This is a genomic window from Desulfofarcimen acetoxidans DSM 771, from assembly GCF_000024205.1.
GTDB lineage: Bacteria > Bacillota > Desulfotomaculia > Desulfotomaculales > Desulfofarciminaceae > Desulfofarcimen > Desulfofarcimen acetoxidans.
The window spans coordinates 2,825,356-2,883,026 of sequence record NC_013216.1 but is presented as its reverse complement, the minus strand read 5'-3'; the positions used below and the strand labels follow the sequence as shown (position 1 = coordinate 2,883,026).

49 protein-coding genes, 3 pseudogenes and 1 riboswitch (2 of these 53 only partly in view) are annotated in these 57,671 nt (G+C 40.8%); of the genes and pseudogenes, 40 read left to right on the top strand and 12 right to left on the bottom strand.

All coding sequences use genetic code 11. From position 1 onward, the window contains the following. Window positions 1–2,522, top strand: partial view of a phosphoenolpyruvate synthase gene (gene ppsA, locus DTOX_RS13275; RefSeq protein WP_015758200.1) — the 3' portion only. Its footprint begins 103 nt before the window's first position; the window shows 2,522 of its 2,625 coding nt (coding positions 104–2,625); its start codon lies off the left edge, out of view; it ends in the stop codon at window positions 2,520–2,522. Window positions 2,523–2,781: 259 nt separating this feature from the next. Here ppsA and DTOX_RS13270 read toward each other — a convergent pair whose 3' ends face one another. The 4 genes from DTOX_RS13270 to DTOX_RS13255 all read right to left on the bottom strand — a co-directional run bounded on the left by DTOX_RS13270 (window position 2,782) and on the right by DTOX_RS13255 (window position 6,175). Then, on the bottom strand, window positions 2,782–3,183 hold the full coding sequence (locus tag DTOX_RS13270) for a hypothetical protein (protein WP_015758199.1): 402 nt from the start codon (window positions 3,181–3,183) through the stop codon (window positions 2,782–2,784). 110 nt (window positions 3,184–3,293) lie between these two features. Beyond that, a complete protein-coding gene (locus DTOX_RS13265; protein ID WP_015758198.1) occupies window positions 3,294–3,734 on the bottom strand; it encodes a hypothetical protein in 441 nt (146 codons plus the stop codon). Between the two features lie 377 nt (window positions 3,735–4,111). Further along, a complete protein-coding gene (locus tag DTOX_RS13260) occupies window positions 4,112–5,218 on the bottom strand; it encodes a diguanylate cyclase (RefSeq protein WP_015758197.1) in 1,107 nt (368 codons plus the stop codon). A 258-nt stretch (window positions 5,219–5,476) separates the two neighbouring features. Then, entirely contained in the window at window positions 5,477–6,175 is a 699-nt protein-coding gene (locus DTOX_RS13255) for an FG-GAP repeat domain-containing protein (protein ID WP_015758196.1), read from the bottom strand. 382 nt (window positions 6,176–6,557) lie between these two features. Beyond that, window positions 6,558–6,615, top strand: a riboswitch (Fluoride riboswitch). A gap of 375 nt (window positions 6,616–6,990) precedes the next feature. On the opposite strand from DTOX_RS13255, the gene DTOX_RS13250 reads away from it, so the two are divergent. The 10 genes from DTOX_RS13250 to DTOX_RS13205 all read left to right on the top strand — a co-directional run bounded on the left by DTOX_RS13250 (window position 6,991) and on the right by DTOX_RS13205 (window position 14,106). Continuing rightward, entirely contained in the window at window positions 6,991–7,419 is a 429-nt protein-coding gene (locus DTOX_RS13250) for a universal stress protein (protein WP_015758195.1), read from the top strand. Between the two features lie 19 nt (window positions 7,420–7,438). Next, the gene (locus DTOX_RS13245) at window positions 7,439–7,858 is read left to right on the top strand and encodes a fluoride efflux transporter FluC (RefSeq protein ID WP_015758194.1); all 420 of its coding nucleotides are present in this window, start codon (window positions 7,439–7,441) and stop codon (window positions 7,856–7,858) included. Continuing rightward, window positions 7,845–8,216 (top strand): fluoride efflux transporter CrcB, encoded by a 372-nt coding sequence (crcB, locus tag DTOX_RS13240; protein ID WP_015758193.1) that lies wholly within the window; start codon window positions 7,845–7,847, stop codon window positions 8,214–8,216. The genes DTOX_RS13245 and crcB overlap by 14 nt, the downstream gene beginning before the upstream one ends. A gap of 897 nt (window positions 8,217–9,113) precedes the next feature. Then, a complete protein-coding gene (locus DTOX_RS13235) occupies window positions 9,114–9,671 on the top strand; it encodes a spore coat protein (RefSeq protein WP_015758190.1) in 558 nt (185 codons plus the stop codon). Between the two features lie 506 nt (window positions 9,672–10,177). Further along, the gene (gene rbr / locus DTOX_RS13230) at window positions 10,178–10,750 is read left to right on the top strand and encodes a rubrerythrin (RefSeq protein WP_015758189.1); all 573 of its coding nucleotides are present in this window, start codon (window positions 10,178–10,180) and stop codon (window positions 10,748–10,750) included. Window positions 10,751–10,859: 109 nt separating this feature from the next. Next, window positions 10,860–11,207 (top strand): hypothetical protein, encoded by a 348-nt coding sequence (locus DTOX_RS13225; protein ID WP_015758188.1) that lies wholly within the window; start codon window positions 10,860–10,862, stop codon window positions 11,205–11,207. Window positions 11,208–11,258: 51 nt separating this feature from the next. Beyond that, the gene (locus DTOX_RS13220) at window positions 11,259–11,633 is read left to right on the top strand and encodes a desulfoferrodoxin (protein WP_015758187.1); all 375 of its coding nucleotides are present in this window, start codon (window positions 11,259–11,261) and stop codon (window positions 11,631–11,633) included. Between the two features lie 16 nt (window positions 11,634–11,649). Beyond that, window positions 11,650–12,339, top strand: coding sequence for a rubredoxin (rd, locus tag DTOX_RS24865; RefSeq protein ID WP_042315834.1), 690 nt, complete (start codon window positions 11,650–11,652; stop codon window positions 12,337–12,339). A gap of 18 nt (window positions 12,340–12,357) precedes the next feature. Beyond that, a complete protein-coding gene (locus DTOX_RS13210; protein WP_015758185.1) occupies window positions 12,358–12,732 on the top strand; it encodes an iron-sulfur cluster assembly scaffold protein in 375 nt (124 codons plus the stop codon). Between the two features lie 303 nt (window positions 12,733–13,035). Next, the gene (locus DTOX_RS13205; RefSeq protein ID WP_015758184.1) at window positions 13,036–14,106 is read left to right on the top strand and encodes a GerAB/ArcD/ProY family transporter; all 1,071 of its coding nucleotides are present in this window, start codon (window positions 13,036–13,038) and stop codon (window positions 14,104–14,106) included. Window positions 14,107–14,304: 198 nt separating this feature from the next. On the opposite strand, the gene DTOX_RS13200 is transcribed toward DTOX_RS13205, so the two are convergent. From DTOX_RS13200 to DTOX_RS13190, 3 genes are all read right to left on the bottom strand, one after another. Further along, entirely contained in the window at window positions 14,305–14,682 is a 378-nt protein-coding gene (locus DTOX_RS13200; RefSeq protein WP_015758183.1) for a DUF3147 family protein, read from the bottom strand. Window positions 14,683–14,730: 48 nt separating this feature from the next. Continuing rightward, window positions 14,731–15,096, bottom strand: coding sequence for a DUF3147 family protein (locus DTOX_RS13195; RefSeq protein WP_015758182.1), 366 nt, complete (start codon window positions 15,094–15,096; stop codon window positions 14,731–14,733). A 305-nt stretch (window positions 15,097–15,401) separates the two neighbouring features. Then, the gene (locus DTOX_RS13190; RefSeq protein WP_015758181.1) at window positions 15,402–15,968 is read right to left on the bottom strand and encodes a hypothetical protein; all 567 of its coding nucleotides are present in this window, start codon (window positions 15,966–15,968) and stop codon (window positions 15,402–15,404) included. Window positions 15,969–16,159: 191 nt separating this feature from the next. Here DTOX_RS13190 and DTOX_RS13185 point away from each other — a divergent pair, with 191 nt between their 5' ends. The 10 genes from DTOX_RS13185 (at window position 16,160) to DTOX_RS13140 (ending at window position 24,017) form a co-directional block, all read left to right on the top strand. After that, entirely contained in the window at window positions 16,160–17,365 is a 1,206-nt protein-coding gene (locus tag DTOX_RS13185) for a type II secretion system F family protein (RefSeq protein WP_015758180.1), read from the top strand. 88 nt (window positions 17,366–17,453) lie between these two features. Continuing rightward, entirely contained in the window at window positions 17,454–17,936 is a 483-nt protein-coding gene (locus DTOX_RS13180; RefSeq protein WP_015758179.1) for a type II secretion system protein GspG, read from the top strand. Then, complete coding sequence (locus DTOX_RS13175) at window positions 17,926–18,414, top strand: prepilin-type N-terminal cleavage/methylation domain-containing protein (RefSeq protein ID WP_042315831.1); 489 nt, start codon at window positions 17,926–17,928, stop codon at window positions 18,412–18,414. The genes DTOX_RS13180 and DTOX_RS13175 overlap by 11 nt, the downstream gene beginning before the upstream one ends. Window positions 18,415–18,446: 32 nt before the next feature. Further along, on the top strand, window positions 18,447–18,824 hold the full coding sequence (locus DTOX_RS13170; RefSeq protein ID WP_015758177.1) for a type IV pilus modification PilV family protein: 378 nt from the start codon (window positions 18,447–18,449) through the stop codon (window positions 18,822–18,824). Then, window positions 18,824–19,327: a PilW family protein gene (locus DTOX_RS13165; protein ID WP_015758176.1), complete on the top strand. Its 504-nt coding sequence runs from the start codon at window positions 18,824–18,826 to the stop codon at window positions 19,325–19,327. Before DTOX_RS13170 ends, DTOX_RS13165 begins: the two co-directional genes overlap by 1 nt. A 20-nt stretch (window positions 19,328–19,347) precedes the next feature. Beyond that, window positions 19,348–20,307 carry a hypothetical protein gene (locus tag DTOX_RS13160; protein ID WP_015758175.1) on the top strand — a complete coding sequence of 320 codons (960 nt, stop codon included), beginning with the start codon at window positions 19,348–19,350 and terminating at the stop codon, window positions 20,305–20,307. A gap of 48 nt (window positions 20,308–20,355) precedes the next feature. Continuing rightward, entirely contained in the window at window positions 20,356–21,324 is a 969-nt protein-coding gene (gene pilM, locus DTOX_RS13155) for a pilus assembly protein PilM (RefSeq protein WP_042315828.1), read from the top strand. Next, window positions 21,317–21,892, top strand: coding sequence for a hypothetical protein (locus DTOX_RS13150; RefSeq protein WP_015758173.1), 576 nt, complete (start codon window positions 21,317–21,319; stop codon window positions 21,890–21,892). Before pilM ends, DTOX_RS13150 begins: the two co-directional genes overlap by 8 nt. Window position 21,893: 1 nt before the next feature. Continuing rightward, on the top strand, window positions 21,894–22,466 hold the full coding sequence (pilO, locus tag DTOX_RS13145) for a type 4a pilus biogenesis protein PilO (RefSeq protein ID WP_015758172.1): 573 nt from the start codon (window positions 21,894–21,896) through the stop codon (window positions 22,464–22,466). A 120-nt stretch (window positions 22,467–22,586) separates the two neighbouring features. After that, entirely contained in the window at window positions 22,587–24,017 is a 1,431-nt protein-coding gene (locus tag DTOX_RS13140; RefSeq protein ID WP_015758171.1) for a TldD/PmbA family protein, read from the top strand. A 132-nt stretch (window positions 24,018–24,149) separates the two neighbouring features. Here DTOX_RS13140 and DTOX_RS13135 read toward each other — a convergent pair whose 3' ends face one another. Further along, window positions 24,150–24,419 (bottom strand): DUF3243 domain-containing protein, encoded by a 270-nt coding sequence (locus DTOX_RS13135; protein WP_015758170.1) that lies wholly within the window; start codon window positions 24,417–24,419, stop codon window positions 24,150–24,152. Window positions 24,420–24,612: 193 nt separating this feature from the next. Between DTOX_RS13135 and DTOX_RS13130 the strand changes: the two genes are divergently transcribed. The 11 genes and pseudogenes from DTOX_RS13130 to DTOX_RS13085 all read left to right on the top strand — a co-directional run bounded on the left by DTOX_RS13130 (window position 24,613) and on the right by DTOX_RS13085 (window position 35,541). Further along, complete coding sequence (locus DTOX_RS13130; RefSeq protein WP_042315826.1) at window positions 24,613–25,956, top strand: TldD/PmbA family protein; 1,344 nt, start codon at window positions 24,613–24,615, stop codon at window positions 25,954–25,956. A gap of 112 nt (window positions 25,957–26,068) precedes the next feature. After that, window positions 26,069–26,506 (top strand): type II 3-dehydroquinate dehydratase, encoded by a 438-nt coding sequence (gene aroQ, locus DTOX_RS13125; protein ID WP_015758168.1) that lies wholly within the window; start codon window positions 26,069–26,071, stop codon window positions 26,504–26,506. Between the two features lie 30 nt (window positions 26,507–26,536). Continuing rightward, a complete protein-coding gene (locus DTOX_RS13120; protein ID WP_015758167.1) occupies window positions 26,537–27,610 on the top strand; it encodes a M24 family metallopeptidase in 1,074 nt (357 codons plus the stop codon). 73 nt (window positions 27,611–27,683) lie between these two features. Continuing rightward, window positions 27,684–28,241, top strand: coding sequence for an elongation factor P (gene efp, locus DTOX_RS13115; RefSeq protein WP_015758166.1), 558 nt, complete (start codon window positions 27,684–27,686; stop codon window positions 28,239–28,241). A gap of 125 nt (window positions 28,242–28,366) precedes the next feature. Beyond that, complete coding sequence (locus tag DTOX_RS13110) at window positions 28,367–28,825, top strand: CD1247 N-terminal domain-containing protein (protein WP_015758165.1); 459 nt, start codon at window positions 28,367–28,369, stop codon at window positions 28,823–28,825. A 285-nt stretch (window positions 28,826–29,110) separates the two neighbouring features. Then, on the top strand, window positions 29,111–30,799 hold the full coding sequence (locus DTOX_RS13105; RefSeq protein WP_015758164.1) for an FAD-dependent oxidoreductase: 1,689 nt from the start codon (window positions 29,111–29,113) through the stop codon (window positions 30,797–30,799). A 237-nt stretch (window positions 30,800–31,036) separates the two neighbouring features. After that, window positions 31,037–31,356: pseudogene (gene tnpA / locus DTOX_RS22315) on the top strand (IS200/IS605 family transposase). A 5-nt stretch (window positions 31,357–31,361) separates the two neighbouring features. Further along, a complete protein-coding gene (locus DTOX_RS13100; protein ID WP_015758163.1) occupies window positions 31,362–32,453 on the top strand; it encodes an RNA-guided endonuclease InsQ/TnpB family protein in 1,092 nt (363 codons plus the stop codon). A 549-nt stretch (window positions 32,454–33,002) separates the two neighbouring features. Beyond that, complete coding sequence (locus DTOX_RS23760) at window positions 33,003–33,290, top strand: hypothetical protein (RefSeq protein ID WP_015758162.1); 288 nt, start codon at window positions 33,003–33,005, stop codon at window positions 33,288–33,290. Window positions 33,291–33,884: 594 nt separating this feature from the next. After that, window positions 33,885–34,955: an AAA family ATPase gene (locus DTOX_RS13090; RefSeq protein WP_340140022.1), complete on the top strand. Its 1,071-nt coding sequence runs from the start codon at window positions 33,885–33,887 to the stop codon at window positions 34,953–34,955. After that, window positions 34,942–35,541 carry a DUF6661 family protein gene (locus DTOX_RS13085; RefSeq protein ID WP_015758160.1) on the top strand — a complete coding sequence of 200 codons (600 nt, stop codon included), beginning with the start codon at window positions 34,942–34,944 and terminating at the stop codon, window positions 35,539–35,541. Before DTOX_RS13090 ends, DTOX_RS13085 begins: the two co-directional genes overlap by 14 nt. A gap of 34 nt (window positions 35,542–35,575) precedes the next feature. On the opposite strand, the gene DTOX_RS22310 is transcribed toward DTOX_RS13085, so the two are convergent. The 4 genes and pseudogenes from DTOX_RS22310 to DTOX_RS22300 all read right to left on the bottom strand — a co-directional run. Continuing rightward, window positions 35,576–35,785, bottom strand: coding sequence for a transposase (locus tag DTOX_RS22310; RefSeq protein ID WP_083773441.1), 210 nt, complete (start codon window positions 35,783–35,785; stop codon window positions 35,576–35,578). A gap of 25 nt (window positions 35,786–35,810) precedes the next feature. Continuing rightward, window positions 35,811–35,975: pseudogene (locus tag DTOX_RS25355) on the bottom strand (zinc ribbon domain-containing protein); the annotation flags it as partial. Window positions 35,976–36,020: 45 nt separating this feature from the next. Continuing rightward, window positions 36,021–36,335, bottom strand: a complete 315-nt coding sequence (locus DTOX_RS13080; protein ID WP_015758159.1) for a hypothetical protein — start codon at window positions 36,333–36,335, stop codon at window positions 36,021–36,023. 197 nt (window positions 36,336–36,532) lie between these two features. Further along, a pseudogene (locus DTOX_RS22300) lies at window positions 36,533–36,754 on the bottom strand (IS66 family transposase); the annotation flags it as partial. A gap of 392 nt (window positions 36,755–37,146) precedes the next feature. Here DTOX_RS22300 and DTOX_RS13075 point away from each other — a divergent pair. The 8 genes from DTOX_RS13075 to DTOX_RS13040 form a co-directional block, all read left to right on the top strand. After that, a complete protein-coding gene (locus DTOX_RS13075; protein ID WP_015758157.1) occupies window positions 37,147–40,773 on the top strand; it encodes a CbiX/SirB N-terminal domain-containing protein in 3,627 nt (1,208 codons plus the stop codon). 171 nt (window positions 40,774–40,944) lie between these two features. Continuing rightward, entirely contained in the window at window positions 40,945–41,934 is a 990-nt protein-coding gene (locus DTOX_RS22295; protein WP_015758156.1) for a helix-turn-helix domain-containing protein, read from the top strand. Window positions 41,935–42,150: 216 nt separating this feature from the next. After that, window positions 42,151–42,936: a thioesterase II family protein gene (locus DTOX_RS13065; RefSeq protein ID WP_015758155.1), complete on the top strand. Its 786-nt coding sequence runs from the start codon at window positions 42,151–42,153 to the stop codon at window positions 42,934–42,936. After that, window positions 42,933–43,889: a PLP-dependent cysteine synthase family protein gene (locus tag DTOX_RS13060; protein ID WP_015758154.1), complete on the top strand. Its 957-nt coding sequence runs from the start codon at window positions 42,933–42,935 to the stop codon at window positions 43,887–43,889. Before DTOX_RS13065 ends, DTOX_RS13060 begins: the two co-directional genes overlap by 4 nt. Then, on the top strand, window positions 43,871–44,599 hold the full coding sequence (locus tag DTOX_RS13055) for a 4'-phosphopantetheinyl transferase family protein (protein WP_015758153.1): 729 nt from the start codon (window positions 43,871–43,873) through the stop codon (window positions 44,597–44,599). Before DTOX_RS13060 ends, DTOX_RS13055 begins: the two co-directional genes overlap by 19 nt. A 119-nt stretch (window positions 44,600–44,718) precedes the next feature. Next, window positions 44,719–47,694, top strand: coding sequence for a salicylate synthase (locus DTOX_RS24860; protein ID WP_015758152.1), 2,976 nt, complete (start codon window positions 44,719–44,721; stop codon window positions 47,692–47,694). A gap of 137 nt (window positions 47,695–47,831) precedes the next feature. Beyond that, on the top strand, window positions 47,832–54,524 hold the full coding sequence (locus tag DTOX_RS13045) for a non-ribosomal peptide synthetase (RefSeq protein WP_015758151.1): 6,693 nt from the start codon (window positions 47,832–47,834) through the stop codon (window positions 54,522–54,524). Next, window positions 54,521–57,671: the 5' portion of a non-ribosomal peptide synthetase gene (locus DTOX_RS13040; RefSeq protein WP_015758150.1), read on the top strand. 2,438 nt of this gene lie beyond the right edge of the window; 3,151 of the gene's 5,589 nt are visible here — the first part of the coding sequence; it begins with the start codon at window positions 54,521–54,523; its stop codon lies off the right edge, out of view. Before DTOX_RS13045 ends, DTOX_RS13040 begins: the two co-directional genes overlap by 4 nt.

The window sequence follows — 57,671 nt, the reverse complement described above, 5'->3', positions numbered from 1 at the left end:
TACGGGTGCCGGAGGGCTTTTGTGTTACCACCGGGGCTTATAAAAGTACGATTAGCCACAACAAGGAGTATAACGCATTGGTAGATCAATTATCAACTCTAAGGGTGGACGATAGGAAAAGGATCGGTGAAATCAGTGGGAAAATCCGTGGATTTATCGAAGAGATAGGGATTGCCGGGAACATTGAGGAAGAAATCATTCGCTATCTCTTAAAATTTGGCGAGGAGTATGCTTATGCCGTGCGTTCCAGTGCCACGGCAGAGGATTTGCCGCTGGCATCTTTTGCGGGCCAGCAGGATACTTACTTGAATATTAAGGGAAGGGATGCGATTTTAAAGCATATCCGCAAGTGCTGGGCTTCTTTGTTCACAGACCGGGCGGTGATCTACCGCATGCAAAACGGTTTCGACCACCGCAAGGTCTTTCTTTCAGTTGTCATCCAGCGGATGCTTTTCCCTCGGGCTTCAGGGATTATGTTTACGGCAGATCCTGTCATCTCCAACAGGAAAGTGATTTCCATCGACGCCAGCCTCGGGCTTGGTGAGGCTCTTGTCTCCGGCCTGGTGAATGCTGATATCTATAAGGTGCGGGACGGAAGAATATGTAATAAGACAATATCCACCAAGAAATTGGCTGTCTATGCATTGAAAGAAGGCGGGACGGAGGAACGGGAGATTGAACCCGAGCAGCAAAACATACAGACGCTAACAGACGAGCAGATTTTACGGCTTGAGGGCATGGGGAGGAAGATTGAAGCATTTTTTGGTTTCCCCCAGGATATTGAATGGTGTCTTTATGAAGATACTTTCTATGTAGTGCAAAGTCGTCCTATTACTACTTTATACCCTGTACCGGACCTTAACGATGGGCAGAACCATATCTATACGTCAATAGGCCACCAGCAGATGATGACAGACGCCATTAAACCATTGGGCATATCCTTCTTTCAATTATTATCTGATGAGGTTCCACTGCGCAAAGCCGGAGGAAGGCTGTTCTTTGATTTGACACATGATCTGGCTTCCCCGATTGGACGGGAGATAATACTCAGAACTTGGGGCAAAGCTGATCCTCTAATGCACAATGCTATCTTGAACTTAATGAAGCGAAAAGCTTTTGTGAAATCATTGCCACGCGGAAAAAGATACATCAGAATGGGAACAGAGGGACTATCCTGGGCACTTCCTATTCAGGCTATCAAAATCTATCGCAAAAATGACGTGACGCTGATACAAAACCTAATATCCCACAACGAAGCGTCTGTAAGAGATCTTCAGCAAAGGATCGCCAACGTATCTGGAGATGAACTGTTTGCCTTTATTGTAGAGGACCATAAACAATTAAAAGAAATCATGTATAATCCACGAGGTATGGGAGCGATTATTGTTGGGGTGTTGGCAGCAAATTGGATTAATAAGAAAATGGAAAAGTGGCTGGGCGAAAAGAACGTAGCTGACACACTTTCCCAATCGGTAGCTAACAATGTTACATCCGAAATGGGGCTTGCGTTGTTGGATGTATCGGATGTCGTCCGGCAATACCCAGCGGTGATAGATTATTTTCATCATGCCAGTGATGAGACCTTTTTTGTGGATTTGTCCAAATTGGAAGGCGGTAATGCTGTCAGTGAATCCCTACAGTCGTTTTTGGAAAAATACGGTATGCGTTGTTCCGGTGAGATCGATATCACCAGACCGCGTTGGAGCGAACAGCCAACTGCACTCATCCCCATGATCCTCAGCAACATTAAAAATTTTCAACCGAATGCGCGCGGCGTTAAATTTGATCATGGGAGGCTGGAAGCAGAACAGAAGGAACAGGATCTCTTGAGCCGATTGGAGCAATTACCAGGTGGACAGCAAAAGGCCCAAAAGACAAAGAAGGTCATCAGCGTTTTGCGCAATTTCATCGGTTACCGGGAATATCCCAAGTATGCCTTTATCCAACGTTACTATATTTATAAGCAGGCACTGCTGAAGGAGGCAGTCAAGCTCGTGCAAAAGGGTGTTATCCGGGAGAAGGAGGATATTTACTATCTATCCTTTGAGGAACTCCGGGAGGTTGCTCGCACAAACAGATTGGATTACAGCGTCATAACTAAGAGAAAAGAGGAGTACGAGGTATATGAAAAACTGACGCCACCTCGGGTGATGACGTCTGAGGGCGAGGTCATATCCGGCGAATACAACACCGGCAATATCCCGCAGGGTGCCTTACCGGGTATACCTGTTTCAACAGGCATCATTGAGGGACGCGCACGGGTCGTTTTAAAAATGGCGGATGCCATCATAGAGGATGGTGATATTTTAGTCACCACATTCACTGACCCCAGTTGGACACCGCTGTTTGTATCTGTCAAAGGTTTGGTGACGGAAGTAGGCGGGCTTATGACCCATGGTGCTGTCATTGCGCGCGAATATGGCCTTCCCGCAGTCGTAAGCGTGGAAAACGCCACGAAGCTGATCAAAGACGGGCAGAGGATCCGGGTGAACGGGACAGAAGGATATGTAGAAAAGCTGTGATTGCCTCCTATTCCCGGATAAATAGCAGCTAAAAAGATAAGTTGATAAAAGATATTTTTAAATATTTACTTCTTAAACGTTCACAGAAAGAGGATACTATTTAAAAACCAACAAGACAGCGATAACAGCACTGTTAGAGGAAAGCGTGTTAACAGTGTTGTTATCATATTAACATGCTTGTTGCATAAACGTATTAATGAATATCTTTTTAATTTTATCATGAATTTTATTAACTTTTCTTTCGGTTGCAACACTGCCATTAACCATACAATAGGTATTTGCTGACTATAGGTGTTAACAATTCAGTTATTAGTATGAGGCTCCACAACCTGCCTTTAAAAATATTGTAATCAGCCAATAGCTTTTCCCAGGAGTGTTTGGCCACGTAATGTCCAAATAAAAATTCAAAAGCTATAGTAAGAATTACCCAGGTAAAGCCGATTATTAATAATGTGGAATCAGAATTTATAGATATTTTAGCTAAAAAATAATTTGTTGTAATAATGATTAGGATAATTAAAATAATTGTGCTAGTTATATGTCCCGTCTGTTCACTGGTATAAGGCTTAATAAGTTTTTCTCTAACTACTCCGTTTAAAATAGCCAAAAAAGCAAAGAGAAACCAAAGTCCCAGAGTGAATAGGGTTATTTGCATACTCAATAATTTTACCTCCACCCCTAATTTAATAGATGCCGCTATCTATAATTTGTGATAGTTAATTAAAAAGTAACACTTAATAAATATACCATAATTTATATTAAATAGTTTATTTATTCTTTTTCCCAAATGAATTTTATTGTTACCCAGGTTAAGCCAGCAAAGGTTACTGTGTTAAAAAAGAAACTGGCCAGCCAGTGCCAATGAAAGTATTTAGCTACTTGGACCAGCACAGTTAAATAATCTACTGCAGCAAAAATAAGGGCAAATATTAAGATATGTAAAAACTGCAGCCATTTATTGCATGGAACAAACTGTATAAAAAGGATGCCCATGGTAAATATTGGACCAAATATGTAAGGAGCGGGCAAACCTATCCAGGGAATAATTAAGTTGCAGAATTTATATAGCTGCAGGTGTTGTGCTCCACTGTCAACAATAGTAGCTAATCCGATAGACAGAACCCCACCCGCAATGTTATCCTTTAACCTGCTGTAATCTATAAAGATAAAGAACAGAAGCCAAGACATTATAAAAATAATAACCCAAGGCATGATATGTCACCCCGTTTAATTAGGCTTTACCAACAGCATATAAAATATAATTGTTTTATTTAAGAAAACATTTATACTTCTAATCCTTTTTCACTTAAGATGAGAGGCAGAAATTAAACGGAAAACATATTTAGCCCGGAAACATGATCTGGGACAAATACAGAGTTAAATATAAGGAGCGCTAACTTAGCGCTCCTTATATTTAACTCTGTATTTGTAAAGCTTGTAAACACGCAATATTATCTTAAAGTTGCTCATGGTGTGTGGCATAAGGTTTATACACCCCTTTTTTTAGTGACAATTCCGTTAGCACCTGATGACTTCGTGATACTCGATGATTACTTGTATGACAGGAAAAAGTACTAAACCAATACAAACTAAGTATTAGGGCATAAACCTTCATCATCCTGAATTATTGAAACCTTATTTCTACCTGTCCTCTTAGCTTTGTATAGTGAGGTATCGGCCTTTTCTATGAGTTTATTTATTTCATCTATAGTATCAGGATAATTAGCTACACCAATAGAAACTGTAATATTAATAATGTTGTTATTTAATAACTTAAATGGATACTTTTCTATGATACTCCTTATACGTTCAGCAACTTCGATAGCCTTACTTAGAGGGCAATCACGGAGAATTATAGAAAATTCTTCACCACCGTTTCGAGAAACTGTATCTTTGTAGCTACACAGTTTTGGCAGTAGATCGGCTAGTTCTATTAAAATAGCATCACCTGCTATATGACCATAAGTATCATTTATTTTTTTAAAGAAATCAATATCTATAAACAATAGAGATACTACATGACTTGTTTGTTTACTATTATTCATTAAGAAGTTAATTTCCTCGTCAAAACCACGTACATTATTTAAACCGGTTAAAAAGTCTTGTTTTGCCTCAGACCTAAATTTCCTGTATAAGGAATTTAATTTTATATGAAACTCAGTAAGATAATACATAAAATAAGTTACTATTATAGTTCCAATAGAGAAATAAAGCAGAACCTTTACTAACACGTTATTATTCGTTAATACTAGATAAAATGCGATAGAGCTAATAAATATAGCATAGATTACACATATTGCATACTTTTTCCGCATACTGAAAGACTGTCTACATATAAAACTGAATCCAATTGCCATAAAACTAATATTAATTAATGCTGCTATGGAGGAATCTGTTAGACCGAAGTATAGAACTCTAAAGCTTCCTATTATCATACAAGTTATTATAGCCGATACAGGCCCACCATAAATAGCTGACCATATAGCAGCGACATTTCGGAAATCAACAATAATATTAGGTAAAACTTGAATACTAAAGATCATCAATATAATTCCTAATACTCCTGAACATATTCCAAAAATAATTCGGCTACTAATTGGAGATGAATGAACCAGTTCCTTTTCTCTAAACATATGGGCAGTTATGCTTATTGCTGATATAATAATTGTAAAGTTAACAAATAATTGTCTAAACATGATTAACCTCAATTGGTATATTTTTACATAATATTATAACATTGATAATTTTAACAGTAAACTACTTTATATCCATTCAAAAAGCAAATGTTGTTTTAATTCCACCGAGTAAAGCAGAATGTTTTATTATTTTGGCTGCAAGAAAGTAGCTTTAAGCCACTTTCTTGCTTAAAAATTTGTTTGTTAACCGGATTGTTGATAAAAAATTCAGGGAGGCTGATTTATTCGCCTCCTTTGCTTTGTCAATATATTATTGACTTATTTTGATATTTCTTTGCCAAATATCGCGACATATTGTTGAAAGGGAATAAATTTAAAACCATTCCATTGTAATATTGTCTCAACATAACCTAAAGCATCCGCATTATATCTGCCTGCAATACGTTGCACAGCATATAATTCATAAGTTCCATTCCTTTCAATATCAATAGGCCACAGGCTGCTTAGAGGATTTACCCATCCTTCTATAGGTTTTTTAAGCTTACCGTTTTCATAATATATTTCTGATAAATAATCCTGACCTTTATATTTTATATCTATTGTATATATTGTATTTAAGGTTATGCTTATTATGTCGACCTTATAATAGTCTCTGTAAATTACTTTGTACTTGTATGTTCTGTTAAAATCATTATAATTAAATAGTATTTTCGGTTTATTATTTAAAAACGAATATACGTAGTGATATTGTACACCTCCACTACCCCCTGAATCCATACTTACTAAAATGTCAAGAGTATCATCTCCGGTAAAATCACCTAAAAAAAGTGTTGGGTTATAGCCCGCATTGGTTTCAAGAGGTATTTTATAAACATTGTCGTTTTTGCCGTCAATTATAACTAACGTGATGTCTTGAACAAAGGGACTATCAGGTGTCTTGTTGCCAGTTAAATAAATTATATCAGGAATTTTATCACCGTTTACGTCTCCTTGTTTGTAATCAAATGTTATCATCATTTTTTATCACTCCATATTAGAGATACGAATTTATAACACTATATTATTTATAACTGGAAATAGTGAATACTTCAAACCTATAAATTATCAAATTATGGATTTATATTACCATATGAATAAAATGATTTTGAAGATATGTTGCAAAGCGGTAAACCGATTCTGTTTTTACATGGCTGGCCAGTAAATCTCAAAATATTTGAATATCAATTTAATCATCTTCCCCAAATGGGATATCGATGCATCGAAATGGATTTTGGTTGATTTGGTAATCCAGGTAAGTATTGGTGGGGTTATAATTGCGTTTTTTTGCTCTAAAATAAACTTTTTGTTAAAACCCTAAAATTTAATTGCTGAATATAACTTGTTTTATGCTATAATAAAAAAAATGTATGGCGATGGAGCTCGCCTAATGCTGTTAAGCTGATGGCTCCTACCAGGACAAATGTTCAGGTAGGAGTCTTATTGTTTTTTTATAAAAATGATAACCAGGGCGATTTTTCATGGAATTTAAGGTGAATAGTATAATAATAACAAAGTGATTTTTGGAGTTTGCTTTTAGAGTATGATAGACATATTTGGCGCTGGTTGCTGATTCTGTGCCTGCTCAGAATAGCGCCACCGTAATGTCACCATAACGGGGTTGCGTGCGATGCCGGTAGGGGGCGGCGTGTTATCTTCGTCTTTTATAGCAGGTTTTTTGTGGAAGTACATGGGGCCTCAGTACACTTTTTATTTCGGGGCAATTACCGGTTTTTTAGTTGTTTTAGAAAGGCTGTAGTTTTGAATGAAATCAAATAATAATAAGGGGGAGAATTATGAGTTATAAAATATTAGTTGCTTTTGACGGCTCTGATGGTTCCGTGAACGCGGCGAATTTTGGTTTTAATATGGCTTATTATTTACCGGACGTTATTATAGAGGTAATAACAGTTTTTACCTTTACTGAGGAAGAGGCATTTTTTTTAGGTGTTAATCCAGAAATGTTTTATAAATCTGAAAAAGAAAAAGCGGAAAAAATTAACTCTATATTTTTAAAAAAAACTGATACTAACAATATCCCTTTTAGTTTAAGTGTCTTAGATGGCAATCCTGCTAAAGAAATAGTTAAATATGCTATTGAAGAAGGGTTTAATCATATTATCATGGGATCAAGGGGCTGGGGAAAAATAAGAAAGCTTCTGATGGGGAGTGTTTGCAAGAAGGTTCTGGAAAATTCACATTGCTCAGTAACAGTAGTAAAATAAATTTAATGGGAGAGCAAAAATGAAAAGTATATTAAGTGTAGGTGTCGGTGGTACCATAGGTGCACTCGCAAGATATTATTTTACTGTTCCTTTAAATTCAAACAGCTGGTTTCCCTTCGGGACATTTGCAGTTAATATGATAGGAAGCTTTATACTTGTCTTTTTTTTAACTGTGATATTGGAATATATACAAAGCACGTCTTATCTTGTACTGGCTGTATCAACAGGTTTTGTCGGAGCTTTTACAACATTTTCTTCTCTGAGTGTCGAGGCAGTAAAAATAGCTCAGTATTCTCCGGTTAATAGTTTACTATATATTTGTTCCAGTTTTGTATTTGGTTTTATTTTAGCTTTTATAGGCAGATTAACTGGAAAGGTATTAATAGCCAATCTAAAGAGAGAAACGGAGAGCACAGAAGGGGCTGATGTATGTGAATGATGCTCTGTTGGTTGGAATTGGCGGCTTTTTGGGCGCTAACAGCAGATATTTATTAAGTAAAATAATAAATAAATATTGGAAAAAAAGTTATCCTATAGCTACATTTTTAATTAATATATTGGGGAGTTTTTTGTTAGGACTTGTAGTCATGCACCCAGTAGCCAGCAAGATTTTACAAGCTGACTTGAAATACGGGATAGGTATAGGTTTTATGGGTGCTTTTACAACGTTTTCAACTTTTGAGTTTGAAGTCCTGCAGCTGGTAGAAAATAAAAAGATCTTTATTGCCTCTCTATACATCGTCTTAAGTTTTCTTATAGGTTTTATTCTTGCCTGGTTTGCATCGCAAAATATATAACAGATCTATTAACCATTTGTTTTTTATATTATTATGGCAGGAAGATTGCGGATGAACGAATTTGGGACTTTGAATCAAAAACTATTGGTTGGAATCAATGCAATTATAAAACTGGCACAGCTCAGGGAAAAGAATAAACTAATCGCCTATTGAAATAATGTCTATGTATTTAGCGGTTAGTCATTTTTTATAGAATTTTTATTGATAATATTACTTGCCTTGTTTCCTACCTTTCTGAAATAATATTTTTGAAAGAGAAATGTATTTAATAAGCCAATAAAAATTAATAAGAGGCCAAAAATAACGCTTAAAAACTCATTAGAGAATATATGTATCAGTCCTTTTTGGGGTTATTACGTTATGTTTTACTGGAACTTAAAAAATATGTGTTTTTAAATAATAATTCTTCAATTATTCATATAATAAACACCTATAAAACACATTTAAATTTTATAATTAACTTATTCAATTCCTTAACCTATATTTTATGCTCTAGGAAATTATGCTTATAATAAAGATGTGGATAAGTTATTGTATAATAAAGTGCAAATTTATATTGCACAAGCAATGTCAGCACTACATAATCAACCATAAAATGTCAGCCGCCAAGTCAATCTTGAACAACAGTTAAAATTAATACAAATAACTGCAAGAAAATCACCCGAAATTATAAACGGGTGATTTTCTTTGTATAGTTGTTTTTTTATTCCGCCATGGTAAAGACTTAATCGAAAACTGCCGCTATTTTAGCCAGATGGTTAGCAGATTTTATTCTTCGTATTAGATATTTAATTTGGGTTTACTGGCGATGCCCGGCATAACAGGATGAATTTTAATAGTATTTTTAATATTCTCGGGGATAAAATACTATCAAAATTTGATCAAGGGGGATATTAAATGGCTGCAGAATTGGGAGCACATGAATCTGTTCAATTGCATGAAGTTTTAACATGTTTAGTTGATGGGATTAATAAGTTTCAGCTTTATAGACCACATGTGCAGGATCCTCAATTGCGTTCTATCTTGGATAAACAGATTGGCTTTATGAATCAGGAATATAACAACATGGTTCAAACAGTAATTCACCACAGTAAAGGTGAAGCTATTCCATATCGCAGGGTAAAAAATATAACTCCTTCATATGGACTAAAGAATCCGTCACCCCTAACTCCAAATACTTCAGCAGATGAAATGGATGACAGAGATGTTAGCAGCGGAATGCTGGGGGCTCATAAAGCATCCGCAGTGCTTAAAATGACTGCTTCTTTAGAATTTGCAGACCCTACAATCAGACGCATGTTACAGCAAGGTGCCATTAACTGCAGTGAACAGGCTTTTGAGATCTGGTATTATATGAATCAGAGAGGTTATTACCAGGTACCGACAATGAAGCAAATGACTACCCAAACAATGATTAATAGTTTCAATACGGGCCATGTTCCACAATATAGTTGAATTTGCATATAATATACTAAATCCAACTTTTACGGCACTGTGGAAAAAAATGATTTAATGACAAAAGGCGGCTGATCTACCCTAACATATTGGGTTTACAGTCGCTTTTTCCGTTTAGTCGTGGTTTTGCAAGGAGATTCTTTCAACAAGCTCCTTAAGAATAGTAATCTGAAAGCTTTTTAAAAAATAATTTTAAATGATTACAAACTAAGCAGGATTTTAACTAATTAATAGCGAACTTATTTTTAACACCCTAAGTAAATCAGGAAATTATGCTTATGATGGATTTGTGGATAAGTTAAGTTAGTATTGTATAATTTCCAACGAAATTCCCATGCTGCGGTGCAGCACTGTGGAGAATGAAAATGGTACTTCTGAGTTTATTTTCAGATAGCGCGAGTGCCTGTGGCTACTCGAAAGTCGCTTAAGGCGACTTTCTTGCTTTACTAAATTAATAAGCAATACTAATAAAACAAAAAAACTATTTAACCGGAGGGGGGATAGTCATGAGTATAAAGGGAACTCAGACTGAGAAAAATTTGTTAATGGCTTTTGCAGGTGAGTCGCAGGCCAGGAACCGCTACACATATTTTGCTGCTAAGGCCAAAAAGGAAGGTTATGAGCAAATTTCAGCTATATTTCTGGAAACAGCCGAACACGAAAAAGAACACGCCAAACGATTTTTTAAGTTTTTGGAGGGTGGAGATTTAGAGATTACTGCTGCTTTTCCTGCCGGTATTATTTCTGATACAGCTGCTAATTTAAGGAGTGCAGCTTCAGGTGAGAATCACGAATACTCGCATTTATATCCGGAATTTGCAAAAGTTGCTGAAGAAGAAGGCTTTCCGATTATTGCCGCGGTTTTTAGGGCAGTTATGGTGGCCGAGACATATCACGAGAAAAGATTTTTGAGCTTGCTGGCAAATATTGAGCAGGATAAAGTGTTTAAACGTGAACAAGCGGTAATATGGAAATGCCGGAATTGCGGCAATTTGCATGAAGGTACTGAAGCACCGGATTCTTGTCCTGCTTGTGCCCATCCCAAAAGCTTTTTTGAAATAAAAGCTGACAATTACTAATAATTAATCAGACAGATAGTAAGATTTAATTTCTGATCCGGGTTATTATATTTTAATACTATCTAATAGTTCTAATATTATAATGAGTATTAATGGAGGAGGTTTATAATTGAGTAAAATCTGCCTTGTTGCTTTTAACGGCGAGCCTATGTGTTTTGTGCATGTTTTATTAAATGCGTTCGATTTTAAGCAAAAAGGTTATGCTGTTACAATAGTAGTTGAGGGTTCTGCCTGTAAGTTGGTTAAGGATCTGGCTGAAGAAACAAATCCTTTTCATGCTATGTGGGAGCAAGCTAAAAATGATAGTTTAATTTCTGCTGTGTGCCGGGCTTGCTGCATAAAGATGAACAGTATCGAATCAGCACAGAGTCAGGGATTGCCTCTTGAGGCTGATATGAAAGGTCATGTTGCTCTTGAGAAATATATTAAAGCTGGATTTACTTTAATAACATTTTAAGGATTAAGAACGATATACGTGTTAATAATAAAAAAACCGGAGGTATTTCTTGTGACTAAATTATTGCAAATTTATAAGTGTAATGTATGTGGAAATATTGTTGAGGTTGTAAACACCGGCAGAGGGCAATTAGTTTGCTGCCAGCAGAATATGGAGTTGAAAACCGAGAACACACAGGATGCGGCTAAAGAAAAACACGTTCCGGTTGTTGAAATTTTAGGCAACAAGGTAACCGTTAAAGTCGGCAGTGTAACCCATCCTATGGAAGTAAAGCATTACATTGAGTGGATTGAAGTAATTGCCGATGGTAAAGCATATATGCAATTTCTAAATCCCGGTGATGTTCCAGAGGCAGAATTTGAAGTTACAGGTGAAAATATTACAGCCAGAGCATATTGTAATTTGCACGGTCTTTGGAAAGCTTAAAGTGATCTAGGGGGTGATGTATGTGGATACACGAGCGCTTTTTAAACTCAGTTACGGTTTGTACATTGTTACATCAAAAATTGCGGATCGGTATAATGGGCAGATTGCAAATACTGTTTTTCAAATCTCCGGTACACCGAATACGATAGCTGTCAGTATTAATAAGAACAACCTTACAAATGAATTTATACGTGAGAGTAAATTATTTGTAGTTTCAGTACTTTCTCAGGAGAGTCCACTGTCCTTGATTGGCCATTTTGGCTTTAAATCAGGACGTGATATTGATAAGTTAGCCGGTGTAAAGTATGAAATAACTGAAAACGGCATACCATATATTACACAAACTACTTTATCTTATATGGAAGCCAGAGTATTTCAAGAAGTGGATGCCGGAACTCATACTATTTTTATCGGGGAGTTAATTGGTGCCGAGATATTTGGAGAAGGTATTCCTATGACTTATGATTATTATCATAAGTTAAAGTCGGGGATTATTTCTTCAACTTCTGCCGGTGTGGCTGAACCGGTAATAGAAGAGGTAAACAAAACCGATAAATATGAATGTAATGTATGTGGCTATATTTACGACCCCATTGAAGGTGATCCGGACGCTGGGATTGCTGCCGGTACTGCATTTGACGATCTTCCCGCAGATTGGGTATGTCCTGTTTGCGGAGCCGGTAAGGATAAATTCAGTAAAGTATAAATTTGAAGGTGAAATTAAGTGTATAATGACATAATAATGGATCATTTTCAAAACCCTCGTAATATAGGTGAAATAGTTGATGCTGATGGTATTGGTATTGAGGGTGACCCTGCTTGCGGTGACCATTTAAGGTTATACATTAAGGTTAAAGACAACCGTTTGGCAGACATAAAAGTAAAGGTCTTTGGTTGTGCGGCAGCGATAGCCTGCAGCAGCATGCTGACAGAATTAGCTATGGGCAAGCATTTAGATGATGCTATGATGATGCATAGTGATGATGTGCTGGAAGCTCTGGGAGGACTCCCGGAGGATAAGGGACACTGTTCTAATTTAGGAGTAGGTGCGTTAAAAGAAGCAATCTGGGATTATGTGTTCAAAAGGCAAATGCGTTAATCGCATTTAATGCTTTTTCTGTAGTAATAAATAAATGAAATATTAGCGACCCGCTCTAATCCGCGGGTCGTTTTTATGTAATTAAATAAAAACTAAGTTTAAAATGGTTACAAATTAAAAAATAGTATTATTTCATCTTAATATTGTTTGCAGCTGGTCAAGTGAATCCAATTGCTTCCGCATGAATGTAAAGAAATTAGTATTGACATAATAAATAGAATAGAAGCCTAATACTGTAATGAAATAAATTGGGTTGAATAAAATTAATTGAGAGAAAATTTATGATTGATATGGGGTTAAGCCATGCTTGAAAAAGGAATTATTAGTACCAACCAGTTTATCTGGATGCTTTTTATAATTATTACCTCGGTTGCTTTCCTGCAGGCACCCACACTGGTGGTTACTTATACAGAACGTGATGCCTGGTTATCAGTAACAGGTGGTTGGTTATTGGATGTTTTTCTGGCAACAGTTTATGCTTATATGGGAATTCGATTTGCCGGTCAGAACCTTGTTCAATACAGTATTACTATTCTTGGCAAATATATGGGAAGATTAGTCGGGAGTATATTTGTTTTATTTTTTTTAATGGTTGGTATACTTTTGCAAAGTGCTATGACTCAGGTAATTATAAGCATACTTTTACCAAGATCTCCGTTTGTATTTATAATGACAATCATGTTCATTATATCTTCTTACGCTGCACGGAATGGAATTGAAATTATTGCCAGGGTTTCTGAGCTTCTTGGTCCTTTTTATATTTTTTCAATAGTACTTATAGGATTAATCGCAATTCCCAATATAAATATTGAGAGGCTTAAACCACAGTTGGAGCATGGTCTTCAACCTATAATGTCAGGCTCGCTTTTTATGTTATGTTTTTATGGAATTTGTATTATTATGACCATGTTCATTCCACTCTGCAACAAACCTGAAAATGGTTTTATTGCTAAGGTTCAGGCTATTAGTCTGGGAGCTATTTTTGTTGGTATTGTTGTTATCGTCTCAATTGGTGCTTTTGGTTTAGATTTTGCACAAAGAGCTTATGCACCGATTTATCAAATAACAAGAATGCTAAATATAAGAATAGAGATTATTTTTTTACTTATAGCTATTGGTTCAGGAATTATTGCTTCCGCTATGATGATTTGGTCCTTCAGTCTAGGCATATCCAATATTATGGGGTTAAGTACTTATAAACCACTTATATACCCGGCATCTATTATTTCTTTAGGCTTAGGTCTGAATTTTCAAAATAATGTAGAACTCTTACATTATATACAAAATACTTTTCCGTCTGTGGCTATAATTGTAGAACTAGTTTTGGTGCCTATTTTACTTATTGTAGCCATAGCGCTTAAAAAGCATGGATAATGGTGCTTTGTCTCCGGTTAATGGAAAGCGGTTCTACTAAAATATTCGCCGGAGATCGCCCGAAATCATGCCTGCTGGAGGCCGTGTAAGACCTATTCTCTTTGTAGCGTAGGCGGTAGCTGATGAATTAGGAAACGCTCGTTGAAGTTCCCATGGAAGTCCACGCTTCTTAGTGGAACATAAGCGGGGGTAGCTCACCTAACCTGAAGAGTTACTTTTGTAAAAGTGCCTCTTCATCAAATTTATGAATATAATTGAACTTATTAGCCAGGCTAAAAGGGAAATAACCAAAGCGGCAGCCCAGATGTGCAGATAGGTCATAATTATAATTGCTACTAAAACGCAAACTGTACAGCCAAGCATTCCGGCTGTTGCGCCCAGAGCTACTTCAGCGGCATAATGAGATCCTCCGGATATGCCTGCCATAATTACAGCTGCTACCATTACAGCCGGGAAGGCTGCAAAAATACCTGCAAAGGATTTCCAAGGGAGTAGTTGCAGAACAATGTAGCAAGCGGCTACTGCGCTGCCGCCTAAGAAAAAGCGTAGAACTAAATCCTTTATATAGGGACTCATAAAGAACTCCTTTATTAAATACTAAATAACGATAATTAATTGCAGACATTATAATAATAGTTGCCAGGTGAAATAAAATATTGAAGCAGCTAATAACCATATTAATAGAGCCAGTGTTAATCCTTTTTGCCAACCCTTTGATACTATTAATTTGTTTGCGGATATGGCGCAAATAATATTGGCCAGCATGCCGACCAGAGCACCCTGGGAAATATGTCTCGACATAACCAGCAGATCATTGTTTTTATATTGCAGGCTAAGAGTTAGTGAGGCTGCTATATATACGGCGGGAAAAGCGGCAAAAATACCACCCAGACGGCCACCGAAAGTTCTGGCTATAATTGTAGAAGCTACCACGGCACTCCCACCAAAAAAAAATCTGATAATAACCGGAGTTAAAGAAATGTCAGGCATGTTCTAATATGCACCCTCTTTTCCTAAAATTATATTACAGCTTTCTGTACCGCGCTAGATAGAAAAGTATTTATGTTAGCATATATCTTTATGCAATATTCATATAATCATGCCGCATGTTACTATAATATCATTCAAGAATTCAATATAATGTAGCATTTTTAATTTTATCTATTAATTATAACAATTATTGCAATAAGCTGTAAAATAAAATCCGTGTATCTAATTGGCCTGTTGACAAAGGGGTGCAGAGAATTTTCTCTGCACCCCTTTATCAACAGTATCTGGCAACAACCGCAGGTTTTTTATCTTAGCTTTTGTGATTTCCAAACTACTGTCGGAACTCGTAAAGAAGCATTTTCTCTTTCTTCAGAGTCTTCACGAACCAGGGTATTGATACGGTGATCTTTAAGCAAAATACTCCAGGCTTTGGCTACCGTTTCAATAAAATTGGGTTCCATGGTTAACTGTTCCTCAATTAGAGGACAGCGGTACGGTAAATCTAAAGTATCATAGATAAGTATCCAACTGCCGTTTTTGAAAATATGGGGAGTAAGAGGATAGAAACGGCAGGCCAGGGGACGCAGCTCTCTCGGACAGGCTCTGGAGCACTTTACAAAGTTAACAGGAAACGGCCAGGACGCAGGGAAGTCATATTCCTTGGGGTCATGTCTTTCCCATGCCAACCAGTCTTCCTTACCGGTGAACATGACTTCCTCCCCCGGAAAAAGATACATGCCTAAAGAATCTGTTTCATTTTGCTGACAGCAAATACTGTTGCACAATTTACCGCAGTCACTCTTAAGTGGAGTCGCTTTTTCTGTCAATCGATATAAATATTTATATTCTTCGGGAGTTAAAATCGGCTTCAATTTGATCTACCTCGATGCAGCTATATTGTTGCTTAATTGTATCATATATTTGTTTAGATGACTATCGCTGACATAGTATGGCTAATATACATGTTTTTTTCTAAAAAATTAAAATTTTAAGAAGGAAATATGTAATTTTATATCGAATATAAAAAATATCAAATTAACCATTATATTGGAAGTGATATGATTTGACGGATAAATACGTTTATACAGTTGCAACTGAAGACGGAGTCATTAAAAAAGGTATACTTAATGCGAACGGAATTAACGGTGCGGCTGTAATGCTGCGCAAAAATAATTATTGGATTATTGAACTGCGCCAATTAGAACATCATAGTGCCGGTTATTCACTATTGAGCAAGAGGCCTAAACCTAAAGATCTGGCAGCTTTTTCAAGAAATTTTGCATCATTGATTAATTCAGGTATTCCAATATTAAAAGCATTAATATTGTCGATGCAAACAAATAAAAAAAGTTTCAATGTAGTATTGGATCAGTTGGTTCTGGATTTGAAGGCAGGTTCGAGTCTTTCCGGGGCTATGTCCAATTATCCCCGCTTTTTTCCTAAAATTTTTATTGGAATGATTGCCGCGGGTGAATCGGGCGGTGTCTTAGGGCAAGTTTTAGATAGATTAGCGATACATTTCGAAAATGTTTCTTCCTTGTCAGATAAGGTTAAAGCAGCATTGTCATACCCTGTTTTGGTGGTTGCCACTGCCATATTATGCCTGGTATTGATGATGACCATGGTTTTGCCGGTTTTTGAAGGCATGCTGCAAGACGTTAATGCGTCATTGCCATTTATTACTGTAGTTGTGGTTAAGGTTAACAAGTTTATTATGGTTTACAAATATTTGGGGCTAGGAATATTCCTGTTAATTTGTATTGCTGTATTGTTATGGATAAGAACGTCAAAAGGCCGGGAGATTTCTGATCATCTTCTTGTCCGTATGCCTTTATTCGGTACACTGCTTCGCAAGATAATGCTTGCGCGGTTTTGCCGGACCCTCAGCACCTTGCTTTACAGCGGCATACCGGTTTTGGCATCTCTGCATATAGTTAAAGAAACTATTGGCAATGAAATTATAATCAAAGCTGTCAGCCGGACCTGCGATTGTATCGAAAAAGGTGAAAGTATAGCGGTGCCCCTAAAAGAAAGTGGCTTTTTCCCTCCCTTATTAATCCATATGATTACGGTAGGCGAAGAAACAGGCGCTTTGGGTGAATTGCTGGAAAAAGCAGCAGCTATTTTAGACCGTGAGATAGAAACTACAGTAACAAACATGTCTTCCATGCTTGAGCCTCTGTTGGTACTGATTATAGGAGGCATAGTTGGCTTTATATTTATATCCGTATTGTTGCCTGTATACCAAACACTGGGAGCTTATGAGTAGTTACGCATGCATTAGCAGCAATCTTCTGACAGATGTGTTTTTAGACTGCTAAGGCTGCTTAATATGAAAAATTTAAGGGGGAATTGCGGTGCTGTTAAAAAGCAAAAAAGAAGGATTTTCTCTGGTTGAATTAGCAGTTGTCCTGGCCATTATCAGTATTCTGATCGCCCTGATAGTACCTAAAATCACCAAACAAGCCGATCGCACCAAAGAAAAGAGAGCCAAAGCTGAGATTGCATTAATGAAGTCTGTTATTGACTCCTATTTTGTAGAACACGGGACTTATCCAAAGGATTCTGATACAACAGCTGACACTGACTCCATACAGGGACTGTTGATTAAAAACGGTATAGACTGGGGGAGCTTGGATGATCCCTGGGGTAACGGCTACATATATGACGCAGATGAAACATACAAAAAGTATGTAGTTTATTCTACTGGTTCGTCTAATGAAGAAAAAGATAATATCGTGGCTACTAACGAGCAGGATACAAAAATAGACCAGGCTGAACCTGAAGCCATGGGCGGTGAAGAAGCAGTAATTTCCAAAAAAGCAATTGATGATGAGTAAAAGCTTGCGCAGCATAAGGGGTTTTACCTTGCTTGAATTAACCTTGGTCATTCTTATCTTAGGGGTACTTTTATCATTGCTTGTGCCGCAGCTAAAAGTACCCTACGGGCATTATAATTTAGAGTCGGCGGCTTACCGCATGGCAGGTGATATTAGATATTTTGCTCAACAAACGATTAACGCGCAAAGTGATACGGATACTTATAAAGTAAATTTTGATACGTCTAATGACAGATATTTATTTCAAAAAAACACTGATGTAATAAAGAGTGTTACATTGCCGGTCAGCACGGATTTAGAATACGTTAATTTTAATAAAAACACCCTTTCCTTTAAAATAAATGGGGCTCCAAGTCCTTTGGGAGGCACTGTGACACTGAGAGACCGTTGTAGCGGTGATTTTCTTTATGTTATTGTTGCCGGTATAACCGGCAGGGTTAGGGTGGATGTGGAAAAACCTGCTTCCGGTGTCGAGTAGCCATTTATTATTAAGAAGTAAAAGGTGTTTTTATGAGTAAAAGAAACGAGCAGGGTTATTCAATTTTGGATACTATGATGGCGGGTTTAATCTTGGTTGTTGTTCTAATACCGCTGGTTAACCTGCAGCCCAAAATCGTTAATTTAACCGCAAGTGCTGAGAAATATAATACCGCCATATTTTTAGCACAGGGAAAAATAGAAGAAATGAAAGCAATGCCCTATGACCGGTTATCAGGCGAGTTGCCACGGGGTGAGAACAGGTTCCCCTTCAATGGTTATGAAAACTACATTTATACGCTGAAAATTGATGATGAGCAGTACGGTTTAAAAACGATCACTGTTACAGTTTTCTATCAGGAAGCGGGAGCAGAAAGGAATATCAGTCTAATAGCGGAAAGGCACAGATAATGAATAATGCACTGAAAGCAATGAAAGCTCGAAGCGGAATTTATAAAAGCCGGGGCTTTACTTTAATAGAAATCATGCTGGCAGTAGCGATGGCAGGTATTATTTTTACCTCGATTTTTAACATATATATCAGAGGAGTCTTGTTTTGGCATCAAAGGCAGGACAGAAATGAAGTATCAGAAAGTATGAGAATCGCCATGGATCGATTATCCCGTGAACTTCGCCAGGCCAGCAAGGTGCATGCTATCACTGATAATAATATCCAGTTCTATGACAGCGGCAATTATTTAATTACATATTTTATTTATAATCAAAACCAGTTGAATAGGAAAATTAGCCCCAATGCTCACAGTTCCCCCATCGTAAATAATATAATAAAACTTGGCGCTGTTTATGATGAGAACAAGCACCTGCTCAATGTAGTAATTACCGGTAAAGGTAAAAACACCGGTGAGTTAAGTATGTCAACTTCCATATATATTAGAGCCTTATCGGACGGTTAAGGTTTTATAGGATGTTTTCAATGAAAGATAAATTTATAGAACAAAGCGGGCAGGTTTTATTGATGTCAGTATTTGCAGTAGTAATGCTGACAACCTTATTGCTGGCAGCAATCTCCCTAGCCGGCACAGGTAAAGACGCGGCATATTTACAGTTAAAGGCAATACAGGCAGCTTATATTGCAGATGCCGGTCTTGAAAAAATGTTGGCCCGCCTAAAATACGATAAAAGGTGGAATAATCCCCAGAGTATAGCAGCCTCTTATGCCGGCGGTTCTATCAGCGGTTTAAGTATCAGCACAGATACTGCTGCAGGTTGTTTAATATTGACCGCGAAAGGGTCCTTGGGCAGTACACAGAAAACCCTGACTGCTAAATTAAATTTTAAGCCTGCTGAGATTATTGAGACCTATAATAATTACATAATCGCTTATTGCGACGAGGATAAAAATCTGACAGAAAACATTGCTCTCTCCCCGCCCCTGATAAATGATGAGGATAAGAGTGTTTTTAAAACACTAGCTGAAAGTTATGGCAGCGGGCATTGCCTAACCGGTGATATCATATTTGACAGCTCTAAGCTGCAGAATATGAGAGGTTTATATTTTATAGAAGGAAATGTTAGTATCGGGGGCAGCTATAGAGGTGTGGCCACAATTATTGCTACAGGTGATATTTATATCAATACAAGCCTAATCACCGCCAGTTTAACCGGCAATTCTTTAGCTTTATTAAGTTATAGCAACATAAATCTGGAATTGTCAGACTCTGAAACAGTAGTTAACGCTGTTTTATGGTCTGAAGATTCGATCAAAGTATCTAATGATTCCAGAGTCATTGGTGCAGTTTTAACCGGAGATATATTATTAAACGGGAACAAGCTGAATTATCAATTTTCCGGTGAGTTAGTTAACCAGCTGCCTCCCGGATTGCCTGTATATGTAGATATAATTTATTGGAAAGAGTTATACCCGGTATTTTAGTAACGACGGAAAAATTGAGTGACTTCTTGTGAGAGTGATGAAAAAACTATGAAAAAAAATATTGCAACATCAAGAATTGTCGGTATTGACTGGGGTGCGGAAAAAGTTAGGTCCGCAGTTTTAAATTACAAGGGTAAAATATCGGTTCAGGGCTTATACAGTATTAACTTAGCCGAGCGGGATATAAAAAAATTTGGCAGTCAGGATGACAGTTGGACGGTGGCTGCTTTGGCCCAGATGGCTGATCGACTGGATATCACGGATGAGTTAGTTGTTTTAGGTTTAGAGGTTCCTCAGATATCCTGTCGCCATATAAAAATTCCTATTCTGCCGGAACGTGAATTAAACGGAGCAATTAAATGGGAAGTTGACAAGTACTATCAGGAAAAGGCAGAATATATTACTTACACCTATTTAGTACTTGGTCAAATACAGGAAAAGAAAAACAAGTTCTATAATGTACTTCTAATTGTTATCAATAACGAAATAGTTGATAAGTATCGTTCAATTTTTCAAGCCGCTGGGCTGAACCTGGCAAAAATTGATTTGCCGTCTTTAGCCTTATGGAATTTGTATAAAGAAGATAACGGCAAAAATATCGCTCTTGTTTTTATGTCCTCGAATGTTTTGCATATCTTGATCATGCAATATAATCAAATCTACTTTTCACGCAGTTTGCCGGTATTTGATTCTCATAACATTGTCGAACAGTTGGAGTTAACATTTCAATATCTTGAGCATTTTTTACCTGTACCGCCGGTACAGGCTGTTATTATCAGCGGTACCGGCAATTATTCTGATTTAGCGGTTTTGATTAAAGAAAAAATAAACATCGAGGTCAAGTCAGCGGAAGCCGTGTTATGTGAAGGAGAAATAGTCAATCACGGTTATGAATTAGCTATTGGTTTAGCTTTGAGAAGTGTTCCGCCAAATCCGGCAATAAAAAGATTATTTTGTTTGCTCAGCAAAAGGTTTCAAAAACACACTTTCTGTGAGGAGAGAAAAAAGTATGTATGAGGTTAACTTGCTAAGAACAAACAAACGGCTCAAGAACTTTTTACCTGTACCCGAAGCTGCTCTCAGAGCGGCAGTTATAGGACTAATTTTCTTTATATCAGGGGTGGCTTATGCCGGTTTTTTATTTAGTTATCATAACTTGCAAAAAAAATCTGTTCAGTCATCATTGTTAATTGAAGATAAATCCGCCTTATTACAGAATATGCATCAATTGCGTCAATCCGGTCCGGAAAGTGAAGCAGCCGGTTATACCATAGATGACTTGGTGCAGAATCGTATAACCTGGTCAAAGTTGATGCTGGATTTAAATATATTGGGTTCGTTGGGGTTGCGGTACGGTGAAATGAAATTATATACTGTGGCGGATAAAACGGAGTCACCGGGCAGGATAACACCGGTAATTGATATTAGTGGTGAGGCTGAGTCTACAATGACTGTGGCCAACTTATATAAAGAATTATGCCGCTTGAATTACCTATCTCAGGTAAAGTTGAAATCAGTTGATCGAATTGGTGGCAGTCAATATGTTAAATTTTTATTTACAGCTAAACTAACAAGGAAAAATTGATATGTTGTATAATCTAATTAATGTATGCCAAAATAAGCTAATAGAACTGTCAGGCAGGGAAAGGCTGCTGGTCGGCTTTTTTATTGTATTAATCATAGTGGTTTTTATATTAAATGTATTATTTCCGCAAATTGAGGAATACAGGTTGATAAAAAAGCAACTCCTGGTTAATGAGAATAAAGTTATTGTCATGAATAAACAGCTTAATTCCATGAATGCAACCGAACAAGCCGTGAAAAAAAATAAGCAGAAAATGGAGGAATATAATAAGTATTTTTTGCAGGAGATAAATGACGGTACGGTATTGCAAACAACAGGCAACCTAGCTATGACATCGGGGTTAGAACTCCTTTCCTTTCACCCGCAAGAAATAGTTAATAAGCAGTTATATAGCGAGATGCCTGTAACTCTGGTTGTTGCCGGGGATTTAGCCGGAATCATATCTTTTGTCGATTTGTTGGAGCACCAGCAGTTCTTAACTGAAATAAAAAAAATAAATATTGCAGTTCTGACAAGCGATAATCCTAAAGCCAGGGCTAAAGCGGAAATATCCATGCTCATTTATCTTAATTAAGCTTCAGAAAAGCTTAATGAGCACAGAACCCAGCCATTATTTGTATAATAATAACCGGCGGGAAAATACTATTGTTTAAGTATCTTTTTGATCAGAGAATTTTTTATGGAGGGATTGCTCTTGTTTGATAAAAAACTGCTGCAGAAAGTGCTGGCAGCTTCTATGTCAAAAGGCGGCGATTTTGCGGACATATTTATTGAGAATAAAAAAGCTATAGGTATACGCTGTGAAGCCGGGAAAATAGAACGTATTCATTCCGGTATGGAGTTGGGTGCCGGAATTCGTGTGCTTTCCGGTGAGAACACTGCTTTTGCCTATACCAATGATGTAAGTGAAAACGGTTTATTAGCCGCAGCAAAAACTGTCAGCAGTGCGGTTCAGGGAAAACAAAGAGATATAAATATTGATTTGCGCACTATAAAGCCGGTAGTGGCATTTGATTTTCCTGAACCGCCAGGTGAAGTGTCCACTGCCAGGAAGGTATCTCTGGTGGAAGATGCCGATAAATCAGCCCGCTCTATAGGTGATGAAGCTGTCAAGCAAGTAATTGTAGGCTATGGGGATGCTACTATTAAAGTCAATATGGCTAACAGCAACGGGGAGTATATTGAAGATGAGCGAATGCGCACCAGACTCTTGGTGCAAGTTGTGGCATCTGACAATGATGTAATTCAAACCGGTTATGACGCTGTTGGTGGTCTGAGTGGGTTTGAATTATTTAAAATCTATGATCCTCATGAATTGGCTGTAAGCGTGGCCAGACGGGCAGTTTCTATGCTTTCTGCCAAACCGGCTCCGGCCGGTAAAATGCCTGTGGTTATGTCCGGGGAAGCAGGGGGAACGATGGTGCATGAGGCCTGTGGTCATGGTCTGGAAGCAGACTTGATTCAAAAAGAGCTGTCAGTATATGCAGGCAAAAAAGGTCAAAAAGTGGCATCGGATCTGGTTTCCGTGATAGATGACGCGACTATGAGCAAAAAGTATGGTTCTTATGCCGTAGATGATGAGGGAATCCTGGCAGAGCCGGTAACCCTGATTAAAAACGGTGTATTAGAGGATTATTTGTATGACAGGCTGTCCGCTAAGAAAGACAATCGAAAGTCTAATGGTCATGGCAGGCGCGAATCTTACCAGCACAAGCCTATCCCTAGAATGGGCAATACTTATATTGCTCAAGGCAAGACCGATCCAGAAAAAATTATTCGTGAGACCAAGTCGGGTTTACTGATTAAAAAAATGGGCGGGGGACAGGTGAATACTACTACAGGTGATTTTGTTTTCGATGTGGCGGAAGGATACTTGATTCAAAACGGTGATGTTGGACCTATGGTACGAGGGGCCACTTTAACCGGAAACGGGCCTCAAGTACTGCAGATTATCGATATGGTAGGCAGTGACTTGGGTTTCAGTATTGGAACCTGTGGCAAAGATGGGCAAGGTGTACCGGTCAGTGACGCTCAGCCGACCATACATATTCCGGAGATAGTTGTTGGCGGTACTTCGCACGATGCTGACGGCAGTGAACAAATTAAGCAAATACGCAGGCTATAATAAAGAATAAGACAGCTTTCGATTTTTAAGAAGAAGGAGCTGTCTTTTTTCTGCGCAGCAGGAAAGTTACCCTAAATTTGCTTGATTATAAAACAGCCGGCCAGCTATTTTTTCAGCTGACCGGCTCCAATCTTATCTGCCGGAAACTAACTTTGTCATTAAAGTGGCCAGGGTTTGTTTTTCCTGTTCATTAGCTACCTGCCACAATTCTTTAAGTGTCTGCTGCTCCGGGTTGGCGGTAGGTACACTGGAAGCTAGAATATCTCCCGCCTGCTGGGCCAAAGCAGATATTCTCTCCTTGGGGACACCCAGTTCGTTGGCATACTCAACAGCCTGTCCTAAAAATTTTTTCCAATTGTCCCAATTGGCAATCTGAGTAGTAATTTGACCAAATTGCAGCATGCAATCACGTCCTTTCAGACATATATTAAAGTGTAATGTTATTTTTTACCCTTTGACTGAATTTATTCATAGACTTAAATATTTTGCTGCGGCTTGTTCTCCGTATTATGTTAAGTAATGCACGGAATGGAAAGGAATATACTGATTGTTGTTGAATTATACTAACGATATGGAATGGAAAGGAGATGTTTTGATGGAAAATGAAAATTTAAATATTGCGCGTTCTGTGGTTGATTTAGCTGTAAAGCAAGGCTCTGAAATGGCAGAGTCTTATTTAAGCTATAGCAAAGAATTAGATATAGAGGTAAGAGGCGGTAAGGTTGATACAATGGTTATGGCAGAGGACAGGGGACTGGGGCTGAGAGTTTTCATTGGCGGTCGAACAGGTTTTGCCTTTACTACTGATCTTACAGAAGCAGGGCTTGCGGAATGTGTAAGGCAGGCAAAGGATAACTCAGCTCAAATTGCGGCCGACGCCCATAACGGTTTGCCGGAAAAAGTCGAAAAATACGAGCAGATGGATACATTTGACCCGGATATTGCCGCTATACCGGTAGAAGATAAAATAGCTTTGGCTGTGGCTATGGAGAAATCAGCCAGGGATTATGACCCGAGAGTTAAGATTATAGAGAGTTCCTCTTACAGCGATAGTATATCCTCAGTTGTTATAGCCAATTCCCACGGTCTGGCTGCATCTTGCCAGTCAACATATTGCGGTATTTACCTTGCGCTGGTTGCTGTTGATGGGGATGACTCCCAAACCGGTTTTGCTATGGATTACCGATTAAAATACAAGGACTTAAATCCTAAAGCAATTGGCCGGGAAGCCGCATTAAAGGCTGTGCGCATGCTCGGTGCACAGCCTGTCTCAACCAGGAAGGTGAGTGTTGTGTTGGAGCCTTATGTAGCTGCCGGTTTTCTGGGTTTAATGTCATCTTCTTTCACGGCTGAAGCTGTACAGAAAGGCCGATCTTTATTTGCCAACAAAATAGGCTCGAAGGTAGCTTCAGAGCTTATTAACGTAGTTGATGACGGTTCCCTGCCGGGAGGCATAGCTTCCGCTCCTTTTGACGGTGAAGGTGTGCCCACGGCAAAAACAGTGCTGATTAAGTCCGGTGAGTTAAAAGCTTACCTTTATAATACTTATACGGCTAAACAGGATGGGGTTGTTTCAACCGGCAACGGGGTAAGAGGTTCGTTTAAAGGTACGCCGGAAGTAGGTACGACAAATTTTTATATAGAACCGGGTAATTGCTCTCCCGGTGACTTAGTTAAAGCTGTTAATTCGGGTTTGTTTGTTACTGAAGTAATGGGTATGCACACGGCAAATCCAATTTCCGGTGACTTTTCCGTGGGTGTTTCAGGTTTATTGATTGAGAACGGGCAAATCACTAAACCGGTGAGGGGTGTAGCCATCGCAGGCAATATAATAACTTTGCTATCAAGTGTGAACGGGGTTGGCAGCGATTTGAAATTTTTTGGTGGGAAAGGTGCTCCCACGTTGAGAATTGAAGGGATTACCGTCAGCGGGCATTAGCAAAACTAAAATTATTCATCTTCGCAGCATGTGTCGCTGCCCTCTTTTGTCTTTGCAAGCAGGCGCAAATTATGGTAAAATTATGGACAGTGACAGCAGGTGGTGAATAATTTTGAAATTATTAATACTTAACGGACCGAATCTGAACATGCTGGGCTTAAGAGAACCTGAAATCTACGGTAATTTAACTTTAGACAATATTAATGAAAAGGTTAAGGTTTATTGCCAGCAAATAGGTATAGAAGTCGAATTCATGCAATCCAATTATGAGGGAGCTTTAATTGAAAGAATACACCAGGCATTTGGCGGGGATATCGCTGCGATTATCATAAATCCGGGTGCTTTGACTCATTACAGCTATGCCCTGAGAGATGCTGTTGCCGCTGTAAAAATACCAACAATTGAAGTTCATCTATCTAATATTCATGCCAGAGAAGAATTTCGCCATCATTCTGTAATTGCACCGGTAGCAGTGGGACAAATCTGCGGGTTTGGCCTGCATAGTTATCTGTTGGCAGTACAAATGGCAGCTGTCTATATTAAAAAATAGGCTTTTTAGCAACCACCAAAGGGGTATGAAATGATAAACAGGATTAATGCGGTGCGGAAATTGTTGAATAAAGCAGCTTTAGATGCCATAGTGGTTATAAATCCTGGAAACAGGTTGTATCTCAGTGGTTTTACAGGCACTTCCGGTATTTTATTCATTGATGCCCGGCGAGCTATTTTATTAACAGACTTTCGCTATCGTGAGCAGGCAGCGGCACAGGCACCGGATTACGAGATAATAACCTTTACCGGTTTATTTACCGAAAAGCTGTTGGAATTTATTACTCCGTCAAAATCATATAGACTGGCCTGTGAAGGTGACTATATTACCTATAAGCAGTTTATAGCCATAAAAGAGAGCTTGCAAGACATAACCGTTCACCCGGTTAATGAATTTGTCGAAGCTTTAAGATTAGTTAAAGACAATACAGAGATAAATAAGATAGGCCGGGCAGTTAAAATAGCCGACGATGCTTTTGCCAATATTCTTCCCCTGATTAAACCCGGTGTTTCTGAAATAGAGTTGGCACTGGAGTTGGAGTTTTTTATGCGCCGGGCCGGAGCGGAAAAGGCCGCTTTCACTTTTATTGTTGCTTCCGGCACCAGAAGTTCTATGCCGCACGGAGTAGCCTCAGAAAAATTAATAAAACCGGGAGAATTGCTGACCATGGATTTCGGTGCTGTTTACCAGGGCTATCATTCAGATATCACACGTACGGTATTAATAGGAACTTCAACCGCCAAGCAGTCTGAAATTTACCGTATAGTTTTGGAAGCTCAAATAGCAGCTCTGGCTGCTGTCAGGTCCGGTATAAAGGCCAGTGAGGTGGATAAAGCCGCCCGTGACATTATTGCTTCTTATGGTTACGGTGAAAACTTCGGTCACAGCACGGGACACGGGCTGGGTTTAAATATTCATGAAAACCCCCGGCTGGCCGCAAAAGATGAAACTATTCTGCTGCCAGGCATGGTAGTTACCATTGAACCCGGCATATACATACCGGATTGGGGCGGTGTCCGCATTGAAGATACAGTTGTTGTAGAAGAAAACGGTTGTCAAATACTGACCAGATCACCAAAGATGAATTTAATGGAAATATTCTAGCTCTGGAATACACATAAAGGATTTAAATAAGACTTATCTGAGGGATTTTGTTATTTCAAGGAGGGAGCAAGCATTGATATCCACTAACGATTTCCGCACCGGTCTAACCATCGAAATTGATAATGATATTTATCAAGTTGTTGATTTTCAACACGTTAAACCCGGCAAAGGTGCTGCCTTTGTACGTTCAAAGCTGAGAAACATGCGTACCGGCGCAGTTGTGGACAAAACCTTTAACGCCGGTGAAAAGCTTCATAAGGGGCGCGTTGAGCGCAAAGAAGTGCAGTATCTGTATAACGACGGTACGAGTTATAACTTTATGGATATGGAAACCTTTGATCAGATGTCCATGAATAGAGAGGAATTAGGGGATGCAGTAAAGTATCTCAAAGAAAATATGCTCATCACCATACAAACCTTTCAAGAAAAGCCCATTGGTTTTGACTTACCCAATTTTGTTGAACTGGAAGTAACGGATACCGCACCAGGTATAAAAGGTGACACAGCTTCCGGCGGATCTAAGCCTGCCACTCTTGAAACGGGCTATGTGGTTCAGGTGCCCTTCTTTATTAATGTGGGAGATGTCCTGCAAATAGATACCAGAACAGGAAATTATATTAAGCGGGCCTAAATAAGCTAATGATTGCAAAATTCAATCATTAGGAAATATATGTTTAAAACCCTCTTTGCTGAGTCATACTAATAGAGTCAATGCTGCATATCGGCTAACTATTAATCAAAGGGGGTAAAATGCTTATGTCTGATCTTAGATCAAGAGTAGCTTATCTTCAGGGGCTTTCCGAAGGACTTGATCTGGATGGTGCTTCTAAAGAGGGCAAGGTGCTGCAGGGCATAATTGATGTATTAGAAGATATTGTAGATACAATGGACGTTATCGAAGATTCACAGGAGCAAATGGAGGAGTACATGGAGAGAATTGATGAAGACCTCCTTTCTCTGGAAGATGATTACTACGATGACAGGTCATGTACTTGTGAGCATGACGGTGCAGAATATGTTGAAGTAGATTGTCCCGAGTGCGGTGAAACAGTTTGTTTTGATTCAGACATTTTAGAGGATGAGGATGTTATTGAAGTAACCTGTCCGTCTTGTGATACTGTGGTGTTTATCAATGATGACCAGCCACTGACGGGCGGAAATGAAATGATTGAGGGACATTCTTACATTAATAAAAAATCCTCCGATATAATTTAATAACAAAAAAGACAGTAGCATATTAGACTACTGTCTTTTTTATTATTCTTGGAAATTATGCTCATCATGGATCTTTGGATAAGTTAAGGTTAATACTGCATAATTTACAGCAAGCGCGAGTGTCTGCGGCTGCTCTAAAGTCGCTTAAGACGACTTTCTTGATAACTATTGACATTTTAAGTGCGGAACACTAGAATAATCGTTAGGTTTAGGAATAAATTTCATAATTAAAGGTGTTTTTGGTACAATAATATTGCAAAACTTAAAAAGAAAGGCGGGGGCATTTTGTCAAAAAAAATAGTTATTGTGGGCGGGGTTGCGGCAGGTCCTAAAGTTGCTGCCCGTGCCCGCAGGGTTATGCCTGATGCGGAAATTACCGTTATAGAGAAAAGTAATATAATATCTTATGCCGGTTGCGGCATGCCCTTATATGTATCCGGACATGTGAGAAAACTGGACGAGTTAGTTTCCACCTCTTACGGGGCCATTCGCAATAAAGACTTTTTTTTAAATGAAAAAGGAGTTAAAGTACTTACCGGAACAGAAGCCTTGTCCATAGACCGTGAGAATAAAAAAGTATTAATGAAGGATCTTGCCACCGGGGTGGAATCCTATATTGAATATGATCAACTGGTACTGGCTACCGGATCAACACCGATTAATCCACCTATTGAAGGTTTAAATCTAAAAAAAGTATTTAAGTTATACCACCCTGACGATGCCGTGGCTCTAAAAGAATTTTTAGAAAACGCGGATGTGGAGATGCCGGTAATCATCGGTTCTGGCTTAATTGGCATGGAAACTGCGGATGCGCTGGTAGGAAAAAAACTCTTCCCGACAGTTGTAGAACTCAGGGAGCAACTTTTGCCGGGCATCCTTGATCCTGAAATGGCTGCTTCACTGAAGACTAAGTTGGAAGATATGGGTATGGAGTTTGCCTTGGAACACACTGTACAGAAGTTAGAGGGCGATGAAGATGGCAATGTAACAGGTATAGTGACCGACAAGGGAACCATTGACGCCGACATGGTGCTTGTGGCTGTGGGAGTTAGACCCAATGTAGAACTGGCCCGTAAGGCAGGTCTTACCATCGGTGAGACAGGTGCCATAGCTGTCAATGAATTTATGCAGACCAGTGACCCGGATATCTATTCTGCCGGTGACTGTGTGGAAAACACCAATATTATAACCGGTCGTAAAGTATTTGTGCCGCTGGCTTCAACAGCCAATAAGCAGGGCAGAATAGTGGCGGACAATATTGCAGGCAAAAAGTCCAGGTTTAAAGGCATTTTAGGTACTGCCGTTTTGGAAATAGGCGGTATTAATATAGGTCGAACCGGTTTAAGCGAACAGCAAGCGCTGGATGCTGGTTTTGAGATAGCCACAGCCGCCAATGCCAATCATGACAGAACCCATTATCATAACAAGCATGGCCAAATGATTCTGAAGATTATAAGTGATGCAAAAACCGGGCGCCTTTTAGGAGCACAGGGTTTAGGCAAAGGTGATGTAATCAAACGCATTGATGTTTTGGCTGCAGCAATTACTTTTGGCGCCACTCTGGAGGACTTTTATAACATTGACCTGGGCTATGCGCCTCCCTTCTCAACTCCTATCGATATGGCGGCTCATACAGCTAACACAGTACGTAATAAAATCGATGGGTTGACTGCCTCTGTTTCTGCCAGGGAACTCAAAGAGAAGCTTGAACGCGGTGATGATTTTGTGCTTCTGGATGTTCGGACACAGCAGGGCTACCAGTCTCGTCATATTGAAGACAAGAGAGGCATGTTGATACCTTTGCATGAACTGAGATACAGGCTCTCCGAGATACCTAAGGATAAGGAAATTGTGGTCCTTTGTGCTATGGGTGGCCGTAGCTATGAAGCTGCCTGCACTCTTAAAGGTGCGGGTTATAATGATGTTAAATATCTGGAGACAGGCTTTGAGGGCTGGCCTTATGATTATGATTAATATTTGAGAAAACTTTCTCGGTAAAAATAAAAAATAAAAACCCGTTACACTCTGTGTAACGGATTTTTATTTTTGGTTAGCTGCGATTAATCTTTAACCAAACCCCGCCAGAATTCCCCCACCTCTAAGGTGGTGGGATGAATGGCGGCCTTGTTTTGTGTACTAATAAAATGTTTGCCAAAGCCTCTATGATGTGGCAAAATATAATCAGATGCAATAACGAAAGGCTGATTATTATTGAGCAAACTTGATACAAATAGCCACTCGGTCTTCTTACTCACATATCATCTGATTTTGGTAGTAAAATACCGCAGAAAAGTTATAAACGACACAATAGCAAACCGTATCAAAGAAATTGGTGAGTATATTGCACCAAAATATAATATTAGTTTCCTTGAATACAACCATGACAAAGATCACACACACATATTATTCAAGGCTCACCCTAATTATGGAAAGAATATTTTTGGTCGCAAAGTTTTTGTCTTCTAACTACAGGTGGTACACCCATTGAAGTAATTAAGAAGTACATTGAAACCCAGGGTGAAAAGAGGTGAATCGTTTGCAAATTGTCTACCGGTTTGAAATGCGTCCGACCAAAGAGCAACAGAAAAAAATGTTTCACACACTAAAACTTTGCCGGAAACTCTATAACTGGTCTTTATCTGAGCGTCAGCGTGTGTATAAAGAAACCGGCCAAGGGTTGACATATAATAAACAGCAGAATATGCTGCCGGGCTATACAAAAGAACATCTGGAATACAAGCAAGTTCACAGTCAGGTAATGCAGGATACTTTGCGCCGGGTAGACTTTGCCTATCAGCGGTTTTTTGCCAAAGAAGCCGGATACCCCCGGTTCAAAAACCGTGACCATTACACATCATTTACCTATCCCCAGGTGGATGCTGTAAATAAAACTTTCTCTAAGCCGGGTAAAATTTATCTTTCTAAAATAGGTTTCGTAAAAATGACAACTTACCGGGAATTTGATGCCAGTCAAATATCCAGGGTTAACATAAAGTATTACGGTGGTAAGTGGTACGCTAATTTGACAGCCGAAGTGGAAGTAGCCGAAAATCTTACTGACAGAACCAAATCCACCGGAATAGACATGGGTCTTGAGCATTTTGCCGTACTGTCTGACAGTACAGAGATAGAAACCCCAAAGTACTATCTTAAATCGGAAAAGAAGTTAGCTAAACAACAGCGCAGACTCTCCCGCAAAAAGAAAGGTTCTAACAACCGAGGGAAAGCCAAAACTAAGGTTGCCAAACTTCATGCCAAGATAACTAATCAACGAAAAGACTTTTTGCATAAGACAAGCTTTGAGATAGCTCAAAGCCATGACATTATTATCATGGAAGATCTGCGAATCAAAAATATGGTCAAAAACCACCGTCTAGCTAAAAGCATACATGATGCTTCATGGGGTACATTCAGAAACCTTGTTGAGTATAAATGTCACAGATATGGTAAGATATTTCTTCCTGTCCCTCCTCATGGCACTTCCCAGACATGTCTTTGTGGTGCCAATGTGCCAAAGGATTTGAGTGTCAGAGTGCACCGGTGTCCTGCTTGTGGAATGGTTATGCCCAGGGATTTGGTGTCAGCCATATTGATAGAACGTCGTGGCTTAGAAATGCTAGTGGCTTAGATATATAGTTGTAGGGCGGGGACCGCCCGAAATCATGCCTGCTGGAGGCCGTGTAAGACCTATTGCTCTTTGTAACGGTAGGCCGTGGCTGATGAATCAGGAAACGCTCGTTGATGTTCCTTTGGAAGCCCCCGCTTCTTAGTGGAACGTAGGCGGGGGTAGTTCACCATAACGTAAGCTAAAAACAGGGAATCAATTATTACCATTCCAAAAAAACCAACTGTAAATCTTTGCTCCCGCGGAATTAATTTTCGCAATTTATATCCGGTAAAAAATGATAATGATCCAAAAAAAACAAGCTAAAAGGAATTCAATAACATTTCCCCCGGGGTTTACCCAAAAAGTATTCATAGGCTCACCTTCTATTAATCAATAAATCTTCAATTCATTTTATAACTATTTTGTTTGACATTACAAGAATAACTTTATATGGCAAGGTAGTTAATTGAAGATTAAATTTATTGCTTTCCGTGGCGTAAGCGAAGGCTGCACTGAATCCGCTGGTGTAATCAATCAAAAACCTGAAAGCTTATATATGGGCTATTGGGAATGAGTAAAAGATTTGGTAAGAAAAAATCGGAACTTAAGGTTCAAGGAAAGATGGTTGCTTCTATTACCGGTGCCAAGATGTTTGATGACTACAAAGATGCCTGTATGCGCTGGGCAAATGATCTGGCTGAAAGGCGTGGTACTAATAAATTTCAGATTTGTAGTGTCAAACCGGATGAAATTAAAAACTTTTTAGAACGGGTTGCTATGACTCATCGGCCTGATACTGTGCATCATCAATACTTAGGTTTTCGCTACCCAGCGGCAAAGAAAAGTGTAGTTTATTAAATTGTGAATAATATTCTGAGATAGAACCACCTTTTGAAGTGCTTCACTGCTTACTGGAACAGTGGCTCCGCCAAACAGGTATATGCATAGGGCACTCCCAACATATGTTTATTTATTGACAATGTCCCCAACTATACAAAGAGGCAATGCGAATATTCATCTATTGACTCTTTATTGTAGCATTGTTGCTAAACTTAACTTTAATCAATATATTTCGAAGAAATGTCCCCCGTGGGGGTTACACTTAGGTAATTAGTTGTGAGTTAGGCGGGTGTGACATGGAATATGTAGGGATAAAATAAGAACTCGCTAGCGTTTAGTAGCTAGCGAGTTCTTATATATCATAATAAAACATACATTTATTTGATAAGTTTTGCTTTTATTATAAATTTCTCTTGGAATACATAATAAATATCTATTGATAGATTCCACCTAATAATGTAAAATGAATACAAAATAATGAGGTATAATTTCCTTCTATGATGAAATGATAAATGCCATATTCATACTATTGATATTCCGACTTGACTACGGGATAAATTGATTGTGTCATAATCAATTAGGGAATAATTGATTAGCAAGAAAGAGGTGTAGATAATTTATATTAGCAAATTATTTCTTAAGGATTTTATGCTTTTTAATTCCCTTAATATTGATTTTTCCAAGAATATCAATATTATTAGCGGAGAAAACAGCACTGGTAAGACGGCTATTTTAAAACTGTTGTATTCGGTAACCAAATCAATAAGTGAGGCTAACAAAGCCAAGTCAGAGTTAACAAAAGAACAGAATGAAAATCTTTTAGTTTCAAAGCTTCAAGGCGTTTTTAGACCTGATGATGATAAAATTGGACGTTTAGTTACACGCATTCAGGGAAGAAATCGTTCTGATATAGTTATAACAGTAAATAGTAATTCTAAACTTGAATTTAGTTTTAGTACAAATAAAGAAAAGCATGTGAATATCGGGCAAACCTTAAGAAGATTCGTAAAAGCAGTTGAGCCAATATATTTTCCACCTAAAGAAATAATCTCGGCTACAGAGAATTTTACTTCATTATACAAAGAATACCATATTGCTTTTGAAGAAACTTATTATGATTTGGCTCTTTTACTTGATAAGCCGTTAAAGCGTGGAGCAAATACTGCTAAGCAAAATAAAATATTGGAAAGCTTTAATAGAATAATAAATGGAAACATAATTCAAAGGGGTAAGAAGTTTTACCTTAAAGTGGATGGACAAGGTGAGTTTGAGATGGGTTTGCTTTCCGAAGGATATCGAAAACTTTCAACTATTATATATTTAATCCTTTCTGGAAGTTTAAATAATAACTCAATTCTATTTTGGGATGAGCCGGAGACAAATATGAATCCTAAAATGATAGAACCGATAGTACAAGCTTTAGTAGTACTAGCAACCATGGGAGTCCAAATTTTTATTGCGACACATGACTACTTTGTACAGCAGAGTTTTTCCATGATTTCCGAGTATAAACAGCTTACTCTGGATAATATTGATGTTAAATTCATTTGCCTTTATAAGGAAGATGATAGTATCTTTTTTGAATCCGGCCCTACATTGTTAGATTTACAGCATAATGCTATTATGCAAGAATTTGATCACCTTTATGATAGAGAACAGAGGTTATTCTATGAGGATCGATGAAAGTGGCATCGTCTTTGAATTTAACGATAAACTTACTGTAGATAAATTTGATGATACTGGATATTACCAAAATTACTTTAAGAAATTAACTGGAGGCAAGGGAGTAGATTTCATTCTAAATTCGGATGATACTCTTATGCTAATAGAAGTCAAAAATTGTGCCGGATACGAGAGCGACAATAGATGGAGAATTTTTGCTAATAATAGCAAACGTGATACAACCGCAACAATGGTTGACACCGATGACCGGGACAGCCTTGATATTGAAATACCAAAAAAAGTAGCAATGACATTAGCATGTTTGTGTGGTGCACATTCTCAGCCACAATTTCAAACACATAGCAACGTATTGAAGAAGTATTTTAATTTTATCAGGTCGAACAATATATCTTCAGAGAAAAACAAAATAAAAATTGTTTTGTTTTTGGAGGGAGACTTTGCCTCAAAAAAAATGCCGCAAAAGCTGATTTTGACCACTTTGGGTAGAAAAATAAAAGAGAAACTCTCTTGGCTTAATTGTAATATTATTGTTGAAAATATTGAAAGTCATCACAATAACTATTACACTGCTAGCATAATAAAGTAAACCTTTTCAGCACCGGAAAACAAACTCGCTAGCGTTAAGGGGCTGTTGACTTTATAATTCTTTTTATGTTAATTGCCAATGCCGATAAGAGGCATTGTTCTCGAATATTATCAATACCCCTCTTAAATGTCATTTTAAGGTTATGCTGCTGCTTTAATGTTCCAAATGTACCTTCACACCAAATTCTACGTAAACGTTGAACTTCCCGGTATTCTAAGGTATTATCATTTTTAGTGGAGTCAATAAACTCGTAATAATGGAAATACTTACTAATAACAAGAAGAGTAATCCAGATGCGAGTTTATGAAAAAGAGTTTAAAGAAGACTGTTTGCTTGGTATACTCTACACAAGCTGGACAAGTACCCGAAGTAACGCGTTCATCCACTGATATCAGCTTAATGCCATGAAGCTTTAACTTATACTCCAGCATCCTGCGTAATTCACCAGTTTATGAAAAAAGGGCAGCTAAAGTTGCGAATTAATAACCCACACGGTTCAGATATTGGCGTACAATTACTAAGGAGACTACAAGACCACGTACATGAACATTAACCGCTGCTTCTATTGCTAATACAAAAGCACTTATTACTTCATCATCACTTGCTCTTATTTTACTAACTTGGCCTGGTATAAGTTGATTTAATCGGTTTGTAGGTCTTGGTGGAATTGTTAAACCTTCGTTTTTAAGGAATTGCTCCAGTTTAGTTGTTGATGGAAAGACTATTTCATCAAGGCCCCATTTAATTAGATTGCATAAATCCTTATCCTGAGTATTCTCTAAATAAATTTCCATATTTACGGGATAACAGTATTAGTATTATTGGTGAAATTAAGAATTATCGAAGAAAATAATATATAATTCAACAGATTTTTTTGTTATTATTGCCAATTAATCTATTGACAAAGGAGAAAATGATTGTCTATAATGATAGCAGTAAAATGATAATGATTTTAATTATCATTTTACTGCTATTTTGTTATGGATTAAATCATCACATTCGATACTTTATCATACCCGATATAGCCATCGGTTTGAAGAAAACCGTGAAAACCTTCCAGAAGCCGCCTCGCGTGCTCACCTGACCGTGTAGGCTGATATTCAAACAGCACCACCGGCGCAGTTCCGGTATTGCCTGAACAGTATACCCACATTCTTGATTCTGGGGATGGCCTCTTTCCCTCTTCTTTAAGAACCTGAATAACAGTTTCATCTGTGCGAGCGCACTTGCAACTCCCGGCGCATAAAGGGCCACTGTTGCTAAGTGGAAAAGCATGGATTTAATTAAAGCCACTAATTAGAATGATTTTTTATGACTAGCCAATGAGAATGAGAGTCATTAGCGCTGAGGGAAAGGAAAAGACAAAGTTGGAATCCGAGTTATGGATCCAGAAAGGAGGTGTTACGATGACAATTGATCTAATAAACGAAATTTTGAAAGATGTTGGCCTGGAAAGAATCGAACATGATGATGGCCAGGATGAACCTTTGGATAGTTGATAAGTATTGATCTTTCATTTTCCCCTTATGGACTGTCGTTAATGGGAGTTTTTTTTATCAAGCCTAAAGCGCTTTGATTATTAATTAACTTAGGAGGAGGAATGAAATGTTTAGGTCCGGTATTAAAGGGCTTGCTGTGATTTTACTGCTGCTTTTGGATATGTTTTACGTTGTCCCGTTTTGCGGGGCCGCGGAAGAAAATATAGGTGTTCTGGTGGTGGCCCACGGCTCCGATGAAGCCTCATGGAACGCTACGGTTCAGCAGGCGGTAGCAGAGATCGCTCTGCCTTATCCTGTGGAGTTGGGTTTCTTGGAATTTACCGAGCCGGATATTCATGCCGCGGTAGAAGCTTTGGAAGCGAGGGGTGTTGATAAAATCATTGCCGTGCCCCTGTTTATTTCTTCTTATTCCAACCATATCGAAGAGATTAAATATGTGTTGGGCTTGAGACCTGATCTTCCGGAAGCGGAGGAACCTGCCGGAGGGCACCCCGGCGGAGGCGGGGATGGCATCGAAGAAGAGGATCTGACGCCGGTGGATACCGGGGCTGAGATTGTGCTAACCCCGGCCCTGGATGACCATGTGATGGTGGCGGGAATCCTGGCCGACCGGTTGAAGACCATCAGTCAGAATCCAAGCGAGGAAATAGCCGTGCTGGTGGGGCACGGTCCGGATACCGGGGAAGGCCGGCAAAAGTGGCAGGAAACCTTTGAATCTCTGGCCGGCCGTCTAAAAGCTTTACTCAATTTAAAGGATGCCGGCTATGGTTTTGCGCTTATGGGCGAGCCCTCCGTTCGTGATTCGGTTTACAAAGCCGTTTACCAGGGGGATGTGCTGGTGGTGCCGGTGATGTTGAGTGAAGGGTACTTTACCGACACGGTAATCCCACATACACTATTGACTGACTTAGATTACCGCTATCCGGATGCCGGTAACAGAGCTTTAATGCCTCATTCAAATATTGCCCGCTTTATTGAGTTAAGGGTGAATGACGTGGTTCTGCCGCCCTTGGAGATTAAAAAGGAAGGCGATCTTTCTCCGGTCAACTATACCGATGTGGCGCTGGAGGAGGACGGTAAATTTTGTGTTTGTGGATCCTTTGCTTTTCGAGCGATGCAGGCAGCTCTAGCTGAGCTTTGGCCCGGTGAAATACCTGAGCAAGATAGGATCTATGTTCAAGGTCCTTATTCCGACGGAGTGGAAGCCGCGCTGGAAAGAATTACGGGCAGCGGCCACTTCAGTTTGGAGGATCGGGAACAGAATACAGGTTTCTATAATTTTAAGGTAACGGATAAGCTCAACCGAAAAGCCGTCAACATCACTGTCAAACCGGAAGTATATCCGGAGAACTTCTTTGAACTGAAGAAAAAAGTCAAAGAGGGAACAGCCATTTCGGAGGAAAAGCAAGAGTTTCAAGCCAAGCGTGTCCAGTTGGTGGAAAAGCTGCGCTGGGATAGCCTGGAGCAGCTGTTCACCCTGGAAACGGTTCAGTCAGGCAGTACCGGTATCCTGGTTTTGGCCCATGGTTCAGGCCAGGACAGTTGGAACCAGCCTGTCATTGACGCGGTTCAGAACGTAAAAAGCCCTTTCCCGGTAGAAGCCGGTTTCCTGGAATCTGTTCCGGGTAAGGATATTCCTACAGCTATTCGAAAACTGGAGGCACAGGGTGTGGAACGCATCATTGCCGTACCAATTTTCGTTGCTTCAGCCTCAGGTCATATAGAGGAAATTAAGTATATGCTGGGGTTACCCAGTTCCATCACCCCTGAGGAGGCAGTCGCGGAGGGTTTGGAGCCGATTCAGCACAGCGCCGTCATTGAATTGACCCCTGCGCTGGATGATCATATTCTGGTGGCTGGCATTCTGAACGATCGCATCGCTTCAGTTAGTCAGCAAGCCGCTCAGGAAGTGGTGGTGTTAGCCGCGCACGGAACATCGTCAACTGAGGAACTGGCAGTCTGGAAGCATAACCTGACTTCGCTGGGTCAAAAACTTAAAGAAAAACATGGTTTTTTAGATGTGGACTATGGTTTTGCCGCCGTAGGTGAACCAGGACTACGGGCAGTGGTAGAAGACCGGCAAACAGCTCACCCCGGTGCTTCACTAATTGTCATGCCGGTTATGCTTTCTGAAGGCACTCTTACCAGCAATAAGATCCCGTCGGTACTGGCTGGTTTAGAATATATATATCCCACGGCAGGGCAGCGTTCTTTATTGCCGCACAACAATATTTCTCACTTAATTTCAGCCCGCGCCAATGATGCTGTGCTGGGTTCCCTTCAGGTTAAACAGGGTGACAATCTGCTCTCGATTTCGTATTCAGACGTCGGCATAGAAGAAGACGGAAAGGTTTGTGTCTGCGGATCCTTTGCCTTCCGGGCGATGCAGGTTGCCTTTGATCAATTGTGGGCAAACGAAGTTCCCCGGCAGGAGTATATCAAAGTAATTGCCTATAATCCTTCCGATGGCACGGAATATACACTGAAAATGATTGCCGGTGTGGGGAATTATTCTTTTGACGAAACAATTAATGATTCCATTTATACAACTCCTGATCTTTATACTTACAGGGTGACAAACAAATCTACGGGCCGGTCCATAGTTATCAAGCCTGGGCCGGAGGTCTTTCCTGAAGACTTCTTCAGTTTAAAGGCCAAGGTGGTAAACGGTACTGCCACCGCTGAAGAAAAACAGGGATTTCAGAGCCTGAGAAGCCAGGTGGAAGAGAAGCTGCGCTGGCAAACGGCAGATAAAATCCTGACCTGCCTGTTGGTAAGCGAGACAGGCTCGGGAGGAGGCGGCGGTGGCGGCAGCTCTTCCTCACGACCGGAGGTTGACGTGTATGTTCCGGCGAAGGATGCCGCAGATATTGCTCCGGACGTCGAGGTAAGTGTAACCTTCGACGTGACGGTGGAAGCAGTTTCCGATACTTCTCTGGATGGCATTACCCTCAAAGACGCCGCCGGAAACAAAGTGGGCGGCGTGAAAGCCACCTTGAGCGGTAAGAAACTGAGCCTGTCTCATGACGCCTTTGACCCCGGGGTGAATTACATGGTCAATATCCCCTCCGGGGCGGTGAAGCGCCAGGGATCCAGTTCCTCTGCCTACTACAACAGAGAAATCCAATGGAGCTTTACCACCGGTAAACAGTCCGTTCCTGTGGAGGAAGCCGACCACCCGAAGATGCCGTATCCCGATGTGCCTGCGGGGCACTGGGCTGCCGGTGACATTGCAAAACTCTACCGGGAAGGCATTATGAAGGGGTACCCGGATGGCAGCTTTAAGCCGGAAAACAATATCACCAGGGCTGAATTCACAGTGTTGCTGGTAAAAGCCATGGGATGGCAGCCTTCGTCCACCGGACTTGATTTCGCAGATTCCGGCGTTATCCCTCCCTGGGCCGGGGGCAGTATTGCCGCCGCAGTGGAGAATGGTGCTTTAAGTGGCTACGAAGACGGCACCTTCCAGGCCGACCGGCTGATCAACCGCGCCGAGATAGCGGTAATAATCGTGCGAGCCATGGGTAAGCAAATCGATACGTTGCGACCGGAGGCGTTGACCTTCAGCGATGCCGGCGCCGTCGCGGATTGGGCCAGGGGCTATGTGGCCGAAGCCGTGGAGCAGGGTATTATCAAAGGAAAACCGGGCAACCTCTTTGCGCCCGGTGACAGCGCCACCCGCGCCGAAGCGGCGGCAATGGTGGCCAGGATGATGGAAAATATGGGTAAATAAATAATAAAAGAGCCCCGTTCTTACGGCGGGACTCTTTTACAATGTTATAAATATTTGATTCGCCGAAGGAAAAAGAGTTTTGCAACACTTTCCTGGCTAGTTGGTTGAAAGGAGGACTCTTTTTACAATATGTAGATATCGGTTATTATTATTGAAAGATTGGTGGATATTATGGAAAATATGGCTCCAAAATATAAGGTTTTTAATCCGAAAAACGAAAATTGCACTGTATGTGCCGTGCTTAACAGCATTTACAGATCGGATTCGTTTCAGATAGAGACGGAAATACCAAAACAATTTGGAAAGGGTTATTACCAGAGAATTATTGTCAAACCCTCAATGGAAATAAATATATCCGATGTGACTTTTTTTGAACGTATGACAATGGTGGGAGGACAGGGCAATCCCCAGTATTGTTTTGCTTTTTGCCTGGGAGATCAATTCCGGTGGAGGCTGGAAGGGAATAAAGAGGAATATGAAATAGAATGCGGAGAAAACTATATATTCAGCGGAAATCAGGTAAAAAGTATATGCAGCTTCAATCCAGGTCAGCGGTTTTGGGGGGTAAGCATACAGTTAGACTCTGAAGTGATAAAAAGTCTTATTCATTATATGGAAAAAGAGCACTCTTGCACCGGATTACTTGGAAGCAGTATTTTTTATAAAAGAAAATTTTCATACAACATCAAGCGGATTCTAAATGATATAAGCCATTGCCCTTATCGGGATAATATAAAAAGGATATATCTTGAAGGGAAAATACTGGAATTGATTGGCGTTTATATGGATGAACTAATCTTTGAAAAAGGATCACGGCATTCCTCAGTCAAGCTTTCTTCATCTGATATGGAGGCGCTTCATAAAGCCAGAAGGGTTCTTGATGAAAATATTATATCTCCGCCAACGATAGGAGAGCTTGCCAGGCTGGTATGCCTTAATGAATATAAGCTTAAAAACGGCTTTAAGGGGTTGTTTGGCATGCCTGTTCATGCCTATGTCATTGATAAAAGGTTGGAGATGGCACGGTTTTTGTTGGAGTATAAAAAGCTGGGTGTTACTGAGGCGGTATTGCACGTAGGCTATAATGACGCCAGCCACTTTGCTGAGAAATTTAGGAAAAAGTATGGTTTCAATCCATCGGAATACACTAAAAGTTTGTAGCGGCACTATTAATCTTAGGAACAGTGAAGAAATGACTTTTCTGTTCCTAAAATACTTTTTGGCCTAATAGAGATCCTTTTTAGCGTTGCGAGAATAAGTGGAAATAAGCTATTATATTGATAATGAAAATCAATGTCAATAATGATTGTTCATGTGTTTGAGGCAGGGATGATTGATGAAAAAGCGCCATTTATATAAAGAACTGGGGAGTTTATAATGGAACCTCAAAGAACAGTCACTCCGTGGCTGCTTGCCTGTCCCGAAGCTAAAGATAAAATTCGCCTTTTCTGCATGTCCTATGCAGGCGGAGGAGCCTCTATTTACAGGGGATGGATAAATGCTTTCCCCGATGATGTAGGCGTATACCCAATACAGCTTCCAGGAAGGGAAAACAGGATAGCGGAACCACCGTTTTTTGAAATGATGGAACTGGTGGATGCGATCTCCGAAGCAATTGTTCCGTACTTGCGGTGTCCGTTTATCTTTTTTGGCCACAGCATAGGAGCGCGCATCGCGTTCGAACTTGCACGAAACCTGCGAAGAAAATGGAAGAACCAGCCTTGCCGCCTGATTGTTTCAGGAAGCCGCGCCCCACACTTGCCGGAACCAAAACCCCTTCGTCATCTGCCGGATGATGAATTTGTAAAGGAACTGCGTCGTTTTTCAGGTACACCCGAGGTAATTTTGCAAAGCAGAGAACTCATGGAAGTGTTTATCCCGATTCTGCGCGCGGACTTTGCTGTTAACGAAACATATGTCTATGCGGAGGATGTACCGCTTGATTGCCCCATTTCGGCATACGGCGGTACGGAGGATATGGAAGCGAATCGGGCAGAGATTGAAGCATGGGCTTGCCATACAAGCTGTGATTTTACCCTTGAAATGATCGAGGGGGATCATTTTTTCCTGCAGAAAAGAAGGGAATTTCTTTTGCAATCTGTCTTGCGAATTGTATACAAACACTTGAAATTAAGCTATAAAGAAAAGGGTTGTCAATCATGATTTGCGATAATATACTCAAGACCATATGCAATACGCCGATGATCAGAATTAATCGGCTGAATCCAAACCCAAATGTGGAGATCTATGCAAAATTTGAAGGCACAAATCCCGGAGGAAGCATAAAAGATCGGATTGCGCTTAAGATGATCGAGCAGGCCGAGGCCGAAGGTGTACTTAACAGGAAAAAAACCATCATAGAGGCAACTTCTGGCAATACAGGCATTGCGCTGGCGATGATCGGAGCGGTCAAGGACTACAAGGTGGAAATTGTTATGAGTGAAGCCGTATCGATCGAAAGGCGCAAGATGATACAGGCATTCGGCGCGAAGGTCATCCTGACCGATCCGGAATTTGGAACGGACGGTGCTATTCTTAAAGTACGCAAGTTGCTGGAGCAATATCCGGATCGCTATTTCTGCACAGATCAGTTCACGAATAAGTACAATAAACTCGCCCATAGTGAAATTACTGCCGAAGAGATCTGGTTCCAAACGAATGGCAGAGTTGATTATTTCGTTTCAGGGTTGGGAACATCGGGAACCTTGATGGGGGTTGGTGCCGGCCTGAAAAAGTACAATCCTAAAATAAAAATCATCAGTGCGGAACCGGTTGCCGGGCATTATATTCAGGGTCTGAAAAATCTTCAGGAAGCGATTGTTCCGGGCATTTATAATGAAGCTGAACTGGATGAAATTATTATGATCGAAACTGAGGAAGCCTTCGAGATGGCCCGTCAGATTGTCCGCAAGGAAGGGATCTTTGTCGGCATGAGCAGTGGTGCGTCCATGTTAGGAGCGGTTAAAATTGCCCGCAAGCTTTCTTCAGGTGTAATTGTTACTATTTTTCCTGATCGTGGAGAAAAATATTTAAGCACGGATCTCTTCAAGTCTGAGGCAGGTGATGGAAAATTAGGACGGATGGAGGCAGACAGATTTTGCCGCAAATACAAATAACAGAATTTGATGCATCACAATTTGATTCATCCTCTCCCCTGTTGCTATCGGAAGGTGAAGTTCATCTCTGGCGGGCCTTTACGCGAACATTCGAATCTCGGGGCAAGGAGTTGGAAGCGCTCCTTTCCAGAGAGGAAGCCGGTCGGTTTGAGCGGTTTTATTTTCCAAAAGACAGGACGCGTTTTGTCGTAGCACATGGGATATTAAGAATAATTATCGGGCGATACCTGAACATTTCTCCCAACCTGGTTGATTTCCGGAGCAGTCCTAACGGAAAGCCTGAACTGCGTGGACACTTCGATCCGGAATCCTTTTCCTTCAGTCTTTCACATTCTCACAATCTGGTAGTTTTTGCATTCTCGAAATTTCGCAGTCTCGGTGTTGATGTGGAGCATATTCGGCACATGCCGGACCTCCATGAAATAGCGGATAACTATTTTCATCCAAATGAAATAGCGGCGCTTCAAAGCTTTCCTTTAGACAAAAGGAAGAAGGCTTTTTTTGATTGCTGGACACGAAAGGAGGCTTTTGTCAAAGCGACAGGGGAGGGATTGTGCCGGCCCCTTGATTCTTTTTTCGTTTCTATAGGCAGTGAAAAGGAAGGCGGAATTATCAGCGTGGACGGATACGGGATCAGAACTGCGAATTGGAACCTTCTGTCATTCAGACCCGCCCATGGTTATGCCGGCGCCGTTGCGTTCGAAACTTAACTCCGATTTGCTGCCAAAATTTTAATAATACGGCTCCCGATAATCATTGATAATGATTATCGTTATTACTATATTCCTGTAAAGCTCGGAGAGCATTCTTTTTACAAGGAGGAGATAAAATGAAAGCATACAGGGAATGGCTTGATAATGCTGCTGCAAAATACGAACAACTCGGCTATTGGGAACCGCTGACTCTCGGACAACAATTAAGATTATGGGCTGAAAGATATCAGGACAGAGTTGCGCTTGTTGAAGATGACATCAGACTCACCTTTATTGAACTTGACCGCCGGGCGGATGAACTTGCTTCCGGCTTTCTCAGTATGGGAATAAAGAAAGGTGACAATGTGGTTGTGCAGCTTCCGAACAGCATCTCTTTTGTTATCACTTGCTTTGCCCTGTTCCGCATTGGGGCACTGCCGGTTCTTGCCCTGCCCGCCCACAGGGAGACCGAGCTGGACGGAATCTTCAGTCTCGCAAAACCGGTTGCGTATATCATTCCGGTTGCGTTTCTTGGTTTTGACTATAAAAAAATGGCTAATCAACTGGTTAAAAAACATCCTTCTGTCAAATTCGTTATAACAGACGGTGAAAGTGAAAACGGCATCAGCCTCGCCGGTATCAGCATACCTCCGGTGGACCTATTGTCACCTTTCTACAGAGATGCCGCTCTTTTGCTCTTATCCGGCGGAACCACCGGTACACCCAAGCTTATTCCAAGAACCCACACTGATTACGCATATAATGCGAAGGCTGCCGCAATGCGCTGCAAGCTGAACCCGCAAAGCGTCTATCTTGCAGTTTTGCCGATTGCCCATAACTTTCCCCTCTGCTGCCCCGGAATTCTTGGGACCCTGTCAGCCGGCGGCAAGGTGGTTTTGTGCAAAACCACAAGCTGCGATGAAGCTTTCCCGCTTATTGAGAAAGAGCGGGTGACAATAACCGCTCTTGTTCCCGCCGTAGTAAATCTATGGCTTGAGGTGCTGGAGTGGGATACTGCAAGTGACATTTCAAGCCTTGAAATCCTCCAGGTGGGTGGTTCTATACTGGATGAAAATGTTGCAAGGCGTATAATGCCGGAAATGAAATGCAGGCTTCAGCAGGTCTACGGCATGGCGGAAGGCCTTATTTGCTGCACCTCCATTGATGATCCCGATCATGTCATCCACAGCTGCCAGGGACGCCCGCTCTCAGATGATGATGAAATAAGAATTGTTGACGGGGACGGAAACGATGTGGCGGAAGGAGAGTACGGAGAACTTATTGTGAGAGGACCCTATACAATAGGCGGTTACTACAGGGCGCCCGAACAGAATCGCAATGATTTTACTCCCGATGGTTTTTATCGTTCCGGGGACAAGGTCAGAATCACACCGGATGGGAATATACAAACCGGCGGGCGTGTAAAAGAGCAAATCAACCGGGCAGGTGAAAAGATAATGCCGGCTGAAGTAGAGTTCTATCTATGCTTGCATCCGGATATAAAAGAAGCCGCTCTGGTTGGTCTTCCCGACGAAAACCTTGGAGAGAGAAGCTGCGCATATTTAATGACCGACAATAGGGAAATAAGTCTTGCTGATATTGATAAATTTTTTAATGATGTGGGAGTTGCGCGCTATAAAATGCCTGATCAAATCGAATTCATTGATTTCTGGCCGCTTACCAGCATCGGCAAAGTAGATAAGCAAAAACTTAAAGAGATGGCGGCAGGAGTTGACCGCGCGGCAGAAGATTACCCAACATTCTACATTGAAGAAACAATAGATTTTGAGGGAGATGCTCAATTTGCGGCCTCGCAAATTGTGGAGTCCGGTTTTTTTGAAAACTATCTTCTTTACGAAAAAAAAGAAGAGTTGTCCCTGGGCATGGGAATTCACGCCATCTTATCCGTTGATTCTGAATATACAACGCTAATAACCGAAAATAAAACGCTGCAGTTTAAAAATGAGACATTAAGTGAAACCATTGACAGGGCCTTCTCGTCAGTTCTGCTCAAAAATTGGCGTGCATACGGAATTGCCAATTTCGGACTGTCTCGTTATAATCACAAAATGCAGCTTCTGTCTGAAGATGAATGCCTTCTGAAGCTATTTATTCCTGAAGTTGAAGTGCGTTTCAGTACAAAAGGTTCAATCTTGCTGAGGGCCCTGGGAGAGGATAGATTTGAAAAGTTAAAAAAACTGGTAGGGAAGATATCGGATATTGTCCATAACCGGAGCATTGAAAATGGTCTTGCCGAAAGAGTTGAAAGTCAAAAACTGGAGGTTGCGGAGATAAACACGCATGACTCTGAAAAATATATGGAGATAGTGGCGGATGCTGTGAAGGAAATTCGAGAGCGAAAATATCAAAAAGTGATTTTGTCCAGAAAAATCCCACTCAACCGGGAACTCGACATGGTTGCCAGTTATATTGCGGGAAGAAAGGTCAACTCTCCCGAAAGAGCGTTTCTTCTTAGCCTTGATGGCTTGAATGCCGTCGGATTTAGCCCCGAAACGGTTGTCGAAGTCGATTGTCTGGGCTGGGTAAGCACTCATCCGCTTGCGGGAACACGCGCAAGGGGATGGGGAGGGGAAGAGGAGAACAAGCTCAGAGATGAGTTGTTGAATGATTCAAAAGAGATTGCAGAGCATGCGATTTCCGTAAAGCTGGCGTTTGAAGAGCTGACAGCCGTTTGTGATGCTGAAACCGTTGCAGTGAGTGATTTCATGTCGGTTGTAAATAGGGGGACTGTTCAGCATATTGCTTCAAGATTAAAAGGAAAAATTAAACCCGGCTATAACTCATGGCATGCGTTCAATGCCCTTTTCCCTGCTGTAACGGCTTCGGGTATCCCTAAAAAAGAGTCAATTGATGCCATAGGAAGATTCGAGTTCCAGCCCAGAAATCTCTACAGCGGCTGCGTACTGACTTATGACAGCGACGGCGAAATGGACGCCGCTCTTGTTTTGCGGACTATTTTTCAGAAAAATAAGAGCGCATGGCTGCATGCCGGAGCAGGCATAGTTGAGATGTCCGTACCGTCCAGGGAACTGAAAGAGACGTGTGAAAAATTGGAGAGTTTTACCGGGCAGTTGGTGTGTCCCCAGCCGTAAACATCTCCTGTTATCAATCCGGCAAACCTTGCCGGTGTCTATGGCTTTGGAACTGGCTGATATCTTTGGCTTCAGCCGGATGCAAAGACAAGCCAATGCCAGTGATTGAGTCTAAAGTCCGGGAAGGGTGTATAGTGATGAAAAATCAGCCGAATAGTAAAAAATTTTCAATTAATATATCTCCATTGAGCTATGAAGAAGTGCGGATGCAGATTAAAGCCATGCTGCCCGCTCCTGTAGAGTTTGATGATGATCATAACTTAATCGAACTCGGCTTGAATTCACTAAAAATTATGAGGTTGGTAAACAATTGGCGACGGGCCGGAGCGGCAGTTGCGTTTGCTGAGTTGATTGCCGCGCCCCGCCTGAGTGACTGGTGGTCTTTGTTGCAAAAAAACAACGCATTTTCAGCAGAGAATGAGCAAGCAAAAGTGATTGAAGGGCATGGTGACGTGAATAGGCCTTTTCCGCTTACTGATGTTCAATATGCATACTGGGTTGGGCGACGTGATGATCAGCCTCTCGGCGGAGTCGGATGTCATGCCTATTTGGAGATAGACGGCAGGGATGTTGAGCCTCAACGCTTGGAATCAGCCTGGGGACAATTATTGGAGCATCATTCCCTGCTTCGGGCAAGATTCCTGGCGGATGGGCAGCAAGAAGTGCTGAATGCTCCTTTTACAAAAGCACTATCGGTACATGACTTGCGTCTTTATCCGGAGGACGGACTTGTACTGGAACTAAGCCGTATACGGGATCGGTTATCGCATCGCCTTTTAGCCGTGGAGGAGGGAGAAGTAGCCGGCATTGAGCTCAGTTTACTGCCGGGGGGTAATACGCGTATTCATTTTGATATTGATTTACTTGTGGCCGATGTACAAAGCCTGCATATTATTTTAAGAGATTTGGCCGCACTTTACGCCCGTGGGGTTAAGCCGCCGGCACCAAAAAATTGGAGCTTTGCTCAATATTTAAAAGGTGAGGGAAAGCGTCGTGCCAAAGAAAAAGAAATGGCGGCACAATACTGGAAGGATCAATTAGAACATATGCCCAAGGCGCCTGAATTACCCCTGGCTAAAAAGCCGGAAACAATAAAAAATCCGGTGTTCAGGCGAAGAACGTATTTTATCGGGAAAGGGCAATGGAGTTTTTTACAAAAACATGCATCCGCACACAGAATAACACCGGCCATGGTACTCTTAACTGTTTATGCGGCGGTAATTGACAGATGGAGTGCGAATTCAAGGTTTCTTCTTAATTTGCCTCTGTTTGACCGCCAAATAGGAGAAAATGGTGTGGACGATGTTGTTGCTGATTTTACCAGTCTGTTATTACTGCCGGTTGACTGTGCGGAGCCGCAATCATTTCTGGAACTCGCACAGGCAATCCAGGCAAAATTCCACGAGGCTGTGGCAAATGCGTCATATTCCGGCGTACAGATACAGCGCGACATGGCACGTATTTACCCCGGAGAAAGTAATTTCGCACCGGTTGTTTTTGCGTGCAATTTGGGAACACCTCTTCTTAATAATGAATGCCGTCAGAGTTTTGGCAGTCTTACATATATGATTTCACAGACACCCCAGGTGTGGCTTGATTTTCAATTATATGAAAGTGACGGCGGTTTATTGTTAGCCTGGGATGCTGTTGAACAGTTGTTCCCGGAATATTTGATTGACGATATGTTCGGTTCCTACGTGCAATTAATAAAACAACTAGCGGACAGTGAACAAGCTTGGAAGGAGATACCGGATGTTCTTCCGGCTGCCCAGCAGCAGAGAAGAAAAAAAGAGGCTGCATTATCATTGCCGGTTGTAGAACAGTGTATACATACGTCATTTTTTGAATATGCAACAAAATATCCCGAATCTGTTGCAGTTATAGACAGTAGTTCAGACATGAAACTTTCTTATGGAGAGCTTTCTGTAAATGCTCTTAAAATTGCTTCCATGCTGAAAGAAAAGGGAGTCAAAAAAGGCGATACGGTTGCCATTACACTTCCCCGCGGGGCCGGGCAGATAGAGGCAGTCTTTGGAGTATTGGCGGCCGGAGCCTGCTATGTTCCTGTCAGCGTCAGCCAGCCGGACGCAAGACGGGCGTTTATTCACAAAAAAGCAAATATAGAATGCGTTTTGACTGATAACAAAAGGCAGGACGCCGTGAAATGGCCGGAAAATACTATCGTGCTGAATACTGCTGCCGCGGCGGAATATGGGTGCCTGGAACAGATAGAGAAAACTTCGGCAGAGGATTTGGCATATATTATATTCACTTCAGGCTCAACAGGAGAACCAAAAGGTGTTGAAATCACTCATTATGGAGCATGGAATACCATTTCAGACATTAACAAGCGCTGCAGGGTAACTGGCGGTGATAGAATTTTAGCAGTGTCATCCTTGGATTTTGACCTTTCTGTGTACGACATATTCGGCCTGTTAAGCGCGGGCGGTACCATTGTGACACTTATGGAAGACAGCTGCAGAGATGCGGCATATTGGTTGAAAGCTATTATGAAATATCAGATTACTATGTGGAATTCAGCGCCGGTTTTGCTCGATATGTTGTTAGTAGCTGCGGAAAGTAAGAAAATAAATCAATTGCATCTGCGTGTGGCAATGCTTTCAGGTGATTGGATAGGCTTGGATATCCCTGTAAGACTTAAAAATGTAGAAACAAATTGTACTTTATTAGCTTTAGGAGGAGCTACTGAAGCATCCATCTGGTCAAACAGCTTTTCTGTGACCCTTCCATTGCCAAAAGAATGGGTTTCTATTCCCTATGGACGCCCGTTAAGTAATCAAACTTACCGGATTGTGGATGCGAAAGGAAATGATACTCCTGACTGGGCTGTGGGAGAATTGTGGATTGGCGGAGCCGGTGTGGCAAAAGGCTATTGCGGAGACGAATCCCTTACGAAAGAACGCTTTGTGGATTGGAATGGTATGCGATGGTATAAGACCGGCGACATGGGAAGGTTTTGGCCGGACAATAATATTGAATTTTTGGGGCGTAAGGATTTTCAGGTGAAAATCAGGGGCCATAGAATAGAGCTTGGTGAGATAGAAACAGTTTTAAAGAAGCATCCCGGTGTAAAAGAAGCAGTAATTGCGGCGGTTCAAACCGATAAAGCAAGCAGGCAGCTTGTAGGCTATATTGTTCCTGAGTACAAAAATAACGAGGATTTAAAAGAAGAACATTTGTCGGATTATTTAAAGAAGAAGCTGCCGGAGTATATGGTTCCATCTGTATTCTTAATACTTGATAAGCTGCCGGTTTCAGCCAGCGGAAAGGTTGAAAGAAAGGCATTGCCTATGCCCGGCAATATGAATCGGTCCCGGAAAGAGTTTATTCATGCGGAAACAAAGGTGGAACAGTGTCTTGTGGAAATTTGGAGTAAAGCATTTGCTTTGGAAAAAATAGGGGTAACCGATAATTATTTTAATTTAGGAGGAGACTCCCTCCTTGGAACCAAAATATGTGCCGAGGTGCACAATGAATTAGGTGTTGAGCTGTTATTGACAGGATTGTTTGAAAAGACAACTATTGCCGAACTTGCGGAGTATATACAGGAACTTATGGATGAAAAGGAAAATGCGATTTTTTCCGGCACACAATTGCCGGCTATTATTCCGGAGCCTGCAAATCGGAATGAACCTTTTCCCTTGACGAATATTCAGCTTGCTTATTGGGTTGGACGCAGCGGTGCGTATACATTGGGCAATGTGTCTTCGCACTGTTACTTTGAGATTGAGGAAACAGGTTTGGATGTCGGACGGGTAAACAGGGCATGGCAGCGCTTAGTTGATCATCATGACATGCTTAGAGCAGTAATTATGTCTGATGGACAACAACAAAAAATATTAGAAAAGGTACCGTTTTATTATATTGAAGTTTGTGATTTGAGAAACGAAAATGATGAATATGTTGCTGCCGCTCTTGAAGCTATAAAAAGTGAAATGTCCCATCAGGTTTTATCTGCAGATGAGTGGCCATTGTTTGAAATCAAGGCTTCCATTTTCGGGGAAAACCGTGTAAGGCTTCATATCAGCCTGGACAATATCATACTTGATGGATGGAGTATATTTCATCTTTTGGGTGAATGGGCAAAAATTTATAAATACCCGGAAATATCTCTTCCTGCTGTTAATTTGTCTTTCCGTGATTATGTTATAGCCTGGGAAAAGATGAAAGAAACAGAATTATACAAGAGGTCAGCTGAATATTGGCTCGGTCGTTTAGAGACTCTTCCATCCGCACCGGAGCTTCCTCTGGCAAAAAATCCGGAGTCTATTGCCAAACAACGCTTCAGACGGCTGCAGGCAAAGCTTAATTGTGAAACATGGACTCAGTTAAAGGATAGGGCAAAAAAGCTGGGAATTACTCCATCTTCCGTTTTGATGTCAGCATTTGCTGAGGCCTTATGCCTTTGGTGCAAGAATCCAAAGTTCACCATTAACGTTACCTTATTTAACAGATTGCCTTTGCACAAGCAAATAAATAATGTTATAGGCGACTTTACTTCCTTAGTTTTACTGGAAGTGGATAATACAGCCGGTCAAACCTTCGCCCAACGGTGTCTGAATATACAGAGAAGGCTTACAAATGATTTAAGCTGCTCGTATTTTGACGGAGTGGAGGTACAGCGAAAATTGGCTAAAATGCCGGGTAAACACCAGTATGCAGCTATGCCGGTTGTTTTCACGAGTACATTAGGAGTTATGAAGCAAGATAATACTGAGTGGCTGGGAAAATTGGTGTATAGCATAACTCAAACACCGCAGGTATGGCTCGATCATCAGGTTCAGGAGCAGGAAGGAGAGCTGCTTTTTAATTGGGATATAGTAGAAGGGCTGTTCCCGGAAGGATTAACGGAAGATACGTTCAAGGCCTATTGCAGCTTGCTGCAAAGCCTGTCAGCAGCTGAAACGGTATGGCATGAAGCAATACCCAATCTTGTGCCGGTTCCGGGATTGGCAAATAGATTAAAGGCAAATGAGACAGATGGGCCGGTCTCCAATGAAACGCTAATCAGTCTTTTCGAAAAACAGGTTGTCAGACGTATGGAGTATAAGGCAGTGATAACCTCGGACAGTGAATTAACCTATGAAGAGCTGTCTAACCGTTCATTCATAGTTTCTGAATTACTAAGTCAAAAGAATATAACGAAAGCTTCGCCGGTTGCAATTGTTATGGAAAAAGGATGGGAACAGGTTGCCGCTGCTCTTGGAATTTTAAAATGCGGAGCTGCCTATGTGCCTATTGATTCCGGCAATCCGGAGGAAAGAATTTGGAAGCTGCTGAAAGACGCTGATGCCAGTGTCGTATTAACACAGTCATGGCTTGCAAAAAAATTTACTTGGCCGGAGGATATTTCAATTTTGACTGTCGACGAGCATTCGTTGGCAGAGGGACCGGTACATGTTCAGCTAAAGGAAGCTTTGCCTGGTGATTTGGCCTATGTCATGTATACTTCCGGATCAACGGGTTTTCCAAAGGGTGTCATGATACAACATCAGGGTGCGGTTAACACTATTTTAGATATTAATAAAAGATTTTCAATCGGACCGGAAGATAAAGTACTCGCTTTGTCAAATATGAATTTCGATCTTTCTGTATATGATGTTTTTGGCATGCTTGCCGAAGGAGCGTCCATAGTTATGCCTGATGCGGGGAAAGTAAAGGAACCGGCTCACTGGCTTGAACTTATCATTAAGGAGAAAATCACAGTCTGGAATACGGTGCCGGCGTTTATGCAAATGCTTTTGGAATATATGTCTGTCAGGGATGTAAAAACAGAAGAATTGCAATCACTAAGATTGGTACTGTTAAGTGGGGACTGGATACCGCTGGATTTGCCGGATAAAATAAGGCATTACTTTAAAAATACACAGATTGTCAGCCTTGGTGGGGCTACGGAAGCTTCTATCTGGTCTAACTTATATCCGATCGATCAAATCGAAGCTGCATGGAAAAGTATCCCGTACGGTAAGCCGCTGACAAATCAACGCTATTATGTCCTAAGTGAGTTTCTGCGGGATTGCCCTGTATGGGTTCCCGGAAAGCTTTATATCGGCGGCCTTGGTGTTGCCAGAGGATACTTGAACGATGAGGAAAAGACGAAGGAAAAGTTTATCATACATCCACATACCGGAGAACGTTTGTATAATACAGGAGATTTTGGACGCTATTGGCCTGACGGAAATATAGAGTTTTTAGGAAGAGAAGATTTTCAGGTAAAAATTAAGGGATATCGAATTGAATTAGGTGAAGTGGAGGCAGCAATAAGATCTTATGAGAGGGTAAAGGAAGCGGTAGTTGTGATAGAGAATGACCACTCTGCTCTCTGTGCAGCTGTCGTGCCTTATGAATACAGCCCGGATAATAACCTCGAATATGAAATATATACAGATCTTTCAAAAAAGCTTCCCAGCTACTGTATTCCGGGTAAAATAGCAATTTTAGAGTCCCTGCCTTTAAGTGACAATGGAAAGGTTGATAGAAAGGCAGTCGGGAATATTGTAAAAACTAAAAAGGCAGAAGAAACGAGTACCTTTGAAGGACCGCGGGATGAATTGGAACACAGAATAGCCGGTGTCTGGTCGGAAGTATTGGAAGTACAAAAGATTTCAAGGAACGATGACTTTTTCCTATTGGGTGGTGATAGCCTGAAAGCAGTGCGTATAAGCGGCCAATTACAAACGCGAAAAATTTCTCCTGCGAGAATATCGCTGCAAACTTTATTCGAAGCATCAACAATTGCATCGTTGGCGGAAAAAATTCGCAATTTAGATATTGCTGAGCCTAATAATTATGCGGAGGGGATATTATGACGGTTAGTGAAGTAATAAGCAAGTATGAAGCAAAGGGAGCAGAGCTTTGGGAAGAAGACGGGCAAATTCGTTTTCGGGCTCCATCCGGAGTTATAGATGAAGAAGCAATAGAAGAGCTTCGTCATAATAAAGAAGCAATAATTGGATATTTAAGAGATATGAATCATTCTGCTGCAACCGGTGATTTACAAAATCGTTACGCACATTTTCCGCTTACCGATATACAGACCGCATACCTGGTAGGCAGGGAAAATATTTACGAGCTTGGCGGAGTTGGGTGCCACGGTTATATCGAATTGACCATATCTGAAATTTTAGACAGGGAACGCTTGGAAAAGGCGTGGCATAGTGTTATTGAGCGCCATGATATGCTTCGTGCGGTAATACTTACAAAGGGATTTCAGCAGGTGCGCAAAGAGGTTGAACTTCCGCCGGTACAGTCACAGAATTTGCGGGGTCTGAGTCCGGCAGAGGCCGGGGAAGCGATTAAAAAAGTAAGAAAAGATCTATCGGAAAAGCAGTATAGTCCGGAACAATGGCCTCTTTGTGAAATTTATCTGACAATAACAGAGGATTGCAGCATTTTACATTTTTCCATAGATATGCTTATCGGAGATTTTGTAAGTGCAAATATAATACTAAGAGAGCTTGATCATTTTTATTATGAGCCGGAAAAAACATTGCCAAAGCTTGAAGTGACATTCAGGGATTTGCTGCTGTTCCAGCGGGAAAAGCAGCAACAGCCGTCAGAAAGGGCCGGAATAGAGTGCGCTCGCAAGTATTGGATGGATAAAATCGAAAAGATGGCTGCAGCGCCGGAATTGCCTGTTGCTGAAAATAACCAAGCTGAAAATAACAATAAGGAAGATAAAGTAGTTTTTGAGCAGCAGATATTTTTCCTGGATAAAAATGAATGGCAGGCTATTTGTAGATCAGTCAAGCAGAAAAGAATAACTCCTTCCAGTGCGGTTCTTTCTGCATTTGCGGAAGTGATTGGCTTATGGGCCAAGCGTCCTGAATTCTGCATCAATATTACATTGTTGAATCGCCCTGCGTTACATACGCAAATTAATGATATCATAGGCGACTTTACAGCTATTAACATTTTACAGGTGGATTTGAAGGAGGGCAATACATTTTTAGACAGGACGGAAAATATACAGCGCCGCTTATGGCAAGACCTGGAGCACAATAGCTTTTCAGGAATTGAGGTGCTGCGTGAAATGAGTCGCCGGAACAATAAAAATGTCATAATTCCGGTTGTTTATACAAGCACAATCGGAATTGCGGATAATAATGAAAGCGGAGATTTCATGAGAAACGCCCGTTTGACTTACAAAATAAGTCAAACACCGCAGGTATGGCTTGATTGCCAGGTTGCGGAACAAGGCGGAGGATTGCTAATTAACTGGGATGTAAGAAAAGGAATATTCCCGGAAGGAATGATTGAAGACGCTTTCGAAGCCTTCAAACAATTGTTGTGTGATTTAGCTGCCGGCAATCAGATTTGGGAAAACCGGCTTCCGCTCCAATTACCTCCCCGCGTAAAGAAAGTCAGAGAAACAGTTAATAATACAAATGCTCCGCTCCCGGATGGACTTTTACACGATGGATTTTGCAGTAATGTAAAGAATCACCCGGAGGCTGCCGCTGTGTTTTATGAAGGCAGATATTATTCCTACCGGGAGCTGGCAAATTTTGCAGCGGCAGTTCAAAAAGCACTGCTCAATAAAGGCTTCGGTAAGGGTGATTTTGCAGCCGTGATATTGGAAAAGGGGATATGGCAAATCGCTTCCGTCCTCGGGACCCTGCTTGCAGGCGGTGTTTACTTGCCTGTTGATACTTCACAGCCAAAAGCCAGACAAAATACAATCATAAAAAATTCAGGGACCAGGTTTGTGCTGACTGGCAGAGAAGGCTTTGAGCCGGAAGAGAATGCACAGCTTGAAATTATTGAGGTTGATGTGTTGGAGCCAATGGAAAACAGCGGTTTAAGTCCGGCAGTTGTGGATCCTTTGCAGCCGGCGTATATAATTCATACGTCAGGGACTACCGGGACGCCGAAGGGTGTTGTCATGAACCATCGTGGAGCATTGAATACCATTATTGATATTAATGAGAGGTTTCACGTAAATTCCGCCGACCGGATTATCGGTATAGCCAGTCTTGCCTTTGACCTTTCGGTGTATGATATTTTTGGAATATTAACTGCCGGAGGAACACTGGTATTGCCTGATCCAAAGCAGAAAAACAATCCTGATTATTGGGCTGAACTAATCATAAAAGAGAAGGTTACAGTATGGAACTCGGTTCCGGCTCAAATGCAAATGCTTATGACATGTATGCAAAGCGGAAAGGATGAGGGAAGATCATCTCTTCGTCTGGCATTGTTATCCGGTGACTGGATTCCGGTTAATTTGCCGGGCATTTTGTCAAAACAATGTCCGGGTATCGAGGTTATCAGTCTTGGTGGCGCAACCGAAGCCGCTATTTGGTCGATTTACTATCCAATAAAGGAAGTCCCGGAGGGAGCGAAAAGTGTTCCCTACGGCACACCTCTTTTGAATCAACGCTTTTATGTAATGAATAAGCAATTGCAGTTATGCCCCGACTGGACTGCGGGAGACTTGTATATCGGAGGCGAAGGACTGGCATTAGGTTACTTGGACGATGCAAAGACTGCCAATGAACGCTTTATCATTCACCCGGAAACCAATGAACGGTTATATTATACAGGAGACCTCGGCAGGTATCGCCCTGATGGTGTGATTGAATTTTTGGGACGTGAAGATACACAAGTAAAAATTCGTGGTCACAGAATAGAATTAAGTGAGATTGAAAGCGTATTGCAGAACCATCCGTCCATAGCCTCGGCAGTAGCAATGGTAAGCGGCAATACGCCGCAAGAATACCGGATAAATGCTTTTATTGAAGCAAGCCGTCTGAAAGAATCCGATACCGCTGCTGAAGATACCGGTGTTTTGCATGATGTTTGCTTTAACGCGGGAGAAAAGGCAACTGCTTCCGTTGACCGTTCTTTGTTTGCAAAGTGGATAGAAGTGGCTGATCAGACGACCCTGCTGGATATCATTAAAACCTTCCGGGACGCCGGGCTATTTCAGGATTGTACTGCCAGCCACAGTAATG

Excerpts from the sequence above, each read along its gene's own strand:
- DTOX_RS13265 (WP_015758198.1), bottom strand. The coding sequence starts at position 3,734 with ATGCCTTGGGTTATTATTTTTATAATGTCTTGGCTTCTGTTCTTTATC.
- DTOX_RS13260 (WP_015758197.1), bottom strand. The coding sequence starts at position 5,218 with ATGTTTAGACAATTATTTGTTAACTTTACAATTATTATATCAGCAATA.
- DTOX_RS13255 (WP_015758196.1), bottom strand. The coding sequence starts at position 6,175 with ATGATGATAACATTTGATTACAAACAAGGAGACGTAAACGGTGATAAA.
- DTOX_RS13250 (WP_015758195.1), top strand. The coding sequence starts at position 6,991 with ATGAGTTATAAAATATTAGTTGCTTTTGACGGCTCTGATGGTTCCGTG.
- DTOX_RS13245 (WP_015758194.1), top strand. The coding sequence starts at position 7,439 with ATGAAAAGTATATTAAGTGTAGGTGTCGGTGGTACCATAGGTGCACTC.
- crcB (WP_015758193.1), top strand. The coding sequence starts at position 7,845 with ATGTATGTGAATGATGCTCTGTTGGTTGGAATTGGCGGCTTTTTGGGC.
- DTOX_RS13235 (WP_015758190.1), top strand. The coding sequence starts at position 9,114 with ATGGCTGCAGAATTGGGAGCACATGAATCTGTTCAATTGCATGAAGTT.
- rbr (WP_015758189.1), top strand. The coding sequence starts at position 10,178 with ATGAGTATAAAGGGAACTCAGACTGAGAAAAATTTGTTAATGGCTTTT.
- rd (WP_042315834.1), top strand. The coding sequence starts at position 11,650 with ATGTATGTGGATACACGAGCGCTTTTTAAACTCAGTTACGGTTTGTAC.
- DTOX_RS13205 (WP_015758184.1), top strand. The coding sequence starts at position 13,036 with ATGCTTGAAAAAGGAATTATTAGTACCAACCAGTTTATCTGGATGCTT.
- DTOX_RS13200 (WP_015758183.1), bottom strand. The coding sequence starts at position 14,682 with ATGAGTCCCTATATAAAGGATTTAGTTCTACGCTTTTTCTTAGGCGGC.
- DTOX_RS13195 (WP_015758182.1), bottom strand. The coding sequence starts at position 15,096 with ATGCCTGACATTTCTTTAACTCCGGTTATTATCAGATTTTTTTTTGGT.
- DTOX_RS13175 (WP_042315831.1), top strand. The coding sequence starts at position 17,926 with ATGATGAGTAAAAGCTTGCGCAGCATAAGGGGTTTTACCTTGCTTGAA.
- DTOX_RS13170 (WP_015758177.1), top strand. The coding sequence starts at position 18,447 with ATGAGTAAAAGAAACGAGCAGGGTTATTCAATTTTGGATACTATGATG.
- DTOX_RS13165 (WP_015758176.1), top strand. The coding sequence starts at position 18,824 with ATGAATAATGCACTGAAAGCAATGAAAGCTCGAAGCGGAATTTATAAA.
- DTOX_RS13160 (WP_015758175.1), top strand. The coding sequence starts at position 19,348 with ATGAAAGATAAATTTATAGAACAAAGCGGGCAGGTTTTATTGATGTCA.
- pilM (WP_042315828.1), top strand. The coding sequence starts at position 20,356 with ATGAAAAAAAATATTGCAACATCAAGAATTGTCGGTATTGACTGGGGT.
- DTOX_RS13150 (WP_015758173.1), top strand. The coding sequence starts at position 21,317 with ATGTATGAGGTTAACTTGCTAAGAACAAACAAACGGCTCAAGAACTTT.
- pilO (WP_015758172.1), top strand. The coding sequence starts at position 21,894 with ATGTTGTATAATCTAATTAATGTATGCCAAAATAAGCTAATAGAACTG.
- DTOX_RS13135 (WP_015758170.1), bottom strand. The coding sequence starts at position 24,419 with ATGCTGCAATTTGGTCAAATTACTACTCAGATTGCCAATTGGGACAAT.
- DTOX_RS13130 (WP_042315826.1), top strand. The coding sequence starts at position 24,613 with ATGGAAAATGAAAATTTAAATATTGCGCGTTCTGTGGTTGATTTAGCT.
- DTOX_RS13120 (WP_015758167.1), top strand. The coding sequence starts at position 26,537 with ATGATAAACAGGATTAATGCGGTGCGGAAATTGTTGAATAAAGCAGCT.
- DTOX_RS13110 (WP_015758165.1), top strand. The coding sequence starts at position 28,367 with ATGTCTGATCTTAGATCAAGAGTAGCTTATCTTCAGGGGCTTTCCGAA.
- DTOX_RS23760 (WP_015758162.1), top strand. The coding sequence starts at position 33,003 with ATGAGTAAAAGATTTGGTAAGAAAAAATCGGAACTTAAGGTTCAAGGA.
- DTOX_RS13085 (WP_015758160.1), top strand. The coding sequence starts at position 34,942 with ATGAGGATCGATGAAAGTGGCATCGTCTTTGAATTTAACGATAAACTT.
- DTOX_RS13080 (WP_015758159.1), bottom strand. The coding sequence starts at position 36,335 with ATGGAAATTTATTTAGAGAATACTCAGGATAAGGATTTATGCAATCTA.
- DTOX_RS13075 (WP_015758157.1), top strand. The coding sequence starts at position 37,147 with ATGTTTAGGTCCGGTATTAAAGGGCTTGCTGTGATTTTACTGCTGCTT.
- DTOX_RS22295 (WP_015758156.1), top strand. The coding sequence starts at position 40,945 with ATGGAAAATATGGCTCCAAAATATAAGGTTTTTAATCCGAAAAACGAA.
- DTOX_RS13065 (WP_015758155.1), top strand. The coding sequence starts at position 42,151 with ATGGAACCTCAAAGAACAGTCACTCCGTGGCTGCTTGCCTGTCCCGAA.
- DTOX_RS13060 (WP_015758154.1), top strand. The coding sequence starts at position 42,933 with ATGATTTGCGATAATATACTCAAGACCATATGCAATACGCCGATGATC.
- DTOX_RS24860 (WP_015758152.1), top strand. The coding sequence starts at position 44,719 with ATGAAAGCATACAGGGAATGGCTTGATAATGCTGCTGCAAAATACGAA.
- DTOX_RS13045 (WP_015758151.1), top strand. The coding sequence starts at position 47,832 with ATGAAAAATCAGCCGAATAGTAAAAAATTTTCAATTAATATATCTCCA.